Source organism: Streptomyces sp. NPDC101151 (assembly GCF_044768335.1).
GTDB lineage: Bacteria > Actinomycetota > Actinomycetes > Streptomycetales > Streptomycetaceae > Streptomyces.
In genome coordinates, this window is sequence record NZ_JBIWPP010000045.1 from 1 (window position 1) to 56,051 (window position 56,051).

At 70.4% G+C, this 56,051-nt stretch carries 50 protein-coding genes and 3 pseudogenes (1 of these 53 running past the window's edge); 30 read left to right on the forward strand and 23 right to left on the reverse strand.

All coding sequences use genetic code 11. The annotated features are described in order from the left end of the window. Positions 1-103: 103 nt before the first annotated feature. Positions 104-1,060, forward strand: a pseudogene (locus tag ACIRU3_RS41455) (IS481 family transposase). Positions 1,061-1,205: 145 nt separating this feature from the next. Here the strand turns inward: ACIRU3_RS41455 and ACIRU3_RS41460 are convergent. Beyond that, positions 1,206-1,811 carry a TetR/AcrR family transcriptional regulator gene (locus ACIRU3_RS41460; RefSeq protein WP_404068354.1) on the reverse strand — a complete coding sequence of 202 codons (606 nt, stop codon included), beginning with the start codon at positions 1,809-1,811 and terminating at the stop codon, positions 1,206-1,208. Between the two features lie 161 nt (positions 1,812-1,972). Between ACIRU3_RS41460 and ACIRU3_RS41465 the strand changes: the two genes are divergently transcribed. Both ACIRU3_RS41465 and ACIRU3_RS41470 read left to right on the forward strand, forming a co-directional pair. After that, positions 1,973-3,100 (forward strand): ABC transporter permease, encoded by a 1,128-nt coding sequence (locus ACIRU3_RS41465; RefSeq protein ID WP_404068357.1) that lies wholly within the window; start codon positions 1,973-1,975, stop codon positions 3,098-3,100. A 363-nt stretch (positions 3,101-3,463) separates the two neighbouring features. Continuing rightward, complete coding sequence (locus tag ACIRU3_RS41470; RefSeq protein WP_404068360.1) at positions 3,464-3,865, forward strand: winged helix-turn-helix transcriptional regulator; 402 nt, start codon at positions 3,464-3,466, stop codon at positions 3,863-3,865. Between the two features lie 218 nt (positions 3,866-4,083). Here ACIRU3_RS41470 and ACIRU3_RS41475 read toward each other — a convergent pair whose 3' ends face one another. After that, a complete protein-coding gene (locus tag ACIRU3_RS41475) occupies positions 4,084-5,187 on the reverse strand; it encodes a PP2C family protein-serine/threonine phosphatase (protein WP_404068362.1) in 1,104 nt (367 codons plus the stop codon). Between the two features lie 340 nt (positions 5,188-5,527). On the opposite strand from ACIRU3_RS41475, the gene ACIRU3_RS41480 reads away from it, so the two are divergent. Beyond that, positions 5,528-6,223 carry a nitroreductase gene (locus tag ACIRU3_RS41480; protein WP_404068484.1) on the forward strand — a complete coding sequence of 232 codons (696 nt, stop codon included), beginning with the start codon at positions 5,528-5,530 and terminating at the stop codon, positions 6,221-6,223. Positions 6,224-6,550: 327 nt separating this feature from the next. On the opposite strand, the gene ACIRU3_RS41485 is transcribed toward ACIRU3_RS41480, so the two are convergent. After that, entirely contained in the window at positions 6,551-6,934 is a 384-nt protein-coding gene (locus ACIRU3_RS41485) for a hypothetical protein (protein ID WP_404068364.1), read from the reverse strand. A 491-nt stretch (positions 6,935-7,425) separates the two neighbouring features. Here ACIRU3_RS41485 and ACIRU3_RS41490 point away from each other — a divergent pair, with 491 nt between their 5' ends. Beyond that, positions 7,426-8,610: a type III polyketide synthase gene (locus tag ACIRU3_RS41490; RefSeq protein ID WP_404068367.1), complete on the forward strand. Its 1,185-nt coding sequence runs from the start codon at positions 7,426-7,428 to the stop codon at positions 8,608-8,610. A 199-nt stretch (positions 8,611-8,809) separates the two neighbouring features. On the opposite strand, the gene ACIRU3_RS41495 is transcribed toward ACIRU3_RS41490, so the two are convergent. Both ACIRU3_RS41495 and ACIRU3_RS41500 read right to left on the reverse strand, forming a co-directional pair. Next, positions 8,810-10,972 (reverse strand): SpoIIE family protein phosphatase, encoded by a 2,163-nt coding sequence (locus ACIRU3_RS41495; protein WP_404068370.1) that lies wholly within the window; start codon positions 10,970-10,972, stop codon positions 8,810-8,812. A gap of 917 nt (positions 10,973-11,889) precedes the next feature. Next, positions 11,890-12,426 (reverse strand): hypothetical protein, encoded by a 537-nt coding sequence (locus tag ACIRU3_RS41500; protein ID WP_404068372.1) that lies wholly within the window; start codon positions 12,424-12,426, stop codon positions 11,890-11,892. A gap of 121 nt (positions 12,427-12,547) precedes the next feature. Here ACIRU3_RS41500 and ACIRU3_RS41505 point away from each other — a divergent pair, with 121 nt between their 5' ends. Both ACIRU3_RS41505 and ACIRU3_RS41510 read left to right on the forward strand, forming a co-directional pair. Beyond that, the gene (locus ACIRU3_RS41505; protein WP_404068375.1) at positions 12,548-13,348 is read left to right on the forward strand and encodes an FkbM family methyltransferase; all 801 of its coding nucleotides are present in this window, start codon (positions 12,548-12,550) and stop codon (positions 13,346-13,348) included. 849 nt (positions 13,349-14,197) lie between these two features. Then, positions 14,198-14,566 (forward strand): DUF3566 domain-containing protein, encoded by a 369-nt coding sequence (locus ACIRU3_RS41510; protein WP_404068377.1) that lies wholly within the window; start codon positions 14,198-14,200, stop codon positions 14,564-14,566. 13 nt (positions 14,567-14,579) lie between these two features. Here ACIRU3_RS41510 and ACIRU3_RS41515 read toward each other — a convergent pair whose 3' ends face one another. Both ACIRU3_RS41515 and ACIRU3_RS41520 read right to left on the reverse strand, forming a co-directional pair. After that, the gene (locus ACIRU3_RS41515) at positions 14,580-14,831 is read right to left on the reverse strand and encodes a class I SAM-dependent methyltransferase (protein WP_404068379.1); all 252 of its coding nucleotides are present in this window, start codon (positions 14,829-14,831) and stop codon (positions 14,580-14,582) included. 273 nt (positions 14,832-15,104) lie between these two features. Next, positions 15,105-15,785: a TetR/AcrR family transcriptional regulator gene (locus tag ACIRU3_RS41520; RefSeq protein ID WP_404068381.1), complete on the reverse strand. Its 681-nt coding sequence runs from the start codon at positions 15,783-15,785 to the stop codon at positions 15,105-15,107. Between the two features lie 90 nt (positions 15,786-15,875). Between ACIRU3_RS41520 and ACIRU3_RS41525 the strand changes: the two genes are divergently transcribed. The 8 genes from ACIRU3_RS41525 (at position 15,876) to ACIRU3_RS41560 (ending at position 24,617) form a co-directional block, all read left to right on the forward strand. Beyond that, complete coding sequence (locus ACIRU3_RS41525) at positions 15,876-16,937, forward strand: oxygenase MpaB family protein (RefSeq protein WP_404068384.1); 1,062 nt, start codon at positions 15,876-15,878, stop codon at positions 16,935-16,937. 754 nt (positions 16,938-17,691) lie between these two features. Next, complete coding sequence (locus ACIRU3_RS41530) at positions 17,692-18,789, forward strand: hypothetical protein (RefSeq protein WP_404068386.1); 1,098 nt, start codon at positions 17,692-17,694, stop codon at positions 18,787-18,789. Positions 18,790-18,897: 108 nt separating this feature from the next. Further along, the gene (locus tag ACIRU3_RS41535) at positions 18,898-19,488 is read left to right on the forward strand and encodes a protein-L-isoaspartate O-methyltransferase (RefSeq protein ID WP_404068388.1); all 591 of its coding nucleotides are present in this window, start codon (positions 18,898-18,900) and stop codon (positions 19,486-19,488) included. A 221-nt stretch (positions 19,489-19,709) separates the two neighbouring features. Then, positions 19,710-20,270: a nucleoside-triphosphatase gene (locus tag ACIRU3_RS41540; protein ID WP_404068391.1), complete on the forward strand. Its 561-nt coding sequence runs from the start codon at positions 19,710-19,712 to the stop codon at positions 20,268-20,270. Between the two features lie 200 nt (positions 20,271-20,470). Then, on the forward strand, positions 20,471-20,872 hold the full coding sequence (locus ACIRU3_RS41545) for a transposase (protein WP_404068393.1): 402 nt from the start codon (positions 20,471-20,473) through the stop codon (positions 20,870-20,872). A gap of 134 nt (positions 20,873-21,006) precedes the next feature. Further along, complete coding sequence (locus tag ACIRU3_RS41550) at positions 21,007-21,876, forward strand: arpA protein (RefSeq protein WP_404068396.1); 870 nt, start codon at positions 21,007-21,009, stop codon at positions 21,874-21,876. A 69-nt stretch (positions 21,877-21,945) separates the two neighbouring features. Then, a complete protein-coding gene (locus tag ACIRU3_RS41555) occupies positions 21,946-22,791 on the forward strand; it encodes a class I SAM-dependent methyltransferase (protein WP_404068399.1) in 846 nt (281 codons plus the stop codon). A gap of 59 nt (positions 22,792-22,850) precedes the next feature. Next, positions 22,851-24,617 carry a choline/carnitine O-acyltransferase gene (locus ACIRU3_RS41560; protein ID WP_404068401.1) on the forward strand — a complete coding sequence of 589 codons (1,767 nt, stop codon included), beginning with the start codon at positions 22,851-22,853 and terminating at the stop codon, positions 24,615-24,617. Positions 24,618-24,884: 267 nt separating this feature from the next. On the opposite strand, the gene ACIRU3_RS41565 is transcribed toward ACIRU3_RS41560, so the two are convergent. Next, entirely contained in the window at positions 24,885-25,307 is a 423-nt protein-coding gene (locus ACIRU3_RS41565) for a secondary thiamine-phosphate synthase enzyme YjbQ (protein ID WP_404068403.1), read from the reverse strand. Positions 25,308-25,405: 98 nt separating this feature from the next. Here ACIRU3_RS41565 and ACIRU3_RS41570 point away from each other — a divergent pair. The 3 genes and pseudogenes from ACIRU3_RS41570 to ACIRU3_RS41580 form a co-directional block, all read left to right on the forward strand. After that, a pseudogene (locus ACIRU3_RS41570) lies at positions 25,406-26,086 on the forward strand (ABC transporter ATP-binding protein); the annotation flags it as partial. 35 nt (positions 26,087-26,121) lie between these two features. Next, a pseudogene (locus ACIRU3_RS41575) lies at positions 26,122-27,139 on the forward strand (ABC transporter substrate-binding protein). 52 nt (positions 27,140-27,191) lie between these two features. Next, complete coding sequence (locus ACIRU3_RS41580) at positions 27,192-28,277, forward strand: NAD(P)-binding domain-containing protein (protein WP_404068405.1); 1,086 nt, start codon at positions 27,192-27,194, stop codon at positions 28,275-28,277. 12 nt (positions 28,278-28,289) lie between these two features. On the opposite strand, the gene mltG is transcribed toward ACIRU3_RS41580, so the two are convergent. Both mltG and ACIRU3_RS41590 read right to left on the reverse strand, forming a co-directional pair. Beyond that, a complete protein-coding gene (mltG, locus tag ACIRU3_RS41585; RefSeq protein ID WP_404068407.1) occupies positions 28,290-29,228 on the reverse strand; it encodes an endolytic transglycosylase MltG in 939 nt (312 codons plus the stop codon). A gap of 68 nt (positions 29,229-29,296) precedes the next feature. After that, positions 29,297-31,114 (reverse strand): ABC transporter ATP-binding protein, encoded by a 1,818-nt coding sequence (locus ACIRU3_RS41590; protein ID WP_404068409.1) that lies wholly within the window; start codon positions 31,112-31,114, stop codon positions 29,297-29,299. 115 nt (positions 31,115-31,229) lie between these two features. On the opposite strand from ACIRU3_RS41590, the gene ACIRU3_RS41595 reads away from it, so the two are divergent. After that, complete coding sequence (locus ACIRU3_RS41595; protein ID WP_404068412.1) at positions 31,230-31,679, forward strand: MarR family winged helix-turn-helix transcriptional regulator; 450 nt, start codon at positions 31,230-31,232, stop codon at positions 31,677-31,679. Between the two features lie 59 nt (positions 31,680-31,738). On the opposite strand, the gene ACIRU3_RS41600 is transcribed toward ACIRU3_RS41595, so the two are convergent. From ACIRU3_RS41600 to ACIRU3_RS41610, 3 genes are all read right to left on the reverse strand, one after another. After that, a complete protein-coding gene (locus tag ACIRU3_RS41600; protein WP_404068415.1) occupies positions 31,739-32,473 on the reverse strand; it encodes a cation:dicarboxylate symporter family transporter in 735 nt (244 codons plus the stop codon). Between the two features lie 141 nt (positions 32,474-32,614). Then, positions 32,615-34,237, reverse strand: a complete 1,623-nt coding sequence (locus tag ACIRU3_RS41605; protein ID WP_404068417.1) for a peptide-N4-asparagine amidase — start codon at positions 34,235-34,237, stop codon at positions 32,615-32,617. A gap of 78 nt (positions 34,238-34,315) precedes the next feature. Beyond that, positions 34,316-35,074, reverse strand: a complete 759-nt coding sequence (locus tag ACIRU3_RS41610; protein WP_404068487.1) for a hypothetical protein — start codon at positions 35,072-35,074, stop codon at positions 34,316-34,318. A gap of 238 nt (positions 35,075-35,312) precedes the next feature. Here ACIRU3_RS41610 and ACIRU3_RS41615 point away from each other — a divergent pair, with 238 nt between their 5' ends. The 4 genes from ACIRU3_RS41615 (at position 35,313) to ACIRU3_RS41630 (ending at position 40,165) form a co-directional block, all read left to right on the forward strand. Next, positions 35,313-37,139, forward strand: coding sequence for an ABC transporter ATP-binding protein (locus ACIRU3_RS41615; protein WP_404068420.1), 1,827 nt, complete (start codon positions 35,313-35,315; stop codon positions 37,137-37,139). Then, the gene (locus ACIRU3_RS41620; protein ID WP_404068423.1) at positions 37,136-38,917 is read left to right on the forward strand and encodes an ABC transporter ATP-binding protein; all 1,782 of its coding nucleotides are present in this window, start codon (positions 37,136-37,138) and stop codon (positions 38,915-38,917) included. The genes ACIRU3_RS41615 and ACIRU3_RS41620 overlap by 4 nt, the downstream gene beginning before the upstream one ends. Positions 38,918-39,388: 471 nt before the next feature. Then, on the forward strand, positions 39,389-39,859 hold the full coding sequence (locus tag ACIRU3_RS41625; protein ID WP_404068426.1) for a DUF5709 domain-containing protein: 471 nt from the start codon (positions 39,389-39,391) through the stop codon (positions 39,857-39,859). A gap of 42 nt (positions 39,860-39,901) precedes the next feature. Beyond that, positions 39,902-40,165 carry a type B 50S ribosomal protein L31 gene (locus ACIRU3_RS41630; protein WP_404068429.1) on the forward strand — a complete coding sequence of 88 codons (264 nt, stop codon included), beginning with the start codon at positions 39,902-39,904 and terminating at the stop codon, positions 40,163-40,165. Between the two features lie 14 nt (positions 40,166-40,179). Here the strand turns inward: ACIRU3_RS41630 and ACIRU3_RS41635 are convergent, their stop codons facing one another. Next, positions 40,180-40,974, reverse strand: a complete 795-nt coding sequence (locus ACIRU3_RS41635; protein WP_404068431.1) for a metal-dependent hydrolase — start codon at positions 40,972-40,974, stop codon at positions 40,180-40,182. A 145-nt stretch (positions 40,975-41,119) separates the two neighbouring features. Here ACIRU3_RS41635 and ACIRU3_RS41640 point away from each other — a divergent pair, with 145 nt between their 5' ends. Further along, positions 41,120-43,633, forward strand: coding sequence for a DEAD/DEAH box helicase (locus ACIRU3_RS41640; protein ID WP_404068433.1), 2,514 nt, complete (start codon positions 41,120-41,122; stop codon positions 43,631-43,633). Positions 43,634-43,652: 19 nt separating this feature from the next. Next, complete coding sequence (locus ACIRU3_RS41645) at positions 43,653-44,519, forward strand: acyl-CoA thioesterase (RefSeq protein ID WP_404068436.1); 867 nt, start codon at positions 43,653-43,655, stop codon at positions 44,517-44,519. Between the two features lie 8 nt (positions 44,520-44,527). On the opposite strand, the gene ACIRU3_RS41650 is transcribed toward ACIRU3_RS41645, so the two are convergent. Both ACIRU3_RS41650 and ACIRU3_RS41655 read right to left on the reverse strand, forming a co-directional pair. After that, a complete protein-coding gene (locus ACIRU3_RS41650; protein WP_404068439.1) occupies positions 44,528-45,553 on the reverse strand; it encodes a DUF6397 family protein in 1,026 nt (341 codons plus the stop codon). Positions 45,554-45,679: 126 nt separating this feature from the next. Continuing rightward, positions 45,680-46,093, reverse strand: a complete 414-nt coding sequence (locus ACIRU3_RS41655) for a roadblock/LC7 domain-containing protein (RefSeq protein WP_404068442.1) — start codon at positions 46,091-46,093, stop codon at positions 45,680-45,682. Between the two features lie 92 nt (positions 46,094-46,185). On the opposite strand from ACIRU3_RS41655, the gene ACIRU3_RS41660 reads away from it, so the two are divergent. Continuing rightward, positions 46,186-46,614: a PPOX class F420-dependent oxidoreductase gene (locus tag ACIRU3_RS41660; protein WP_404068445.1), complete on the forward strand. Its 429-nt coding sequence runs from the start codon at positions 46,186-46,188 to the stop codon at positions 46,612-46,614. A 3-nt stretch (positions 46,615-46,617) separates the two neighbouring features. On the opposite strand, the gene ACIRU3_RS41665 is transcribed toward ACIRU3_RS41660, so the two are convergent. The 5 genes from ACIRU3_RS41665 to ACIRU3_RS41685 form a co-directional block, all read right to left on the reverse strand. Next, a complete protein-coding gene (locus tag ACIRU3_RS41665; RefSeq protein WP_404068447.1) occupies positions 46,618-47,220 on the reverse strand; it encodes a GTP-binding protein in 603 nt (200 codons plus the stop codon). 197 nt (positions 47,221-47,417) lie between these two features. Beyond that, positions 47,418-47,831 (reverse strand): DUF742 domain-containing protein, encoded by a 414-nt coding sequence (locus ACIRU3_RS41670; RefSeq protein WP_404068490.1) that lies wholly within the window; start codon positions 47,829-47,831, stop codon positions 47,418-47,420. Between the two features lie 33 nt (positions 47,832-47,864). Beyond that, positions 47,865-48,302, reverse strand: coding sequence for a roadblock/LC7 domain-containing protein (locus ACIRU3_RS41675; protein WP_404068450.1), 438 nt, complete (start codon positions 48,300-48,302; stop codon positions 47,865-47,867). After that, complete coding sequence (locus ACIRU3_RS41680; protein ID WP_404068453.1) at positions 48,299-50,821, reverse strand: nitrate- and nitrite sensing domain-containing protein; 2,523 nt, start codon at positions 50,819-50,821, stop codon at positions 48,299-48,301. Before ACIRU3_RS41680 ends, ACIRU3_RS41675 begins: the two co-directional genes overlap by 4 nt. Before the next feature lie 48 nt (positions 50,822-50,869). Beyond that, entirely contained in the window at positions 50,870-51,643 is a 774-nt protein-coding gene (locus ACIRU3_RS41685; protein ID WP_404068456.1) for an MHYT domain-containing protein, read from the reverse strand. Positions 51,644-51,795: 152 nt separating this feature from the next. Between ACIRU3_RS41685 and ACIRU3_RS41690 the strand changes: the two genes are divergently transcribed. Then, positions 51,796-52,395, forward strand: a complete 600-nt coding sequence (locus ACIRU3_RS41690; RefSeq protein WP_404068458.1) for a class I SAM-dependent methyltransferase — start codon at positions 51,796-51,798, stop codon at positions 52,393-52,395. Between the two features lie 13 nt (positions 52,396-52,408). Here ACIRU3_RS41690 and ACIRU3_RS41695 read toward each other — a convergent pair whose 3' ends face one another. Next, a complete protein-coding gene (locus ACIRU3_RS41695; protein WP_404068460.1) occupies positions 52,409-53,173 on the reverse strand; it encodes an alpha/beta fold hydrolase in 765 nt (254 codons plus the stop codon). 114 nt (positions 53,174-53,287) lie between these two features. On the opposite strand from ACIRU3_RS41695, the gene ACIRU3_RS41700 reads away from it, so the two are divergent. Then, positions 53,288-53,821: a PadR family transcriptional regulator gene (locus ACIRU3_RS41700; RefSeq protein WP_404068462.1), complete on the forward strand. Its 534-nt coding sequence runs from the start codon at positions 53,288-53,290 to the stop codon at positions 53,819-53,821. Here the strand turns inward: ACIRU3_RS41700 and ACIRU3_RS41705 are convergent. Further along, positions 53,798-54,703 (reverse strand): oxygenase MpaB family protein, encoded by a 906-nt coding sequence (locus tag ACIRU3_RS41705; protein ID WP_404068493.1) that lies wholly within the window; start codon positions 54,701-54,703, stop codon positions 53,798-53,800. The two genes, ACIRU3_RS41700 and ACIRU3_RS41705, sit on opposite strands and share 24 nt — an antisense overlap. Positions 54,704-54,800: 97 nt before the next feature. Here ACIRU3_RS41705 and ACIRU3_RS41710 point away from each other — a divergent pair, with 97 nt between their 5' ends. Together ACIRU3_RS41710 and ACIRU3_RS41715 are read left to right on the forward strand one after the other, a co-directional pair. Continuing rightward, a complete protein-coding gene (locus tag ACIRU3_RS41710) occupies positions 54,801-55,097 on the forward strand; it encodes a hypothetical protein (protein ID WP_404068465.1) in 297 nt (98 codons plus the stop codon). 140 nt (positions 55,098-55,237) lie between these two features. Beyond that, positions 55,238-56,051, forward strand: the 5' portion of a protein-coding gene (locus ACIRU3_RS41715) for a hypothetical protein (protein WP_404068467.1). 29 nt of this gene lie beyond the right edge of the window; the window shows 814 of its 843 coding nt (coding positions 1-814); it begins with the start codon at positions 55,238-55,240; its stop codon lies beyond the right edge, outside the window.

The window sequence follows — 56,051 nt, forward strand, 5'->3', positions numbered from 1 at the left end:
AGCCGTTTCGTCATCTCAGGCCCTCCCGGCCGTAGTTGACGTCCTCACCTCACGGCGTACTCCCGCACGAACCCGCCGTCAACAAACCACCGCTAATGCCCGGCTGGCCTTTCACGGCAGATGTCTTCCGGTGCGCCGTGTCGTGCGGGACCTGCGCCCGGTGGCACACGTGGCCAGGGAGCCGGGGGTGTCGCGTCAGTGCGCGCACCGGTGGGTGGCCCGTTTCCGGGCCGAGGGATGGGATGGCCTGCACGACCGTTCCAGCCGCCCCCGCACCTGCCCGAGGCGTACCCCCGAACACGTCGAGCAGCGGTGCTCGATGCACAGCGCGCTCACCAGCGCGGGCCGGACTTCCTCGCCGCGGAAACCGGCGTCCCCGCACGGACCGTCAGCCGCATCCTGCGCCGCCATCAGATCCCTCACCTGGCATCCTGCGACCCGCTGACCGGACAGCCCATCCGTGCCGAACGCCGCAGTCACGCCCGCTACGAACACACCCGGCCCGGCGACCTCGTCCACATCGACGTCAAGAAGATCGGACGGATCCCGGACGGCGGAGGGTGGCGGGCCCACGGCCGCCAAGGCGGCAAGACCTACGCGCAAAAGCAGGCCCGGATCGGCCACGACCACATCCACGCCGCCGTCGACGACCACTCCCGCCTGGCCCATGCCGAGACCCACGCCGATGAGAGGGCCGAAACCTGCGCCGGCTTCCTCACCCGCACCGCCGCGTTCTTCACCGCCCACGGCATCGACCGCATCGAACGGGTCATCACCGACAACGCCTGGACCTACCGCAAGAGCACCGCATTCCGCCGGGCCGTGGCCGACCTGGGTGCCGAGCAACGGTTCATCCGCCCGCACTGCCCCTGGACGAACGGCAAGGTCGAACGCTTCAACCGCACCCCGCAGACCGAATGGGCATACCGCCAGGTGTTGCACCAGCAACACCGAACACGACCACGGACTGGCACCATGGCCGACCTTCTACAACACTCGACGCCGACACACCGCGCTCGCAGGCCAGCCCCCGATCAGCCGACTGTCACCAAAGTCATGAACGAGTACACCTAGACGCTGCCGGCTACCGAACAGCGATTGGCGAGTGACCGGCACAGTCGCGCCTTCACCAACCCACCACCCTGCCCAGCTCCCACCCCGTATGCCGTGCGCGCATCCGACGACACCGCAAGTGGCGAGACCGCTCAGCGCTCACCGGCCGTCCCCGGCCACAACGCCCGCACCGCGTCAGGCACCTCGGCCACAACAGGCGGATCGAGCAGAGCCAGTTGGAGGATGTAGCCCGGGAGGACGGAGAGCATCGTTGAAGCGATCGCCTCGGCCGTCACATTCGCGGGCAGATCACCGTGCTCCTGGTGGTCGCGGACCAGGATGATCAGATTGGCGCGTATACGGCCCATGAGATGGTCGAGCTTGCGCGCCAGCGAGCGGTTGCGCATGGCCTCTCCCCAGACCAGGACCGCGAGCCCGGCCAGGTCTTCCTCGGCGGACTTGGCCCGAACCACCTCGAGAAGCTCCGCCATGACCGCCCCGATGGATTGGCCCTGCCGGTTCGTGGCGACGGCGAGTGTGACGTCGAGGACATCGCGCATGTTTTCCTCGGCGATCGCGAGGATCATCTCGTCCTTGCTGGTGAAGTGCCGATACACCGCACCCGCGGAAAGCCGCGCCTCCGCGAACAGGTCCTGCATGGACGTGGAGTGAAACCCGTCACGGAGGAAGCAACGGCGCGCCGCGTCCAGGATCTGCTCGCGGCGGGCGTCCATGTGCTGCTGGGTGACCTTGGGCATGGAGTCAGCCTAGCAAGAAAACGAACGTTCGTGTTGACGTTTCCCCGTGCACCAGGTCAAACTGAGGTTTAAGAAAACGATCATTCTTTTTATGAAAGGGCCAGACTGTGAGGAGCCCCTTGTCAGGACACCGGACATTTCGGGAAGTGGCCGTTGCCGCTGTGGCGCTGCCCCTGGTGATCACTCTGGCGGTGACAGCGTTCGCCTGGCCTGCCGCGCGGCTTGCGCCGCGCGACCTGCCGGTCGGGATCGTGGGCACAGGAACGGCCAGCCAGCACGCGGTGGAGGGACTGACTCACAAGCAGCCCGGCGCGTTCGATCTCCACATCTATCCCGACCAGCAGGCCGCGCGGTCGGCGATCGAGAACCGGGATGTCTACGGCGCCTTCGTCATCTCGAGCCACAACATCACCGTGCTGCAGGCCTCTGCCGCCAGCCCCTCCGTGGCTCAGCTTCTGGGGCAGGCCGGACAGCAACTGGCCGATCGGGCCACCCAGCAGGCGGCCACCGGAACTCACTCCTCGACGAAGGCCCAGAAGACCCAGAAGGCTCAGAAGATCCAGACTGTCCAGACGGTCGGCATGAAGGCAGTCGACGTGGTGCCCGTCGCCGCAGAGGACCCGAGGGGCGTGGTGTTCAGCTCGGCGGTCTTCCCGCTCACGATCTGCGGCATCCTGATCGGAGCGTTTGTCGCGATGGCTCGCGGCCTGCGACGCCCGTGGCACCAAGTGCTGACACTTCTCATCGCATGCGGCGCCGCGGGCTTCGGTGTCCATGTCGTGGCCCAGGGTTTCCTCGGGGCGTTGCCCCACGGTCACGTGGCCACATGGGCGGTCCTGTCGCTGGTCCTGATATCCATCAGCGCCACCGCTGCCGGGCTGATCCGACTCGTCGGGCCGGCGGGCCTCGGGCTCACCGCCGCGCTCATGGTCTTCGTCGGAAACCCCTTCTCCGGCGCCACCTCCGCTCCGGAGATGCTGCCCAAGGGCGTGGACCAGGTCGGCCAGTGGCTGCCCCCCGGCGCCGGAGCCGGCCTGCTTCGCGACACCACGTACTTCGACGGCAACGGCGGCGCCGGCCACCTTGCCGCCCTCGCTCTGTGGAGCGTCTGCGGGCTCACAGCAGTCATGTGCGGCCACTGGGTCACCGGGGAAGGCCGCGGCTCGAAGACCGGTGCTACGGCTTCCGGAGAGTTGGTCCTGGCCTTGCCGGGGCCCGGCTCCGCTTCGGCGACCGGGCGCCACGCGCATGCCCACGCCCACGCGCGTCGCCATGACGGTGACGGCTGATGCCGAGCGCTGCAGGCGGGCGAATCAGGCCCTGGCGACCAAGGCATTCGCCCCCCCACCGAACGCGAATGAGGCACTGACGCACGACTGCGCCCTGGCCTTCGTCGCCTCGACGCCACGTTCCTGGCCGGGGGATGGATAGCGGTCCTGGCTGCCAACGCACGCAAGCGGCACACCGAGGGCGCGGCCGCCCACATGAGCTGACATCACGAAGGTGCGACCCCCTCCACTGGCGCCGCACCGCCACCCAGGGGCGCGGCCCGGCAGACACCCGGGCCGACTCCCGACATCACCACGACCACGGCGTACGGCGCGAGGTGTTGAACCGCGTTGCCCCACGCTGTACCGGAGCGGACACACACCATGACCACCCCACAACACTCTCAGCCGGTACGCCAGTCCGAACACCCGCAGTCGACCGATACCCCTGCGGCCCTCACTCGGGCCTTCGGCCTCCTCGGCAGACGCTGGAACGGCCCCATCCTCACGGCTCTGGCCAAAGGCCCGACCGACTTCGCACAGATTCGCGAGCGCCTGCCCGGCATCAGTGACCGCATGCTCGCCCAGCGCCTCCAGGAACTGACCGCGATCGGCCTCGTCGCCCAAGACGCCCAGCCCGGGCCGTCGTCGCGAACCCGTTACGCACTCTCTCCACACGGCAACGCCTTCCTCATCCCCTTGGCCGCCTTGTTCGTGTGGGCGGAGGACCACCTTCCAGCGAGCGGCTCGCCGGCATCGGATCAACCGGCCACGCCAGGCCGCTGACCTCGCCGGTCGGGGGAGCTGGAGCTGGACGGCCGAGCGGGCGTGCGGGGCGACGGCGGACGGGAGCTCGGGTGGTACGGCCGGGGACAAGCAGCAGGTGCGGGAGGAAACGACTGCCTGACGCACCCTGACAAGCCACTCGAAATCGGCGAGGAACAGCGGGGACCAGGCGCTGTCGTCGGCGATCCGACCAGGCACCCGTCAGCAGTGGGCTGGGCTCACAGGCGCACGATGACCAGGGCCGTGTCGTCGGTGGCGCCGTCTGGTGGGAGCAGGTCGGTGAGCACGGCGTCGGCGAGGGTTTCGGGAGCATCTGCCTGGTGGCGGGTCAGGGAGTCGGCGAGCCGGGCGAGGCCGGTGTCGATGTCTTCGCGGCGGCGTTCGACGAGGCCGTCGGTGTACAGCGCGAGCGCGGCGCCTTCGTGGAAGGCCGCGGCGGCCTGGATCCGGTGGGCGTGTTGAGGGCAGGCCGCCAGTGGCGGATCGGTGGCCCGGTCCAGGAACTCGACGGTCCCGTCCCCCTGCAGGAGCGCCGGTGGGGGGTGGCCGGCGCTGCTGTAGGTGATGGTGCGGGTCTCCCAGTCGATGAATGCCGTGGCCACGGTGGTGTTCTCGGCGCCGTCGATGGTGCGGGCGTAGAGCCCGAGGACTTCCAGGGCGCGGGCGGGTCCTTCGGCGACGAGACAGGCGGCGGTGAGGGCGCTGCGCAGCTGTCCCATGACGCCGGCCGCGGGCAGGCCGTGGCCGACGACGTCGCCGACGGCGACGGCGATGCGGTCGCCGGGCAGGTCCACCAGGTCGTACCAGTCTCCGGCCACATTCAGCGCCTCGGTGGCGGGCCGGTAGCGTACGGCCGCCGGGTGGCGGCCGACCGGGCGGGGAGCGGGAAGCATGGCTTCTTGCAAGGTCAGCGCGACGTCACGGGCACGGATGAGTTCGGTGACGTCCTCCACCCGGTGCAGCAATAGCGCCACCTGACCGTCAGGGCCCAGGACGGGAATGTTGGTCAGGTTCCAATACCGCTCGTGCCATACGCCAGGCTGGTCGGGGTCCTCCGTGTCGAAGCGCTGCAGCGCTATGGTGTCGCGCTCTCCGGTGTACGCCACCCGGCGTAGTGAGGCCATGATTCTGAGCACGAGGGGCTGCTCGTTCGCGGAGCGGTCCTCGAGCAGGAAGTGGCCGACCAATTGTTCGCGGGCGCAGCCCAGGATTCGCATGAACTCCGCGTTGACGTCCACGAAGATCAGCTGCGGGGTGACCAACGCCACCGCCCCCGGGAGGGCCCGGAACACCGCTGTGTAGTCGACCTCCGGCTCGGTCATGACTTTCCTGCCTCGCCGCCACCGTTGTGTCTCCTCTCACGATACGAGCGGGAGTCACAGCTCGCCCCATGGCGTCGCAGGCCCGTATGCCGTCGGCGGCGCTTCGCGTCGACCTCGCGGCCGCCCTGTCACGCCCCGACCGTTGCGACCAAGCCCGCGGCACAGGTGCCGACGGGCGACGATCGCAGCGCCGAGCGATGTACATCCGCGTGGTCGGCCGTGCGGGGCGGCGCGTCCCGCACTACTTCCTCTTCTGTAATTTTGCGCACTCTGTTCAGTTTTGTGGTCCCCGGACTTTCCAGGGGTAGGCATGGTGAGCAGATGAGGGAGGTCGGTGATCTTGGACGTATACGAGGCGGTCACGAGCCGACGGGCCGTGCGCGGGTTCATCGACCGGCCCGTCCCGAGGGAGGTACTGGAACGGGTGCTGTCCGCTGCGGCCTGGGCGCCGTCCGGGTCGAACCTTCAGCCCTGGCGCATCTATGTGCTCACCGGCCGACCACTGGCCGAACTCAAGGAGCGCGCCGGCAAGCGCGTGACCGCATGCGATCCCTGGGACGAGCGAGAATACGAGATGTACCCGCCCACACTGAAGTCCCCGTACCGCGAGCGCCGATCCGCCTTCGGTGCGGAGCGCTACAGCGCACTCGGCATCGCGCACGAGGACTGGGAGGCGCGCCAGAGGGCCGCTTCCGCGAACTGGAACTGCTTCGGCGCACCCGCCGCCCTGTTCTGCTACATCGACCGCGGCCTGGGCCGGCCCCAGTGGTCCGACGCAGGCATGTATCTGCAGACCGTGATGCTGCTGCTCCGCGCCGAAGGGCTGCACAGTTGCCCGCAGATGGCGTGGTCGGTCTATCGCAAGACCGTCGCGGAGATCCTGTCACCCCCGGACGACCTCATCCTCTTCTGCGGCATGTCGATCGGATTCGAAGACGCCGCAGAGCCCTACACCCGTACAGGCCGAGCAGCGCTCGACGAGACGGTCACGTTCGTCGATGGCCAGTTGGCAGGAGGGCGTGGCTCAACAGGCTGATCCCGCACGGGCCAAGGGGCATTCGGCGCGCCCGGAAATCGACGCAACCGTTTCCGGTACCTGCATCAGCCGAGGAAGCCGAGCCGCGTCCGGCGGTTGGGATCGTCCCTGTTCGTGTCCGCCGAACTCCGCTGAGGCACCCCACCCTCGGGTGAGGCAGCCCCAACCCTCGGGTGCCGTCCAGCCGACCGCCGAGTGACCAGACCTCAGGCGTACCGGCGATTCCCTTGCAGGCGTTCGTGTCGTCGTCGGTTCCCGGCACGACTGCCGCCTTCGCCACGTCGAAGTCCGTGACGTACGCATCGTGGTCGGCGTCGCTGTCGACCTTCACCAGTGCCCCATCGCCGGAGGCGAGGCGCGCAGGGTTTCCCAAGTGCCGCTGGAGGAGCCGCTGCCGGTCTGCGAGTGGACGATGTCGGCCATGCAGCCGGCGGTCTTGAGCGTGACCGGCTTCTGGGCCATCGGGAGGCGGGTGAGCTTGAACATACCGACCCGCACTTTGGTGTGCCTGGTGGTGCCGCCCTCGGTGTACGTGCAGGTGACGTTGCCGAGGCCGCCGGTGATGGTGTCGCCCGGAGAGGGGTCGTCCGCAAGAGAAGGGAAGAAGCAGGCCTTGTACGGGCTGCCGGTGGTGGTGCTGTACTGCCAGTGGGCCCGGTCCTGACCCGCGAGCTTGGCGAAGTAGTCGCGGTACGCCGTGCAGATCGTCACGTTGCTCGGCGCGACGTAGGCGTCGTTCCGGAACCGGCTGCAGCTCCAGGCCCGACGTGGTGCACACGGTCTTCCGTGCACACGGCCTTCCGTGCCCTCGCACCCGCGCTACCGCCGGGCGAGGCCGCCGATCGCGGCGCGCCTTCCCGGTCGCGGAGAGTATCTATGGCCGAGTGGCCCGTGCCGCCAGGGGGTGTCTCCCGGATCCGGCGGCAGTGACCAGCAGCTCCTGACTGACGGTAGGTCAGATATGACCTGCGGAACCGCATTGAGGGCCCCTGTTTCAGCGGTGTGTGCGGTGTCACGCATTCCATGGACCGCCGAAGTTGTCTGCATCACAGCGGAAATGTCCACTTAGCGTCCATGCTCGAACCCGACATCAGCTCCCTAAGTGGCGCCTATCGGCCTCTCCTTGGGCGTGGTGTTCCAAAGTGACCCATGACACAGCACTCGTGACATTCCTGCTTTTTCGCCTGGAAAGGTGCACCATTATGGCCGCTTACCTCTGCCCTCCTGCCGTGATACACGGCGAGCACGCCGTGGAGACCAGCCAGATCGTGGCGGAGGTGCGCGATCGGCATCCGCATGCCGCGTGGGCGCCGCGGGTCGACGGCATCGCGGCCAGCACGGGCATCGAGGCCCGTGGGTGGATGCTGCCGCTGGAGACCGCCGTCGCGCCGGGCAAGGGCAGCGGCCTGCAGGCTGTCGGCGTCGCACCTGCCCAAGAGGCGCTGGCACGCGACGGGTTCAGCCAGCAGGACGTGGACCGTGCGATCGCCGCCCTCGAGGCGATACCCGCACCGCAGACCGTCCAGGAGCGCACCGCGCCGGCCTGGGAGGCCGTGCAGTCCTACGGGGAGCGTGCGGCGCGCGGGGCCCTGCAGATCGCCGGGCTGGACGCGGCGGATGTCGACTGCCTGATCACCAGTCACTCCACCACCCCGGCGCTGCCGGGTCTGGACATCGCCCTGGCCAACAAGCTTCCGCTGCGCAACGACGTGATGCTGCTGCCGGCCACGCAGTGGGCCTGTATAGCGGGGACCCGTTCCCTGGCGTTGGCGGCGGATCTCGTGGCCGCGGACCCCGACCGGGTGGTCCTGGTCGTGATCGCGGAGGCGCTGAGCACGACCTACCAGCCCGCGGACGACACTCTCGAGTCCCTGATCGTCCGGTTGCTGTTCGCGGACACCGCGGTCGCCATGGTGGTCACGGGCCGCCCGAGGCGCGAGTCGGTGCTGCGGCTGGACTCCGCCTGGCACCACACCCTGCCCGGCACCCAGGACCTGCACCGCCTGGAGACGCGGGCCGACGGCACCCACTTCGTGATGGACCGGCGCGGGCCGCGCGCGGTACAGGAGACGGTCACCGCGATGTGGGAGTGGCTGCGCGTCCGTTACCAGGACGACCCCGACTCCTGGCACCCCGACGTGTTGCTCGCGCACCCCGGCGGGACCCGGGTGCTGGAGTACATGGAGCAGACGATGCCCGACGCGTGGCCGTCGGGACTGCTGGACTACAGCCGGGACAGCTACACCAGCGGCAACCGCGGAGGCGCCGCCGTCTTCGACATCATGCGGCGGGCGCACGACGCCGGGCAGAAGCCGGGCAGTCGCGCCGTCCTGTACGCGGCGGCACCCGGCCTCACCGCCACCGCCCTGGAAGGGGAATGGCTGTAGTACGAGTCCGCGCCACCCGTACCGGCAAACGGGCCGTCCGCATCACCGGTCTCACCACCGGTACCCCTGAGGGCACCGTCGGTGGCGCCGGGTGACGCGTACGCCGAGCGCCGGGTGACGCCTACGCCTCCCGTACCCTCGCCGCGCTCCCGCACGCCGGCCGCGCCCCCGCCCCGCCCCGCCCCGCCCCGCAGTCGCGTCACCTCGCGACTTCCGCCCAGACCACCTTGCCGGTGTCCGTCCACCGCACCCCCCACCGAGTGGTGAGCCTGTGCACGATGTGCAGGCCACGACCCTCGTCGTCGAGGAGGCCGCCCCGGCTCAGACGCGGCCTGCCGTTGCCGGTGTCGCCCACCTCGCACAGCAGGCCGTGACCGGCCCTGATCAGCCGCACCGTGATGGGACCGGCGGCAAACCGCACCGCGTTCGTGACCAGCTCGCTGACCAGCAGCAGCACGTTGTCCCGGGTGTCGTCCCTGGTGCGCCATCGTCGCAGCAGCGCGGAGACCTGCGCGCGGGCACGGGCGGGCGCGTCGTCGCGGGCGGGCAGCCGCCAGGTCGCGGTGTCCTCCTTGCGGTAGCCGATCATCCGCGCGAGCAGCAGGGTCACGTCGTCGCGCTGGCGCGCGGGTGCCAGTGCAGAGACGACGTGCCGTGCGGCCTGCTGCAGGGCGTCCCAGGGGTGCACCGTGGACACGGCCTCCGCCAGCCTGGCGATGCCCTCGTCGATCGACTCGGCCGGATCCTCCACCAGGCCGTCGGTGTAGAGGGCGAGCAGGGAGCCCGGGGGTGCGCCGAACGTGTGTACGTCGAACGGCTCCCGCAGCGCGAACTCGGCGCCCAGGCCGGGGTGAGGACGGACCGTGAGCGGGCCCGCGTGCCCGTCTGGGGAGACCAGGACCGGAGGGAGGTGGCCGGCGCTGGACAACGCCACGTGGTGGCTGACCGGGTCGTAGAGGGCGATGCAGCAGGTCGACCCGAGGGCGCTGTAGCCGGCCGCCAGCCCGGACTCCGCGTCGTCCAGCAGCGTCACGGTCTCGTCCAGGTGCTCCAGTACCTCGTCGGGCGCGAGCCCTGCGGACAGCAGCGCGCGGGCCTCCATGCTCAGCTGGCCCATGGTTGCCGCGGCTCCCAGGCCGTGCCCAACGACGTCACCGACCACCAGTGCGGTACGCCCGTCCGGCAGCGGAAAACTGTTCACCCAGTCGCCGCCGACGCCCGCGCTGTCGGGTGTGGCGGGCTGGTAGACGCTGGCGATCTCGATGGTGTCGCCGCCGGTCCGGGGCAGCAGCCGGCGCTGCAGCGCCAGCACCTGCGTGTGCTCGCGGTGGTGCTGACGGGCCAGGTCGACGTGGTGGACCGTCCTGGCAACCAGTTCCTGCAGGTCGAACAGCTCGCTGTCGCGGAAGGGGGAGTCCGCCCGCCGCCAGACCTCGGCCACGCCCAGTACGACCGGCGGCGGGCCGTCCAGGACCAGCGGTATGCAGGCCACACCCGCCGACCGGTCGCCGGGCACCAGGGCACGCATCACCCGCGGACTGCCGAGTACCCGCTCGATCGCCTCCCGGTCGGGTATGACGATGGCCTGCGGGGCGTCGTCCCGCCGTACCGCCTGCGCCAGCAGGCGACTCGCGTCGCTGGGAAGATCGTCGCCCGGAGTCACGTAGCCCTCGGGCCACGCCCGGTCCGGCACCAGGGCCGCCCGCCGCAGCCGGATGCGGCCCTGCGCCTGCTCGGTGACTCCCTCGCCTGTCCACACGGCGAAGTCGAGGTCGACGGCGGCCACGTCTCCCCAAGCCAGCAGGGACTCCGCCAGCGACTGCGCCGTCTCGCCGATGTCCAGCGAGGTGCCGATCGCGGTCTCGGCGGCGTACAGGTGCAGCCTCTTGGCCATGGCGATCACGGAGATGGTCAGGCCTTCCTGAGGCACCGCGGCGGGCAGGATGCTCAGCGATACCACCAGCTCCGACCCGTCGCCGCGCCGCACGCGCTGGATCCGGGCGACGTGTGCTTCACCGGTTTCCAGGACCTGCCGCAACCGCCGTGTGACCGTCGGTACGTCCCCGGGAGGCAGGAGAGCGACGAAAGGGCTCCCGACCACGGGATCCAGACCCGCGAATACGGGGGCGTCCAGATTGCAGCGGGTGATTCTCAGATCCCTGTCCAGGTTGACCACGCCGAGAATCTGATCCTGACGGCTGGCCGCCGCGTTGTCGGGTACGCGTCGGCTGGTGGTGCGGTCGCCCTGCGCGTCGGCAGGACCGGCGGCCGCTGCCGCTCCGCCGCTCGGGATGTAGCGCCCCAGGGCGCTGCTGACCAGGTCGAACGGCGAAGAGGACGAAGGGGAGGGGGTGGAGTCCATGCGGCTCTCTCGGCAATCCCGGGCACAGCGCCAGGGCGTACTCGGACCCGTCCGACGGGGCCCCGAGATCCCTGACGGCACATCTCATTGAATAACATCGGGAGTCGCTTCGCCCACATCGGCGGATCACGCGTCGAACGCGGACAGTGAGGAATACCGCGGCCGGTGGGACCGTGCTCACCTCGCCGGGGCCGTCGCCCGCCAGGATACGACGACCGCCGCAGGATCACTGTGCGCCGGCGTCGAAGGCTCTGACGAGGTTCCGGGCTCGTGCCGCTGTGCCGGGCGATCGGTGTCCCCGGCCTCGGCCGCGAATCCGTCTGCCGCCCTCAAGCAGCACCTACGTCGCTGGGGCGGGTGAAGTTGTGGACGCGCTCCCAGCCACCTCCGCCGCCCGTGCAAGGCGCCTGGACCGCCCTCTCCTCCAGCGGTGGACGGTGGTGCTGCGCGAGGCCGTGCCGGAGCCGGCGACGGATCCTCCCCGAGCCCACCTGCTGCTCGCTCGCCGCGGACCGGCCGGCGGAGAGGGGGAATCGATACGGCGGGACGCCTGACTCGATGGCCGACATGCTCACGAAGGGCCGGCTGCTGCCGGCCGGCGTCTGACCGCCCCGCGTTCCGCACCGCTTTGCGCTCGTAGAGCTCCATCGCCCCCGGGGCGCGCATCATCAAGGGGGGAGACCGTCGACGACGAGTGGCGATGAGGTTGTCGTTCCTTGAACCCCTCTACGCGGAGCCGGGCCCGTTCGCCCCGTGTACCTGAACGTTTGCGGGGGCTCTGATCAGTCTGCCGTGCTCCCCGTGCCGAGGCCGACCCCTTCGCCGAAGCCACCCCGCGCTCAGGGCTACGACATCGAGGGCGGAGAGAAAGGGCACCCACGGCCCGGGAACGCAACGGTGCGGCGCTACGCACCGAGTCACATGAACCTGAGCAGCACCACCAGAGCAATCGGTGCGGGGAGCACAGCACGTAGCACGCGCCACCGGACGTCCTCGCGCATGACGAGTGCCAGGAACGCGAGTGAGTACGGAGCCGCCAGCGGAATCGCCGAGATCAGGCCTACGGTCGGCGACACGTGATTACTGAAGACCAAGATCGCCCACAGGGCGGCCCACCCGGCCGCCCCGGCCGTGAGTACCTGAACCGTGAGCAACCGGCGTCGAGCACGGTCTGTGGTCACGCGGGACTCGGCGATCGTGTCGCGGACGATCATGACGCCCGTCCATGCGAAGAGCGTTGCTACAGCCAGGATGATGAGCAGCCCGAAGGCGGCGAGCCCGCCGTCACCCAGGATCGAGTCCGGGTGCCAGAACATCTCGATGAAGATCCAGGAAGGAACGCCCAAAATGACGCCTGCCGCCCATATGGAGACGACCTCCTTGCCCAGACGGTCCGACCACCACCCTCTCAGGGCCCGCCGCCACAGCAAGATCTTGCGCAGGCCCTCGCCCATACTTCCGCCCTCCGCCGACCGCTCGGGCATCCTAGGCCGACCTCCGAGAGCGCGGCGCACGCGGCCGAAGTGAAGTGTGCGGGCTGGATTGTTGGCTCCAACCCTGATAAATGACCTTGTCATGACCATGAAGGCGATTGAACTGCACAGCATCAATCGTTGGGAGGCGTCCTTCCTGCGCGAGGAAGTGGGCGGCTACTTCACCCACGGCGTCGAGTGCAGGCCGGGCGCGACGGTACTCGACGTCGGCGCAAACATCGGTGTGTTCTCGGCGGCCGTCTATGAGCGGCTGGACGGGAACGTGCGGATCTACGCCTTCGAGCCGGTGCCGCCACTCCACGCGACACTGGAACGCAATGCTCGCGAGTTCTTCAACGGACGTCTGACCGCGCTCCCTTACGGCCTGGCGTCCCGTGACGACGAGCTCGATTTCAGCTACGTTCCGGCCGCCACGATCTTCTCGTCCTCCTCGCGGGATCAGGGGAACATCGAGGCTGAGCGGCGGCGGGTCACCGCCAGCGTTGTCGAAATGATCCGCCAGGGCGGCCTGGGACCGGTCCTGCGCCGCGTACCCGCTCCCATCCTCATTCTTCTCGTCAGTCGCAAGCTGCGGGTGATGCGGCGGCTTGAGATGCACCGGGTGAAGGTCAGGCCCCTGTCATCGGCGCTCGACGAGCAGGGCATCGACCACATCGACCTGCTCAAGGTCGATGTGGAAGGCGCCGAAATCGATGTGCTCAGAGGCATCGAGGAACGGCATTGGCCGCTGGTCCGCCAGGCCGTCGTCGAGGTGGAGCACTGGCAGCAGAACCGCGACACAGTCTGCGAGGTCTTCCTCACGCACGGGTTCACCGTCAGCACCGAGCAGGACCCGGTGCAGCGGGCCGGCGACATCGGCATGGTGTTCGCGGTCAGGCCCTGACCGCGCACAGTACGGCGTCGGGCGTGGCACGTATGCGCGAAGTGCTGCCGCGCATCCGCGCATCCTGGCGTACGGGCGTCCGGATGCCCGCCCCAAACTGATCAAGGGGTAGCGAGTACCGCAGCGCAGTACAGCGTCCCCGTCGTTCGTCCGCCTTGGCTTGTGCCTCTTCGAGCTGCTCGGGTTTTCACGGCGCCTCCCCGGCGAAGCCGGCGATCACGGCTGTTACTTGGCGGCAAGCGGGCCGCGTGCACCGTGCGACCGAGCGGGGGACGCCGCACATGGGGACCGGGCCCGCGTAGGCCGAACGGGTGACGTCCTGTCGCCCGGATGCATGACCGGGCGATGCGGGCCGCGGCGGCTTGTGCACGGTCGGTGTCCGCGGCCACGGGCACCGGCACCCGACGTCTTCACCCCATTCGCCCGCAGCCCAAGGGTGCGCCGTGAATCCGGTCTTGCACCGGCCTACCGGAGGTCACGAGGAACAAGCAGTCCTGATCCCTGCGCGAGTTCCGAACCTGCCTGCTCTCCATCCGGTTCTGCGGTTCAACACGGTCGCGGTCCGCTCAGGTCGGCGCACTCCCGTTCACTCACCGTCATCGTCGGGGGTGCGTGGCCGCACACCTGCACATAGCGTCCCAGCTGTGGACCAGCCAGGGAGTGGACATGAGTCGAACCAAGCGCAGCAGGATCCTCGGCACGGCACGTAAGCGGGCGCCGAGGATCGCGTCCCGCATCGTGACGACACCCACGGCGCCCGCCCCAACGGCACCCGAACGCGAGTCGCCGCGGTCGGCGCCGACCCGTGATCACACCCTCCCGCACGCTCCACCGCGCCGGTCCACCCGCATGCGCATATCCGAGAACAACCCTTGGTCGGTCACGCTGATGAGTTTCCTCGTCCTGGGGGGCCTGGGAGTGTGTGTTCTCGGCGCCGTGCTCGCCACGTCGGTGATTTTGGACATCGTGGCCCCGGGCGAGGGGCCGGCTCCGTCGCAGACGCTGATCATCGCCACTGTGGTCGTCGCGCTGGAGGTCCTCCTGGGCACCGTCGTGGCGTGCGTGTGCAGCTTCATGTACAACTACACCGCGCGGTTCAGCGGCGGCGCCGAAGTGGCCCTGCCCGACGATCTCAGCGATCCGGCACCGGCAGGAAGCCGAGGCGAAGAAGCACAAGATCCGCAAGAAGCGCTGGCTCCGGCTGACATCGACAGGTGACATCAACGGACCTTCATGCTGCTGGGCGTGTAAGCCGCCGTGCTCGGCCGAGGGACTTGCCCGTCCCGAAGTGAGCATCACCGGTGTGCCGAACGGTGCGGACGAACACACCACCGCGCCGCAGCACCCGCCCGACCTCACCGACAAGTGCTCGGATCTCGGCAGTGGACGGAGCCATGCAGAGCAGCAGGTGCGCGAAGACCGCGTCCACCGAAGAGCCGGACAGCGGCAGCGGGTCGCGGACGTCGTGAACGGTGCTGGTCACCCGTTCGGCCAGGCCCTACGCGCGTGCCGCCTTCCCCGAACTGGGCGAGTCCGACCGGGCTGAAGTCGCCGGACACCCTGCCGAGCGGCTGTCGGCGCTGCCGGCCCGCTCCGCGCCTCGGTCGCGTCAGTAGAACGCGGACGTCGCCTTCGTGGTCGTCAGGGCGCGGCCGGGATGCCGAAGCCGGCGAGGAGGCCGCGTACGCGCTGCACTCGACGGGTCGCCGTTGCGACAGGACTGAAGCGGCCGCCGGGAAGCCGCGCCCGGCTGCCGTCAATGTGTCCGCGGCCAGATGGAGCCGAGGATCACCTGTACCTGGCCGATCAGGCGCGATGGGTCGAACTTGCCGGGATCGGTGAGTGCGAGACGGCCGAAGTGTTCCGCGCAGGCGACAAGTGCGTGGGCGAGGACTTGCGCATCGAGCTGCGGGTCGGAGGCCGGGCCGTTCCGGTGGGCGAGGGCGAGGGAGATCCATGCTTCGACCCGGAGCCGGAACCGTTCCCTGTCCGCCTCGATGCGGTCGCGGACGATGGTGGGCATGTTGCCCGGGGGCAGCAGGATCAGCCGCCAGGTGTCCGGGTCCTGGTGGAGCATCGCGGACATCCGGCGCACGGTTTCGGCGGCGAACGCGGCCGGGGCGCTCGGGCCGTGCGGGCCGTGCGGGCCGTGCGGGCTGGGAATCGTCTCGAGGAGGCGTTCGAAGGCGCGTGTCTGCTGTCGGTCGAGCAGGGCGGTCAGCAGGGCGTCGAGATTGTCGTAGGCGCCGTAGACCACCGACCGGGCGACATCGGCCCTCTTCGCGATGGCATCGATGGAGACGCGGTCGTAGCCGTCGTTCACGATCACGGCGAGGGCGGCGTCGAGCAGTTGCTCGCGGCGCTGCTCGATCGGGACGCGCGGGGCGTAGGGGCGCCGCTTGCGTGGCCTGTCTTGCGAAGAGAGGGACGCTGACACCTTGGCAGTTTACGACATGCGTGTCTTAATTTAAGACAGCAGTGTCGTAATTGAGGGCGGCGTACGCCGCGGACGCACGAGGAGCGGCTCATGGCGAAGCTGAAGCGCGGCGAGATCGAACCGCACGAGGACTACGGCTTCTTCGGTCCGGGCTCGGTGGTGTGGAAGGTCTGGGGCTATCCGACGGCGCCGACGGTGGGATTCCAGCGAGCCGTGGTGGTGGAGGAACTCGACCCGCCGCTGGTGGCCGCCGTCCACGCGACCCAGGGCATCTACCGGCGCTCCCGCACTCGTTACGACCGGACCCTGAAGTACTTCGCGATGGTGGCCTTCGCCGGTTCACGGGAGGTGTGCCAGGCCGCGGACATCCTGGTCAAGGTGCATTCCAAGGCGATCGGCCGACTGCCCTACGGCGGCGGGACCTACGATGCCAACGACCCCGCCTCGCAGCTGTGGATCCAGCTCACCGGCTGGCACTCGATCCTCTACGCGTACGAGAAGTACGGGCCCGGGAAGCTCTCCGCGCAGGAGGAGAAGGAGTACTGGGAGGCATGCGCTCTCGCCGCGGAACTGCAGACGTGCTCACCCGACGACATTCCCCGCAGCCGCGAAGGGGTCCGGGCGTACTTCGAACGGATGCGCCCGCAGCTGTCCGCCAGCCCGATCGCCCGGCAGGCCATGAACCACCTGCTCAGGAGCGAGCTCGTACTGCCGCCGGTGCCGCGCTGGGCGAAGCCGGCGAATCTGGTTGTCGCGAAGGCGCAGCGGATCGCCACGATCGCCACCATGCCGCGCTGGATGCGTGAGATGGCCGGGATCCGGCAGTCACGCCTCCTCGACCTGCTCATCGTGCCCGTCATGAAAACGGCCTTCGCGCTCGCCCACCTCAGCCCCAAGGCCGAACTGCGCCTGCTGGGAAGGATCTCGCCCTCCACGGTCGCGGTGGTCGCGCCGGTCAAGCTCGGCATTCCTCCCCGCAAGGAGGAAGTACTGGCGCCTGCGGAAGCCCGCGCCCGCTACGGCTACGCCAGGCCCGCCGAAGCCCACCTCGAATTCCGGGCCCGGCAGGCCGCACGCGTCTTCGCCGACGGTGAGGCCCCCAGCGAGCAGGGGCTCATCGAATCTCAGGAGATCCTGGGACCGCTCTCGTGACCAGGAACGGCCACTGGGGGCGGCGGCCTGCCGACTTGCCGTTCGTGACGGCCGAGTGGTCAGCGAGTGAGGGATCTCCGGCCCTGCTCAGGCGGGCCGCCTCACTGCTGGGTGTGACCGTCTCGGATCAGCCAGGATGCGACCGGCGACCGTACGGATGACAGACGAGGCGTGAGGATGCAGGACGACGTGATCGATCTTGCCGCCCATCACGGTCCGCACGTACCATCACGGTCCGCACGTACTGGAATCCGCAGGAAGGCTTCCTCTTCGGGCGTCCCGCTCTCATCGCGAAGCCAAGGGCCCGGTTCCGGCCGGGTCATCGGGTCGGTGGCGCCCGGCGCCTCCCGGTCGCCGGCCCAGCCGACGATGTGACCCCCGCCAGACGCGGCGGCGGTCAGCACGTCCTCTCGTTGCCCTCCGGACACGACGGTGGCGAGCCTCATCCGCGACAGCCGTCGCACGCCGAGCAGGCACTTCCCTATCCGTCATAGGGGCGTTCGATCATGTTCAGCCCAGGAAGCTCAGTCGAACCTGGCGGTTGACATTGTCTTTATTGGTGTCCGCCAACCTCCGCTAAGACAACCCCGCCCACGGCTTGGCGGTGCTGGAAGGCCTGGTCGCCGCCACCATGCTCACGAGAGGCCGGCTGCTGCCGACCGGCGCCTGACCGCCCCGCTTTGCGTTCGTCGAGCTCCATCGCCCCCGGGGCGCGCATCATCAAAGGAGGGGAGACCGTCGACGAGGAGTGGCGATGAGGTTGTCGTTCCTTGAACCCCTCTACGCGGAGCCGGGCCCGTTCGCCTCCGTGTACCTGAACACCTCCCGAAACGTCGAGCATCCCGACCGGGCGATCGCGCTGCGCTGGCAGCGGCTGCGCGAGAGTCTGTCCCGCCAGGGCTCGGACCGGGCGCTGCTGAACGTACTGGAGGAGGTGGTCGGCGCCGACACAGAGGTGCCGGGGGTGCACGGTCAGGCCATCTTCGCCGCCCACGGCACACTCGTCCTGGACGGGGAGCTGCCCAGGCCGCCCGAACACGACTCCGCGCGCTACAGCATCCTGCCGGACGCGATGCCCCTGGTCACCCAGCATCTTCCGGGGATCCCCTACCTGGCCGTAGTCGTCCACTACGGCGGCCTTCCGACCGCCGAGACCCACGGCTGGGTGACTCTGGAGGCGGAGACCGGCACCTGGCCCGCGTCTACCGTCACCCCGGGTGAGCGGCTGCAGCGCAGGGTCGCGGTGGCGGCCTGGCACCGTACCTCTGTCCGGCTCGGTCAGCGGCTGGACGAACGGGCGCGGCGCGCCCATGCCGACGCCGTCGTCGTGGGCGGGGACGAGTGGGCGTGCAACGTACTGATCCGCCGCCTGCCGCACACCCTGCGGGACAAGGTCGTACGCGTGGGCGGCCGGACCCCCACCGCCACCGGACGCGCCCTGTTGGAGCCGCAGCTCGACGGCGTCTTCCGCGGCCGCATGGCCGCGCACGACCGGGATCTCGTGGACATCTTCATCGGCCGGCGCGCCCTGGACGGACCCATGACGGACGGGCTGGCCGCCACCGTCGCCGCCCTCCAGCGCGGCCAGGTCGCGGCCCTTCTGCTGAACCGGCCGCCAGGGTCTTCGCTGCGGCTCTGGGCGGGCTCCCAGCCCACTCAACTCGCCCTGACGGAGGCGGAGCTGATGTCCTTCGGCGTGCGGGCCCCGCGCGAGGAACGCGCCGACGAGGCCCTCGTCCGGGCCCTCGTCGGCACCGGTGCCGAGCTGGTCGTCGTGCCGGAGAGCGAGCTGAGGCTGTGCGAGGGCGTGGGCGCCCTGCTGCGGTACGCCGACCCGGGGACCCCGTCCTGACTCCGACGCGCTGTGCCTCCCGGATCACGGGCCCCTTGGCGCCCGACCGCCCCGGATCGCACCGCGCGCGGAACATACCGCCATGGGGCCGGAGCGGCAGCGCGGCGTATGAGCGGCGGATGGGGCACATGGACGGGAGCAGCGGCGCGGAGAAGACGGACCGCGGACGAGGTGGCGTCCGCGTACCGGGGCAGGCCCGTTCCGCTCCCCCACGGACAGGTGACCGCCCAGCCCTCGCTGATCGCCATGATGGTCTCCGCTCTCGGCCTCACCGGAGACGAACAGGTCCTGGAGGTCGGGACCGGATACGGCTGGCAGACCGCGCTGCCGGCCCGCTCGGCCGCGTACGTCGTCAGCGTCGAGCGCCGGCCCGACCTGGTCGACGAGGCCCGCCTGCGGCTGGCCCGGCAGGGCATCGGTAATGCCGCGGTCGTACTCGGCGACGGGACCCGGGGGATGCCGCCCCGTGCCGACCCGTGCCCCGTACGCCGTCATCGTCTGCGCGCCTTCCCGCGAGTGCCTGAGCCGCTCGCGGACCAGCTCCGCACCGGTGGCCGGCTCGTCCAGCCGATCGGGCAGGGCGGGCAGGAGCGCGTCGAGCTGTACGAGCGGCGGGCCCACAACCTGGCGCACCGCAGGACGGTCACCGTGGCCCGGTTCGTCCGGCTGTACGGCGCCCATGGCTACGACCAGCGGTGACGCCCTCAGCGCTGACAGGTCAGTGAAATGTTCTCACCCTCCCCGCTGTACCGACGGGGGATCACCGTTCTGTCGTCGAACGCGGTGCTGCTGAGTTCAATTCCGCTCATGCGCGCCGCCCTACCCGCAACAGCGGCACCAGCACCGGTCCGCACCCCAAAACCCCCGCTCGGCCGAGCCCACCCGAGCCGCATCAGGAGGCGGGGGGTGAAGATGGCACTGTGCCGACAAGGATCCTGCTCGAGGGCCGCCCTGGCGCGGGCAAGACGACCGCCCTGCGTCGGCTCGCCGCGCTGCTGCCCACCCACGCAGCCGGCGGCTTCACGACGGAGGAGATCCGGCAATCCGGCGCCCGCGTCGGTTTCGCCCTGGAGACCTTGGCAGGCCGGCGGGAAGTACTCGCCCATGTCGACCTGCCCGGTCCGCCACGGGTAGGGAAATACGGCGTCGATCCGGGCGTCATGGAACGACTGGCGCTGCCGTCGCTTCGGCCGGCAGCGGCCGAGGAGGCAACAGGGCGGCTGGTGCTCATCGACGAGCTGGGGCGGATGGAACTGTCGTGTACGGCGTTCCGGCAGGCGGTCGACGCGCTGTTCGTCGCAGAGGTCGACGTCGTCGCCACGGTCCACACGCACCTCGATCCGTTCACCGACGCCCTCAAGCGGCGCACCGACATCGAGGTCATCCAGCTCACTCCGGCAAATCGGGACGTCCTGCCTGGGGAGCTCGCGGCCCGGCTGCAGCAGCCCCGGACGCACGGAAGGCCTCCCCCTCACGGATGAGAGACCAACCTCCGACCTGCTGAAAGCAGAGTCGGGGGAGACAGGATGTATCGACCGCCCGTCCCGGGATCACCCGGCAACCAGCCGAACTTGTGCTGGGTCAAGCCCGACTCAACCAGCAGCAGGTTGCACAGGCCGACTGCGTACGCCTCATCACTGTCGTCTCCCGTTTCCATGGCGGCGCATCATGCCAGCCCCTGATGCATGCCACCCTGGAGCCGGAGACGGACGAGCACTTGGCCACGGAGGCCGGCCGGGTCGGCAGGCGGGTCCCGTTCCGGCGGCAACATGCGCAACGGCTAAGGGCCAAGGAGGTCATGACGGAGGTCGGTGCGGTCACGGTCCGGGTCCCCCGGAACCGGCTGGGTACGTTCCGGCCTCAGCTGCCGCCCTCGTACGTCCGCCGCACGGGCGCGCTGGACGACATTCTGATCTCACTGACCGCGAAGGGCCTGACCGGCCACTGCGGCTCCTGCGCGACTGTCGGCCCGTGCCGAACCCGCGAAGGCCTGCCGGAACGCGCAGTTGGGCAGTGTGACGCGTCACATACAGACAACACTGCACCACTGTGGGAACTTCAAGTGCCCTTCCTGCCAGCCTAGTTACTGAAAAGCCGGGCGTGAGGTCCGGCCGACCGCACGGATCGCGTCGCTCGTCCCCTGTGCGGGTAGGAGACGGAACCGCGGGCCGGCGGGGGAACCGGCGAGAGGGGCGGCCCGCCTGCGGAGAGGATCGAATGCGCTCTTTCGAAGCCCTGACGTTTGATCAGGTAGTCGACACGGCTCGCTATCCCCTGTCGGAACTCGCGAGCGCCCGGGGACAGGCCGTGGTTTCCCGTGCCCGGCGCGACCTGTCGACTCTCGGCTGCACCGTGCTGCCGGACTTCATTCGCCCGTCGCTACGCGATGTGCTGCGGCAGGAGTGCTCGGCCATCGCCCCCCGGGCGCACCACGACACCGAGACGGTGAACGTCTACAACATCGCAGTGGACTCGGCACTGCCGGAGGACCATCCGGGCCGGAAGATCTTCGAGCGGGGTAACGCGTTCGTCGCACGGGACCGCATCCCCGCGGACTCCCTCATCAGCCGGCTCTACTCCAACTTGACGTTCCGGCACTTCATCGCCCGCTGCTTCGAACTGCCGGAACTGCACGAGCTGGCGGACCCGCTCTCCGGGCTGGTTCTCAACGTCATCGCGCCGGGCATGGAGCACCCCTGGCACTTCGACACCAACGAGTTCACCGTGAGCATGCTCACCCAGCAAGCGCAGGCCGGCGGCGTCTTCGAGTACTGCCCGAACATTCGGACCGCGCAGGACGAGAATTTCGACGACGTCCGGGACGTAGTGGACGGCCGGGGCGAGCGGTTGACCCGGCGCCTCCCCCTGCAACCTGGTGACCTTCAGTTGTTCAAGGGCCGCTACTCGCTGCACCGAGTGAGCCGGGTGCGCGGCGAAGTCGCGCGCCACTCCGCGATATTCGCCTACAGCGAGCGCCCCGGCGTCATCGGGAGCGTGGAACGGACCCGGCAGCTCTTCGGCCGGGTGCTGCCCGAGCACCTGGCGGCCGAGGGCCGGGCGGTCCGCGGCGACCGGCTCCTGGACTAGCGGGCGGCGAGAACGCGTAGTCGCCGTAGGCCGTTTCCCCCTGCGCGATCCCACGGAGGAGTAAGCCCTGTGCGTTTCGACGTGACCGGAAAAGTCTCACTCGACCACATCTACGACCAGCCCGATCCGCGAACCTATTTCAGGGTGCTGCGCCCGCTCGACTACGGCGTCCCGCAGCAGGCCAAGCCCTACTTCGCCAAGATCATCACCGAGTACCGGGAGTCCCAGCACGTCGCGGTACCGAAGGTGCTGGACATCGGCTGCTCGTACGGAATCAACGCAGCCCTGCTGAAGTACGACGCGACCATGGACGAGCTGTACGCGCGCTACGGCGACGAGGAGCGTGCGGGTGAGAGCCGCGAGGCCTTGCTGGCCCGCGACCGGGAGCTCGCTCGGTCACGCCAACCCCCGCAAGCGATCCGTTTCGTCGGCCTCGACACCTCCGGCAGCGCGCTGTCCTACGGTCTTGAGGCCGGGTTCCTCGACGACGCGGTGCAAGCCGACCTGGAGGAGCACGAGCCCACACCGCGACAGCGCGCCCAGCTCTCGGGTACGGACCTGGTGATCTCGACGGGCTGCGTCGGCTACGTCACCGAGCGGACGCTCACGCGAATCGTCCGGGCGCAGGGCATCCGCCGGCCCTGGATGGCGCACTTCGTGCTGCGGATGTTCCCGTTCGACCCCGTCGAGCGCGCATTGGCGAGTCTGGGTTACCGGACCATACGCGTCGACGAGGTGTTCAGACAGCGGCGGTTCGCCTCCCCGCAGGAGCAGGCGCTCGTGCTCGACAGCATGTCGGCCGCAGGGGTGGATCCACGGGGCCTGGAGGCGGAAGGCTGGCTGTACGCACAGCTCTACCTTTCCCGGCCGTACGACATCACAGGTACCGACGATCCGAATCGAGAACAGAGTTGAAGACCAGTCAGGATGCGTCAGGCAACGCGACCTTCGCCCAGGAGAACAGCCTCCCGCGCGTGCCGCTGCCTACGCTGGATGCGAGCTGCGAGAGGTTTCTCGCCTGGTGTACGCCGCTGCTGACCGCCGACGAGCGGTCGGCGACGGAGGCGGAGGTAGCCGCCTTTCTCGGACCCGGTGGCCCCGGCCGGGTGCTGCATGCCGCGCTGGAGGAATACGACGCCACGGAGGGTGTGCACAGCTGGCTCGACACCTTCTGGCCGTACCGATACCTGGGCCGCCGGGACCGGATCGCGCTCAACGCCAACTTCTTCTTCCTGTTCCAGGACTCCGACCAGGCGCAGGTGGAGCGGGCGGCCGGGCTCGTCGCCGGGGCCCTCAACTACAAGCGGCAGCTCGATCAGGGGCTGATTCCACCGGTGGTGCAGCGCGGAGCACCTCAGTCGATGGTGCAGAACAAGTTTCTGTTCTCCACCACGCGTATCCCCGGCGTGCAGCAGGACACCGTCCGCGCCCCCTACACCGAGGAGTGGCCGGGCCCGTCCGAGGCCCGGCACGTCGTGGTGTTCTTCCGGGGCGGCATGTTCCGGCTGGACGTGCTGGGTCCGGACGGTGTCCCGCACAGCCTGGATGACATCGAGGCGGGACTGCGCGCCGTGATGAAGGCCGACGCCGACCCGGCCGGCGCGGACACCTCGGTGGGCCACCTCACCACCATGGCCCGCGCGGAGTGGGCGGCCGCCCGGGAGTCCCTTGTCGCCTGCCACCCCCGCAACGCCGACGCCCTTGACGATGTCGAGACCGCGCTGTTCTGCGTCGCTCTGGAGGACTTCGCCCCCGCGGACGTCCAGGAGGCCTGTGACCAGCTGCTGTACGGCGACCGTGGCAACCGCTGGTTCGACAAGGCCGTGTCCTTCGTCGTCTTCGCCGACGGACGGGCGGGCATCAACGTCGAGCACTGCGAGTTGGACGGGACCACGATCCTCACCTTCACCGACGCCCTGCTCAACACCCCGGCCGAGGAGCAGTCCCGGCAGTCCGGAGCCCGCTCCCAGGGGCTGCCGGCGCTGGAGCGGATCGTGTTCGAACTGGACGACGCGCTGCGGGACCAGGCGCGCTCCGCCGCCGACGCGTTCGCGGCGTACGGGGAGAACACCGCGACCAGCACGTTGTCGTTCGCGGACTTCGGCAGCAGCGCGGCCAAGGTGTTGGGGGTCTCGCCGGACGCGTTCGTCCAAGCCGCCTACCAGCTCGCCCACCAGCGCGCCAAGGGGCACCTGGGTGCCACGTACGAGTCGATCGCCACCCGGCAGTACCGGCACGGGCGGACCGAGGCGATGCGCGTCGTCACCACCGAGATGACGGCTTTCGTGGCGGCGATGGAGGACCCCGCAGCGGACGCGGACGCCCGGCGCGCCGCCTTCCGGGCAGCCACCGAGGCCCATGTGGCGCGCGCGAAGGCGTGCCAGGCCGGGCAGGTGCCGGAGCAGCACCTGTGGGAGCTGGAGCTGATCCAGCGCCGGCGCGGGGCCGAGCTCGGGGTGACCGAGCAGCCCGCGCTGTACCGGACGCCGGGCTGGTTGACCATGCGGGACGACTACCTGAGCACGAGCTCCGCGCCGTCCGTCAATATCCAGTACTTCGGCTTCGGGTCGACCAGCAGCCAGTGCATCGGTGTCGCCTATGTGCTCCTTCCCGAGCGGTTCAACCTCTACCTGAGCACGCCGATGGCGGTCGCTGCGCAGATGCGGACGTTCGCCGACCGGCTCCGGGAGGCGATGGACGAACTCCGGGAGCTGCTGGCGTCCGAGCGGCCCAAGGACTGAACGGAGCCCGCCGCCGGACCGGAACTCCTGGTAGGGGACCACGGTCCGGCGGCACGGACGGCTCCAGTGGCCGAGCCGGTCCTGAGCTGAGCTGAGAAAGCCCAGGTCAGCGTCGCCGCCGTCGCACACCGCGCGGACGTTTCCCGCACCTTCCTCCACGGGAATCGCGACGTCAGAACCGCGGTCACCACTGCCATGACCGAGGCCGGAGAACGCCGCTCCCCGTTGCGTACTGAGATGTGGCGGCCACACCCAGGACGATCTTGCTCAGCCCAGGAAGCTCAGCCGCACCTGACGGTTGACATTGTCTTTATTGGTGTCCACGAGGCACACCGACTGCCAGGTGCCCAGTTCCAGCCGCCCGTCGATGACCGGAAGGGTCGCGTGCGGCGGGACGAGCGCGGGGAGGACGTGGTCGCGGCCGTGGCCCGGGCTGCCGTGCCGGTGCTGCCAGCGGTCGTCGGCGGGAAGCAAGGTGTGCAGGGCGGCCAGAAGGTCGTCGTCGCTGCCGGCTCCCGTCTCGATGACGGCGATGCCGGCGGTGGCGTGGGGGACAAAGATGTTCAGCAGGCCGTCGCGGCCGGCCGCCGCCTCGCGCAGGAACTCCGCGCAGTCGGCGGTCAGGTCGACGACCCGCTCCCGGGAACCGGTGGCCACGTTCAGCATCCGAGTGGTGAAGGCATCTGACATGCCCTCATCCTGGCCCATTCGCCGGGTTCCACTCCTCTCGACGCGACCGGTCCACGGTACGGCGGGTCCACGGGGCTAGACGCCGTTGACCATGGAGCACCGGCTCCTTCGACGGCCGTGCCGTCATCGACGATCTGCGACTCGACATCGAGCCCGGCGGGTTCGTGGCCCTGCTCTGCCGCAGCGGCTGCGGCAAGTCCACGCTCCTGCGCATCCTCGCCGGGCTCGACCGCGAGGTGGAGGGGACCGTGCTGGCGCCGCGCCGCCGGGCGGTGGCCTTCCAGGCACCCAGGCTGATGCCGTGGAAGGAGGTGTGGCCCAACGTGCTGCTCGGCCTGCCCGGCAGGCCCGAACGCGGTGTCGCGGAGCGGGCGTTGGACGAGGTGGGACTCGGTCACCTCGCGGGCGTCTGGCCCAGAACCCGCTCCGGCGGCGAGGCCCAGCGCGCCTCCCTCGCCCGCGCCCTGGTGCGTGAAGCCGATCTGCTGCTGCTCGACGAACCGTTCGACGCCCTCGACGCGCTCACCCGGATCAAGGCCCAGCGGCTGGTCGGGGAGTTGTGCCAGCACCGCGGCTGCGCGGTGCTTCTGGTCACGCACGACGCCGAGGAGGCGGTGCTGCTCGCCGACCGCGTCCTGGTGACGGACAGCGGGCGCATCGCCCATGAACAGCGCATCGGCCTCGACCGGCCGCGCGACATCGCCGACCCCCGCTTCGCCCCGCTGCGGGCCGGCCTGCTGGAACGGCTCGGCGTCAGCACCGTCGCCGAAGCCGCCTGAATTCCCCCTCGGCCCCCGAAAAGAACGGATCCGCCATGCGACGCCGCCTCGTCCCCGCCGCGCTGCTCCTGCCTCTCGCCCTCCTGCTCACGGCCTGCCGCGGCAGCTCGTCCGCCAGTACGGGTACCGGTACCGACGGTTCGTGCTCGCTCACGCTCGGCGTCGGTTGACCAGAAGGGCGGTTCGGAAGCCATCCTGAGGGCCGCCGGTGAGCTGAAGAACCTGGAGTACAAGATCAAGTAGTCGACGTTCACCTCCGGGCCGCCACTGCTGGCGGCGGTCGACGCCGAGGCCGTCGACATCGGGGGTGTCGGTGACACCCCGCCGGTGTTCGCGGCCGGCGCCGGCTAGAAGATCACGGTGGTCGCCGCCTGGCACGGCGCGTCCGAGGGCGACGCCATCCTCGTACCGAACGGCTCGAAGCTGACCGGGCCCGCCGCCCTCAAGGGCAGGTCGATCGCCGTGGCGCAGGGCTCCTCCGCGCACTACCAGCTGGTCGCCTCCCTCAAGGCAGCCGGGCTGAGCCCGAACGATGTCCAGGTCATGTATCTGCGGCCGGCCGACGCGCTCGCCGCCTTCACCTCCGGCAAGGTCGACGCGTGGGCGGTCTGGGACCCATACACCTCCCAGATCCTGCAGGCCAAGCAGGGGCGGGTGCTCACCACCGGCGACGGCATCACCCACGGGCTCACCTTCCAGGTGGTCGCGCCCACCGCGCTGCGGGACCCGAAGAAGGCCGCCGCCGTCAAGGAATACCTCGCGCGACTGCAACGTGCGCAGGCCTGGGCGTACGACCATCAGGAGGGGTGGGCCGAGGTGTGGGCGAAGGACACCGGGCTGCCGTACGAGGTGGCGCTGGCGTCGGTGAAGCGCAGCAATTCCACCCGTGTCCCGGTCACCGTCGACAAGCAGCTCGTCATCTCCGAGCAGCAGATCGCCGACACCTTCACCGAGCTGAAGCTCATCCCTGGGAGGGTGGGCTTCGGCGATTTCGTGGACCCCCGGTTCAACGGCGGCCTGCCGCCCTCGACCACCCCGGCCAGGACCTCCTGAGGCCCGTGACCCACCCGGGAAGATCCACGGTCACGACTCTGTTAGTGGAAGCGTGAACAACACGCGCGAGGTCGAGGCAGTCGTCACAGGCGCTGGTCAGGCCGGTCTGTCCAGCGCCTACCACCTGCGGCGCACCGGCTTCGAGCCGGACCGCGACTTCGTGGTCCTGGACCACTCCCCCGGTCCGGGCGGCGCCTGGCAGTACCGGTGGCCGTCGCTGACGTACGGCAAGGTCCACGGGATGCACTCCCTGCCGGGCATGGAGCTGACTGACGCCGATCCCGCGCGGCCCTCGGCGGAGGTCGTCCGCGAGTACTTCGACCGCTACGAGCGCACCTTCGACCTGCGGGTACGGCGCCCCGTCGACGTGCGGGCCGTACGCGAGGGGGACGACGGGCGGCTGTTGGTGGAGACCTCGGACGGCATCTGGTCCACACGGGCGCTCATCAACGCGACCGGCACCTGGGACCGGCCGTTCTGGCCGCGCTACCCCGGTCAGGAGACCTTCCGCGGACGGCAGTTGCACACCGCGCAGTACGCCGGGCCCGAGGAGTTCACCGGGCAGCGGGTCGTGGTCGTCGGCGGCGGTGCGTCGGGTACCCAGCACCTGCTGGAGGTCGCCCCGTACGCGGCTGCCACCACCTGGGTCACCCGGCGGCCCCCGGTCTTCCGCGAGGGCCCGTTCGACCAGGAGACGGGCCGCGCCGCGGTGGCGCTGGTGGAGGAGCGGGTACGCCAGGGCCTGCCGCCGAGGAGCGTGGTCTCCGTCACCGGGCTTCCGCTCAACGACGCCATCCGGCAGGGCCTGGCCGACGGGGTCCTGGACCGGCAGCGCATGTTCGACCGGATCACCCCGGACGGGGTGGAGTGGACCGACGGACGGCACGGTCGACACATCGCCGCCGACGTCATCCTCTGGGCCACCGGCTTCCGGGCCGCCCTCGATCACCTCACGCCGCTGCGGCTGCGCGAACCGGGCGGCGGGATCCGGGTCGAGGGGACCCGCGCGATCGCCGATCCGCGCGTCCATCTCGTCGGCTACGGCCCCTCGGCCAGCACCATCGGCGCCAACCGGGCAGGCCGCGCGGCCGTACGGGACATCAGGCGGCTGCTGGCCGAGGAGCCGGTCGCCGCGTGACGCCCCGTCGGCTCAGCGGGGCGGCTGCGTGGCCGGCAGCTGCTGCGCGCTCGGGGCGGGCCCCTGAGGCTGTCCCGGTGACTGAGGTGCCGGTGACTGAGGTGCCGGTGACTGAGGTGCCGGTGACTGGTGGCTTTCGTTGAACTCGGCGACATTGCGCAGGTGCTCGGCGTAGTCGGCGGTGAAGCGGGTGTCGCCCGGCTTGATCGTGACGAAGTACAGCCAGTCGCCCGGCGGCGGGGTGATCGCGGCATGCATCGCCTCCTCACCGGGGTTGTCGATCGGGGTGGGCGGCAGACCCATGCGCTGGTAGGAGTTGTACGGGCTCTCCGTGCGGGTGTCGTCCACGCTGGTGTGCACGGAGTTGCGGTTCAGCGCGTAGTTGAGGGTGGAGTCCATCTGCAGCGGCATGCCCCGCTGCAGTCGGTTGTAGATCACCCGGGCCACTTTCCCCATGTCGGCCTTGGTGGAGGCCTCGGCCTGGACGATGCTGGCGATGGTGACGGCCTGGTAGACGTTCATCGCGTTGCGCTGCGCCCCGGCCGCGACCGGCGCCCGGCTGAACTTCTTGTCGGCGGTGTCGACCATGAACTGCAGCAGTGTCTCGGGGGTCGCGCCCTTCTGGTAGGGGTAGGTCGCCGGGAAGAGGTAGCCCTCCGGGTTGCCCTGGGCGTCGCTCGGCAGTTTCAGGGGGGCCTTGCCGATGGCCTTCCGTGTGCTGCCCTGAGGCAGCTGGAGGGCCTTGTCGACGGAATCGTAGATCTGGCTCGCGCGCCAGCCTTCCGGAATGACCAGCTTCAGGGTCGGCTTCGCCTGCCCGTGACCGCCGTCCCGGTGCAGCAGCGGCACCGCCACGGCGGTGCCGGCCAGGACGGCGCCGGTCACGACGAGGACGAGCTTGCCCCGGCGCGTCAGTCGCATCGTGCTCCGTGGCGGAGTGTTCATACGCATGCGGGCACGGTAATACGCCTATAGCCATAAACCCGACATATCGTCAGCTTGTCGGTTACGGTTCCGCGTCAGCCCGCCGGTTCCAACTGCGCGTCCCGGCGCACCAGGGCCGCGTATCTGCCGTCCAGCTCCAGCAGTTCCTCGTGCGTACCCCGTTCGCCGACCTTGCCGGAGTCCAGGACCATGATCTGGTCGGCACCGCGGACAGTGGACAGGCGGTGGGCGATGGTGAGGGTCGTGCGGTCGGCCGACAGGGCGTCGATGGCCTGCTGCACCGCGGCTTCGGTGCCGTTGTCCAGGGCGCTGGTCGCCTCGTCGAGGATGAGGACCGGCGGGTCGCGCAGGATGGTCCGGGCTATCGCGAGCCGCTGCTTCTCGCCTCCGGAGAAGCGATGCCCGCGTTCGCCGACGACGGTGTCGTACCCGTCGGGCAGCGCGGCGATGTGGTCGTGGATCTGGGCGGCCCGGGCCGCCGCGTGCAGTTCCTCGTCAGTGGCGTCCGGCTTGGCGAAGCGGAGGTTGTCGGCCACCGAGGCGTGGAAGAGGTACGTCTCCTGCGAGACGACGCCGACCGCACGGGCGAGGGTGTCGAAGTCGAGGTCACGCACGTCGACGCCGTCGATGGTGACCCGTCCGCCGGAGACGTCGTAGAGCCGGGGCACCAGATAGCCGAGCGTGGACTTGCCGGCGCCGGTCGGGCCGACCACCGCCAGGCTGCCGCCGGCCGGGACGGTGACGTCGACGCCGTCGAGGACGGGGCGGGTCCTGGCGCCGTCGTCGCCGTTGTCGTACCGGAACTCGACCCCCTCGAAGCGGACCTCACCCTTGACCTGGTCGAGGTGGACCGGCTGGTCGCGCTCGGTGATGTCGACGGGCAGGTCCAGGTACTCGAAGATGCGCTGGAAGAGCGCGAGGGAGGCCTGGATCTGGACACCGGTCGCCAGCAGGCTCACCGCCGGGCGGAACAGGCCCTGCTGGAGCGAGACGAAGGCGACGATGGTGCCGAGCGAGACCTGGGGGCCGCCGAGCTGGAGGGCGAGGCCCGCGGTCCAGTAGATGACGGCGGGCATCGCGGCCATGACGATGGTGATCACGGCCATGCGCCAGCGGCCGGCCATGCTCGACTTCACCTCGAGGTCGACCAGTCGCTCGGACTCCTGCGCGAAGGATGCGTTGAGCGAGTCGGAGCGGCCCATGGTGCGGCCGAGCAGGATGCCACTGACGGACAGCGACTCGGTGACCGTGGCGGCCATGGCCGCCATCTGTTTCTGGCGCTGCGTGGTGATCTTCTTGCGCTCGTTGCCCACGCGGCGGCTGATCCACACGAAGACCGGCAGCAGGAGCAGGGAGACGACCGTCAGGCGCCAGTCGAGGGCGACCATCGCGACGATCGTGGCGACCACGCTGGTGGCGTTGGAGACGAGGGAGGTGGCGGTGGAGGTGACGGTCGCCTGCATGCCGCCGATGTCGTTGGCTATGCGGGACTGCACCTCGCCGGTGCGGGTGCGGGTGAAGAAGGCGAGCGACATGCGCTGCAGGCGGCCATAGACGGCCGTGCGCAGGTCGTGCATGACGCGCTGGCCGACGGTGGTCGAGATCAGCGTCTGGAGCACGCCGAAGACGCTGGAGAGGACCGCGCTGAGGATCATGCCGAGCGCGAGCAGGCTCAGCAGGCCGGTGCGGCCGTCGGGGATCGCGACGTCGAGGATCTCCTTGAGGAGGAACGGTGTGGCCACCGAGACCAGCGAGGAGGCTCCGACGAGGAGGCCGACGACGGCGAGCCGTCCGCGGTACGGGCGGAAGAGCTTCAGGATGCGACGGACCTGCCGGGGCTGTTCCCTGGCGTCGGCAGGCGGGGTCCAGGTGGGTTCACGGTCGGGATGCATGGGCTCCTACGGAAGTGAGCGGGCGCCGGCACGGAGAGCGGCCGACGACGACTGACGGATCGTAGCTCATTGTTACCTATACTCACAATGAACGGCATCCTGATATTGTTCCCGCATGACCACCCCAGATCCCGAGGGCCTGCTCGCCGAGCAGTTGCTGCGGCTCACCCGCCGGGTGCACCGCATCCAGAAGCGCCATCTGGAGCGGCGTGACCTGGGCGTCACCCCGGCCCAGTCGCGCCTGCTGCGCACCCTCGCGCACTACGGCTCGCCCCCGCGCATGGCCGACCTCGCCGAGCACCTGGAGGTGGTGCCGCGCGCGGTGACGACGCTGGTCGACGGACTGGAGACGAGCGGCAAGGTGCGGCGGGTGCCGGACCCGACCAATCGGCGGGTGACCCGGATCGAGCTGACGGACGAGGGCCGGGCGGCCCTGCGCGAGGTGCGCGGCGCGCGCCGGTCGGCCGCCGAGGAGATCCTCGCTCCGCTGACGGAGAAGGAGCGCGCGGTGCTCGGCGTGCTGCTGGACACACTGATCGACGGAGAGCCGGCCAAGCGCTGCTGAACGGCCGCGGCCCCCGCTCCACCGGATCGGAGCGAGGGCGCGTGCGGTACGGCTGAGTGTCAGCCGACCTTTGGGGCGGGTTCCTTGACGGACGACACCGGCACGGCGGCCCCGGCCTCCGGCCCCTCCTCCGGAACGGAGACGATCTCGCCGTCCAACACCTTCTTCGCCCGTTCGGCGTTCAGCGCGCCCTCCCAGCGGGACACCGCGAAGACGGCGACGCACTTGCCGAGCAGGTCGGTCGTGACACGCATCGAGTCCATGATCCGGTCGACTCCGAGCAGCAGGGCGACCGCCCCGGCGGGGACGACGCCGAGGGAACCCGCAATCGCGGACAGCGCGAGGAAGGCCGAATCCGCTGCGCCCGCCATGCCCTTGCTGGTCAGCATGAGCCCCTGCGCCTGCTCGATGGCGGGCAGGATCCTCGGCATCCTGATGAGGCCGAGGTGGAGCAGTGCGGTGCCCACCAGGCAGGCCGGCACGAGCACCAGGAGCAGGGCGTTGTCGGCGAAGGCACCGACGAAGCTGTCGGGCAGCACGTTGAGGATGAACTCGGTGGTGGTCGGCAGCGATCCGCCCCGGGTCTGCTCGTCGAGCGCCCCGACGTCGAGCCCGGCCGGATCGACGTGCAGACCGGAACCGGGTCCGACCAGGTTCGCGGCGGCCGGACCGACTAGCAGCGCGGCCGTGGAGGCGACCTGTGTGAAGAGGGGGTGCGCAGTGTGCGTGCGACGCGTCGCGGCAGAGACGGTACGGACTGCGGCACGGGCGCTCCCAGGGGGAGGCCGCCACACAGAAGCCGGACGGGACTTCTGCGATACGGAAAGCAGCTTCCGTGTCAATCACTCTGGAGAGCCGCTGATCGCGCCCGGGACACCCGTGTCACAGCCGTGCACATCACGCCCGCGAGTGGCGCTGTCCGCACACCGCCGGACTCAGCAGCGGCTGCGATCCTCCGTCAGAACCCCTTGAACCGTGGCCAGTGAACGGTCGTAGCAGCCGTCCGAGCCGAAGCGGCGGTAGCGCTCGCTCGACATGCCGACCGCATGCCGCTGGTCCCGCGGGACGTTGACCGTGTACGCCGCGTCGCCGCTGTAGGTGTCGTCGAGCCGCGACCACGCGGTGCGCCGGCCGCCCTGCCGCTCCACGACCGTCGCCCGGTCGCCGAGCGTCAGCACGGTGCGCAGCCGGTCGTCCCCGCCGAGGGTCGTCGCGCCGTTCATCGTGTACGTCCGGTCCGTGTGTGTGGTCCGTGCGATGCCCGGCCCGTGCACGCCCACCGTCTCGTCGTCCGACCAGGTCGCGTCGAGCCCGTCCGTGTTCTCGCCTTCGGTCCAGCGGTGCGCGGAGGTGTTCGCGAGTGTACGGGTGACAGTCGTGGTCACACGGCCGTGCGAGGTGTTCAGGTATCCGGACACGGTGAGCCGGTGGCCACCCTCGGTGTCCACGCGGTTCTCCGAACCAGGCGTGTACGTCGAGGAGTTGGCGATGGCCGTCGTCCTGTCGGCGGTGAGTGCGCCGCTGACATGGGTGCGGTGCGCGTCCTGCCAGACCAGGACGTTCACGGGCACGCTCCAGCCGGACTGTCCCGCGGGCACGCCCACCACGGAGACCTCGACGCGGTGCGGGCGGCCGTCGTTCAGGAGCCCTGCGAAGGGCGTGAGATCGTACTCGACGGGCCTGACGTCGAAGGCACGCGGGCCCGGGACGACGTACCAGAGGAAGGGGTTGGACCAGCCGCCGGTCCATACGTTCGGGAACGGCGCGGCGATTCCGGCGAGTTGTCCGTCGACCTTGATCTGCACCTCGCGGTACGGCCCGTGGTCGGCCTTGCACGAGTACGACGCCGGGTCGGCCACGGTCAGGTACCAGAACTCCTCGCAGCCGCCGCCGGATCCGGTGGCGTACGCCTCGGCGACGATGCGCTCACTGTTGCGCGGGGTGGTGAGGGTCGTGCCGTCGGGCGAGTCGGCGAGGGTGAGCACGCGGTCGGGGGCGGGGGTGTCGGGGCGGCCCGCGTAGAAGGTGAGCGTCACCTTGACGTCGATGACGCCGGTGTAGGTGTCGTCCACGACGTTCCCGATGAGCATCTCGACGTCCTGCGGGGCACGGAAGGTGTCGCCATAACGGGTGACGTCCTTCTCCACGTGCCACTCGATGCCGTCCGGAGACGGCTCGGGCGTCGAAGTGCGCAGGATCTCGACCCCGCCGACATGCAGATAGCCGAGGCGATCGTACTGCCGGCCCTTCACCTTCCCGTCGAGCCGCAGGACGACTTTGCTCCAGTGGTCGCCACAGCCCCGGGGCGGCGCGTACGAACCCCGGTAGGGAGTGAAGTCGCGGAACTGAGCCTCGGCCAGGGTGACCCGGCAGGAATTGGCGTGCGGACGCTCGACGGGCGGGGCGGCCGTCATCGGGTCGTGCCAGTCGGTGCCGAACTCGGCCGGAACGTCCGCGGTCCGGACGGCAGCTTGCGCGGCCGTGACCCCGGTGCCGAAGAACGTACCCGCCAGGAGGGTCGCTCCGGCGAGCATGGACATGACTATCCGTCTTCTCATGGCCGGTGTTCTACGGGGAGACGGGCCGTCCCGCAATGAGGCCTCGGGTGGATCGGCCGGTCCGCTCCGGGGGCCGCGTCAGGCGTGCAGGTCCTCGCGGTCCCCCATGACCACCACCGGATGACGGGCGGGGTCGAGTGTGCGCAGCAGGAACGCCATGACCTCCTTGGAGACGCTGATGCAAGCCGAGGTGCCGCTGCCGTGGTCGAGGTGCAACCAGATGCCGCCGCCCTTGTCCGCTCCCTGGGGGCGGGTGGCGTCGCGCGGCGGAGTGCCCCTGACGCGGTTGTAGTCGATGGCGATGACGTAGTCGAAGTCGTGCTGATGCGCCGCGTCCCACCCGGCCGGGGGCGCATAGGCGGCCCCGTCATGGTCGTACGGCAGCCCGGCGCCCGGATCGGCGAGCACACCGCCCGCGTCGGAGAGGGTGAACACGCCCATGGGGCTGCGCTGGTCACCCATGCGGTGATCGGTCGTCCAGCCGTGGCGGCCGTTGTGAGCGGGCCAGTCGCCCACCGTACGCCAGCCGGCGCCGTGCCGGGTGTACAGCACGACCGTGGACTCGGCCGAGTTCCTGCCCTCGCCGTAGACGGCCACGACCTGGCTGGAAGCAGCGGGAATCCGCCGGTGCAGGCGCTCGCCGACCCCTGGGATCCGGGTCGGATCCGCCTGCGGAGCGGGCGACCCGTCGGGGCTGTGCTTGCCCCGGCCGGGGGGACCCTTCGCTTCGTCGGCGTCGGCCGCGGCGGGCACGGCCGCGACGCCACAGGCGGAGAGGACCGCAAGGAGGGTGCCGCAGGCCGCCACCGCCACCGTCGCACGCCGCACGCTGTTCATGTGCACGCGACCATGGTGGCATCGCGTACCGGTTGATTGTGCACTTTTCCGGACCCTCACCCGACTGGGAACACCGGCCTGCCGGACAACGGCCCGACCGGGTGAGATTCATGGCCGGAACGCTGCGGATTTCGCAGGCCGTCGTGGAAAACCGTTTGAATTTCAGCACTCTGCGACGCGACCCTTTCACGGCTTGTCACCGCTTTCCGCCCTCCCTGACACGAGCCAGTGGGACGTCATGCAGATTCAAGACCTTCCGTATCCCGACCCGGGCGTACCGGACGCACGTTCGGGTCCTCGCTTCCTGTGGTGGCTCTGGCGCAACCAGCTGGGCGGCCAGCTCAAGGCGCTGGCGTGGGGCCTGCTGCACTTCGTCTGCGTCGCCGCCCTGCCCTTCTGCGTCGGTCTCGCCGTCCAGGCGGTCATCGACCGTTCCGGCACCCGGCTGGCTCTGACGGGTGGTCTGATGGCGCTGTGCGGCACGGGCATCGCGGTCGGCGACACCTTCCTGCACCGAGCCGCCGTCACCAACTGGATCACCGCCGCCGCCCGTGTCCAGCAGTTGCTGGCGCGCAGGGCCTCCGCGCTGGGCTCCGCGCTGACCCGGCGGGTCGCCGCCGGTGAGGTGGTGGCCGTCTCCACCGGCGACGTGGAGAAGATCGGCTGGTTCGTCGAGGCCGTGTCCCGCTTCACCGCCGCCGCGCTGACGGTCGTCGTGGCCTGCGTCGGCCTGGTCGTCTACCAGCCCGCCCTGGGCGTGGTCCTCGCCGTCGGTCTGCCGGTCGTGGCACTCGCCGTCCTGCCCCTGCTGCCCCGGGCCACCCGCCGCGCCGACGTCCAGCGCGAGAAGGCGGGCCGGGCCACCGAGCTGGCCTCGGACACGGTCGCCGGACTGCGGGTGCTGCGCGGGATCGGCGGCGAGGAGCTGTTCCTCGACCGCTACCGCCGCGCCTCGCAGGAGGTACGGCACGCGGCCGTGCGCAGCGCCCGCATGTGGTCGCTGATCTCCGCGATCCAGGTGCTGCTGCCCGGACTGCTGCTGATCGCGGTCGTCTGGCACGGCATCCACCTGGCCCGGCAGGGCCGGATCACGATCGGCGAACTCGTCACCGTCTACAGCGCGGTCATGGTCCTCAACTACCCGCTGCGGCACTTCGAGGAGATCGCCATGGCGTACTCCTTCTCACGGCCCTCGGCCAGACGGGCCGCGCGCGTGCTGTCACTGGAGCGGTCCACGGACATCGACGGCTCTCGCGAAGCCGAAGTGCCCGGCGGCGATCTGTACGACCCGGCCACCGGTCTGCTCGCGCCCGCCGGCCGGTTCACCGCGGTGGTGTGCGGCGATCCGGACACGGCCGGACGGCTCGCGGAACGGCTGGGCGGCCACCCCGCCGAGCCGGGCCCCACGGTCCTGCTCGACGGGGTACCCCTCGACGACCTCCCCCTCGACAGCGCCCGCACCGCCGTCCTCGTCCAGGACAAGGACCCGGTCCTGCTGTCGGGCTCGCTGCGCGAGCTGCTCGACGTGCCCTCCTCCGGTGCCGTGCGCGCCGAGGACGCACTGGCGGCCGCCCAGTGCCAGGACGTCCTGGAGGCACTGGTGCAGGGGTCGCTGGACGCCGCCGATCCCATGGACGCCCGCATCACCGAGCGCGGCCGCTCCCTGTCGGGCGGCCAGCGCCAGCGGCTCGCACTGGCGCGGTCCCTCGTCACCGACCCGGTGGTCCTGGTGCTGGACGAACCGACCTCCGCGGTCGACTCCCACACCGAGGCCCGGATCGCGGACGGGCTGCGGCGGCTGCGCTCGGGACGCACGACGGTGGTGTTCACCTCCTCGCCGCTCCTGCTGGACCGCGCGGACCGGGTCGCCCTCGTCCACGGGGACGAGGTCGTGACGGTCGGCGTGCACCGCGAACTGGTCGACACCGAACCGCGGTACCGGGTCGTGGTGACACGGCAGACCGACGAGGAGCAGGCCGCGACCGACACGGACGTGGACCTGGCCGCAGACAGCGCCGCCCTGGACGGTTTCGAAAAGCTGGAAGAGATCGAGGAGAGCGCATGATCGGCGTTGCGCCACCGGCGTACGACCCGGCGGCCCCGACGACCGCCACCACCCTGCCCGTCGGAGCTGCCGCGACCGTGCGCGCCTATGTGGCCGAGCTGTTCCGCCGGCACCGCCGGGCCTTCCTGCTCCTGATCGCGGTCAACACCGTGGCCGTGATCGCCTCCATGGTGGGCCCGTACCTTCTCGGCGACCTCGTCGAGCGGGTGTCGGACCATGCAGGGGAACTCCATCTCGGTCTGACCGCGGGCCTGTTCCTGGTCGCACTGCTCGTGCAGGCCGTGTTCGTGTGGCAGGTGCGGTTGCGGGGCGCGATGCTCGGCGAACGGATGCTGGCCGACCTGCGCGAGGACTTCCTCGTCCGCTCGGTGGGGCTGCCGCCGGGCGTGCTGGAGCGGGCGGGCACCGGCGATCTGCTCTCGCGGATCACCACCGACATCGACCGCCTCGCCAACGCCATGCGGGAGGCCGTACCGCAGCTGGCGATCGGTGTCGTGTGGGCCCTGCTGCTGCTCGGCGGGCTCGTCGTGACGGCCCCGCCGCTGGCGGCCGCCGTGCTGCTCGCGGTACCGGTGCTGGTGATGGGGTGCCGCTGGTACTTCCGGCGGGCACCTTCCGGCTACCGCTCCGAGGCCGCTGGGTACGCCGCCGTCGCCGCCGCCCTCGCCGAGACCGTGGACGCGGGCCACACCATCGAGGCGCACCGTCTGGGCGCCCGGCGCATCGCCCTGTCGGAGCGGCGGATCAAGGAGTGGACCGCCTGGGAGCGCTACACCCTCTGGCTGCGGTCCGTGCTCTTCCCGGTGATCAACGCCGTCCATCTCGTCGTGCTCGGCTCGGTCCTCATGGCCGGCGGCGCATTCGTGCTGCAGGGCTGGATCGGGGTGGGCCAGCTGACGACGGGCGCGCTCATCGCGCAAATGCTGGTCGACCCGGTGAACCTGATCCTGCGCTGGTACGACGAAGTGCAGGTCGCCCAGGTGTCGCTCGCCCGCCTGGTCGGCGTCCGGGACATCGAGCCGGACGCCGGGGACGCCTCGCTGGCCCCCGGCGGACGGGACGTGCACGCCGACCGGGTGCACTTCGGCTACCGCGAGGGCGTCGACGTGCTGCGCAAGGTCTCGCTGAAGGTGGCCCCGGGCACCCGGCTGGCCCTGGTCGGCCCCTCCGGCGCCGGCAAGTCCACGCTGGGCAGGCTGCTCGCCGGCATCTACGCGCCCCGGGACGGCCGCATCACCCTCGGCGGCGCGGAACTGTCCCGGATGCCGGCCGAACGCGTCCGCGCGCACGTCGCCCTGGTCAACCAGGAGCACCACGTCTTCGTCGGCTCCCTGCGCGACAACCTCCTGCTGGCCCGTACCGGCGCCGCCGACGCCGAGCTGTGGGCGGCGCTGGGCGCGGTCGACGCGGACGGCTGGGCACGTGCCCTGGACGACGGCCTGGACACCGAGGTCGGCTCCGGAGGGCTGGCGCTGACCCCGGCGCAAGCCCAGCAGATCGCGCTGGCCCGGCTGGTGCTGGCCGACCCGCACACACTGGTCCTGGACGAGGCGACGTCGCTGCTCGACCCGCGTGCGGCCCGCCACCTGGAGCGCTCCCTTGCCCGCGTCCTCGACGGCCGCACCGTGGTCGCCATCGCCCACCGCCTGCACACCGCCCACGACGCCGATGTGATCGCCGTCGTGGAGAACGGCCGCATCAGCGAGCTGGGCAGCCATGAGGAGCTGGTCGCGGCGGACGGGGCGTACGCGGCGCTGTGGCGTTCCTGGCACGGGTGAGCGGTAGCGGGTGGGGCCGGGGGAGCCAACCGCCGCGTCCGCGGTGACGCGGGCTGTGCCGGTATCGGTGCCGGTGCCGGTTCCGGTTCCCGTGGCAACCGGGTAGCGCCACCCCATTCGTCCCGTGCGGGGGCTAGCTGCGGCAGCGATCCGTGCGGGGTGCGCGGCCGGGGCGGAGCAGTGGCGCGCGGGCGAGTCCGGGCCGAAGTGCGCGGGCGGGGCCTGATATCGCTGGGCGAGCGAGTCCGGGCAGAAGTGCGGAGGCAGGGCCGGACAGGGGTGCGCAGCCCCAGGCCAAGGCCCGTGCCGTTGCGCAGTGCCGAACAGGGGTGGAAGGCTGGATAGCGGCACCGGCTCGGGGAACGGTCGGGAACCCTTCGGTTCCCGCCATGCGAAACCCTTGCCGAGCGTGCCGGCGGCGCGCTGCCCCTCCTGGGGGCACGAGGCCGTCCTCACCATATGGAGGTACCCGTGGACAGCGCCGACGGATGGGGGGATGACGTCTACCAGCCCGATCCCTCGGATATCCGGGAGGACTCGGGCGTGCTCGACGTCGAGGACACATTGGACTTCGACGGCGTCGAGGACCCCCTGGACCGCGGCTGGTCCCCTCCGGAGCGGCCGTGGGCGGTCGAGCACACCGGGGTGACGGCGGGCGAACGCCTGACCGGGGAAACCTTGGACCAGCGGCTCGCCGAGGAGCTGCCTGACACGGTCGCGCCCGACGGCGACGGGATCGGGGACTGCGACGGCACCGACGGTGAACTCCTCGACAACGAGGTCGGCGCGCTCCGCTCCGGCCGCCTGGTCGCCCCCGACGAGGGTGCGCACGAGGACGAGGAGAGCGCCCTCGTCGCCACCGATATAGGCATCGACGGAGCCGCCGCCTCCGCCGAGGAGGCCGCGATGCACATCGTCGACGAGGATTCCCTCTCCGGCTGACCCGGGCGCCACCTGCCCGACCGCCCCGAGCGAGGAGCCGCCATGCAGCAGGACAAGCACCCCGAGTATCACGCCGTGGTGTTCCGCGACCGCACCGCCGGCTACGCCTTCCTCACCCGGTCCACCGCGAGCAGCGAGCAGACCATCGAGTGGGACGACGGTGAGACCTACCCCGTGATCGACGTGGAGATCTCCTCCGAGAGCCACCCCTTCTACACGGGCAAGGCCCGCACGGTGGACACCGAGGGCCGCGTCGCCCGGTTCGAGCGCCGGTACGGCGGGGCGGAGCCGGGCGAGGCGAGCTGACGGGGCCGGCTCCGTCAGATCACGTTGAGGGCCGCAGCGCAGCCCACTCCCCCGAGCAGCATGAACACGGGCATCAGCACCTTCAGCTCGACCCAGCTGCCCGCCCGGAACCGCATCGCCTTCGGCGGACCCAGCGGGTACCAGCGCTTGCGGCCCACCGGGATGGGCCACAGGATCGGGCAGCCGGACACCGTCAGCGCGTCCCCGATGTCGTGCACCAGGGCCCCCAGCACGATCGGCAGGCCCAGCCACAGGTACTCCTGCCCCGGCGCGGTGAACAGCCAGTCGGAGCCGTTGCCCGGCTTGTCCAGGACCCCCGCGAGGATCCAGGCGCTCGTCGCCGCGAGCAGCCAGACCAGGACATCGCTGCTGGAGCCCCGCGCCGCCCGCCACAGCAGACCCTCGATCGCCAGCACCATGTGCACGAAGAGGATCGCCAGCACCGCCCACCGGCCCCCGGCGATCGCCGCCGCCGAGCTGCCCGCGCCGATCAGGACCGCCCACAGCCAGGTGTGCGTGAGCGTGCGGTGGCCGCCCGTGCGGCGTGCGTCGCCCTTCTTCCTGGTTGCCTTGTAGACGGCGTACGACAGCTTGTCCACGATCTCGCAGATCCATCGCGAGATCGGCCCGAAGGCCCGCGAGATGGTGGCTGCCTTGTGGTCGAGGTCCGGGGCGAGCGCGGCGCCGGCACAGATCAGCGCGCCGACGAGCAGGACCGGCCAGGGCATCGGGTGCCCGGCCGCGGCGGCCGCGGCTCCGACGCCGAGCCAGGCCGCGGCCCCCGACAGTGAGTGTGCTGGTCCCATCATGGCCGCTTCCCGCCCCATTCCTTGTGTGCCGCTGTCCAGTTGAGCTGGTGCACTGACGTCCTGCCGGCGACACAGCGTAGCTGCCATGATCTTCGTACCCACAGCCGATTCCCCTCTCGGACAGAAGGCCAGGCAAGATGGGTGCGTGACCCTCATCGATCAGTTGCCGCCGACCGCCGACCCCGACGCCCTGTACGAAGCCTTCGAGTCGTGGGCGCAGGAGCGCGGTCTCACCCTCTACCCCCACCAGGAGGAGGCGCTGATCGAGGTGGTCTCCGGGGCGAACGTGATCGTCTCGACGCCCACCGGCTCCGGCAAGAGCATGATCGCCGCGGGTGCGCACTTCGCCGCGCTGGCCCGGGACGAGGTCACCTTCTACACCGCCCCGATCAAGGCGCTGGTGTCGGAGAAATTCTTCGAGCTGTGCAAGATGTTCGGCACCGAGAACGTCGGCATGCTCACCGGCGACGCCTCCGTGAACGCCGACGCGCCCGTGATCTGCTGCACCGCCGAGGTACTGGCGTCGATCGCGCTGCGCGACGGCAAGAACGCGGACGTCGGTCAGGTCGTGATGGACGAGTTCCACTTCTACGCCGAGGGCGACCGCGGTTGGGCGTGGCAGATCCCGCTGCTCGAACTCCCCCAGGCCCAGTTCATCCTGATGTCGGCCACTCTGGGTGATATGTCCTTCTTCGAGAAGGACCTCACCCGCCGGACCGGCCGCCCCACCGCGGTGGTCCGCTCGGCCACCCGCCCGGTACCCCTCTCCTACGAGTACCAGCTCACCCCGCTCACCGAGACGCTCACCGACCTGCTGGAGACCAAGCAGGCCCCGGTGTACATCGTGCACTTCACCCAGGCTCAGGCCGTGGAGCGGGCTCAGGCACTGATGAGCATCAACATGTGCTCGCGCGAGGAGAAGGACCAGATCGCCGAGCTGATCGGCAACTTCCGTTTCACCACGAAGTTCGGCCGTAACCTCTCCCGTTACGTCCGCCACGGCATCGGCGTCCACCATGCCGGCATGCTGCCCAAGTACCGGCGGCTGGTGGAGAAGCTCGCCCAGGCCGGCCTGCTGAAGGTCATCTGCGGCACGGACACGCTCGGCGTCGGCGTCAACGTGCCGATCCGGACGGTGCTGTTCACCGCGCTGACGAAGTACGACGGCAGTCGGGTGCGCACGCTGCGTGCCCGCGAGTTCCACCAGATCGCGGGCCGGGCCGGCCGGGCCGGCTTCGACACGGCGGGACTCGTCGTGGCACAGGCGCCCGAGCATGTCATCGAGAACGAGAAGGCCCTCGCCAAGGCGGGCGACGATCCGAAGAAGCGCCGCAAGGTGGTGCGCAAGAAGGCGCCGGAGGGCTTCGTCGGCTGGACGGACAACACCTTCGAGAAACTGATCGCGTCCGAGCCCGAGCCGCTCACCTCGCGGTTCCGGGTGACACACACGATGCTGCTGTCGGTGATCGCCCGCCCCGGCAACGCGTTCGAGGCGATGCGCCACCTCCTGGAGGACAACCACGAGCCGCGCAGGCAGCAGCTCAGGCACATCCGGCGGGCGATCGCGATCTACCGCTCGCTGCTCGACGGCGGGATCGTGGAGAAGCTCGACAAGCCCGACGCCGAAGGCCGCATCGTCCGGCTCACCGTCGACCTCCAGCAGGACTTCGCCCTCAACCAGCCGCTGTCCACGTTCGCCCTCGCCGCGTTCGAACTGCTCGACCCCGAGTCGCCGTCCTACGCTCTCGACATGGTGTCCGTGGTCGAGTCCACGCTGGACGACCCGCGGCAGATTCTCGTCGCTCAGCAGAACAAGGCGCGCGGCGAGGCCGTGGCCGCGATGAAGGCCGACGGTGTCGAGTACGAGGAGCGCATGGAGCGTCTCCAGGACATCACGTACCCGAAGCCGCAGGAAGAGATCCTCTTCCACGCGTACAACACCTACCGCAAGAGCCACCCGTGGGTCGGCGACCACCCGCTGTCGCCCAAGTCCGTCATCCGGGACATGTACGAACGGGCGATGTCCTTCACCGAGTTGGTGTCCTTCTACGAGCTGGCCCGCACCGAGGGCATCGTGCTGCGCTACCTCGCCAGCGCCTACAAGACCCTCGACCACAACATCCCGGACGACCTGAAGTCCGAGGATCTTCAGGACCTGATCGAGTGGCTCGGCGAGATGGTGCGCCAGGTGGACTCCAGCCTGCTGGACGAGTGGGAGCAGCTGGCCAACCCGGAGGAGATGACCGCCGAGGAGGCCCGGGAGAAGGCCGACGAGGTCAAGCCGGTCACCACCAACGCCCGCGCCTTCCGCGTACTGGTCCGCAACGCCCTGTTCCGCCGTGTGGAGCTGGCCGCCCTCGACCATGTCGCGGAACTGGGCGAGATGGACGCCGAGGCCGGCTGGGACGCCGACGCATGGGGTGAGGCGATGGACAAGTACTGGGACGAGTACGACGACCTCGGCACCGGCCCCGACGCTCGTGGCCCCAAGCTGCTGGTCATCAAGGAGGAGCCGGAGAACGGCCTCTGGCGCGTCCGCCAGATCTTCGACGACCCGAACGACGACCACGACTGGGGCATCAGCGCGGAGATCGACCTGACGGCCTCCGACGCGGAGGGTCGTGCGGTGGTCCGCGTCACCGACGTCGGCCAGCTGTGAGCTGAGGAGAATGTCACCGATGACGAACCCGGCCGAGAGCCTGGTCGACCTGCTCGACCTGGAGCAGATCGAGGTCAACATCTTCCGTGGCCGTAGCCCGCAGGAGTCCCTGCAGCGGGTCTTCGGCGGCCAGGTGGCGGGCCAGGCGCTGGTCGCCGCTGGACGCACCACGGAGGGCGACCGCCCGGTGCACTCGCTGCACGCGTACTTCCTGCGACCGGGCCGGCCGGGCGTGCCGATCGTGTACCAGGTGGAGCGGGTGCGCGACGGGCGGTCGTTCACGACACGGCGGGTCACGGCTGTGCAGCAGGGCCGCACGATCTTCAATCTGACCGCCTCCTTTCACAAGGCTGAGGAAGGACCGTTCGAGCACCAGCTGCCGCCGGCCCGTGAGGTGCCGGACCCCGAGTCCCTGCCGACGGTGACCGAGGAGATCCGCAAGCATCTGGGCGCGCTGCCGGAGCAGTTGGAGCGGATGGCGCGCCGCCAGCCCTTCGACATCCGTTACGTCGACCGACTGCGCTGGCAGGCCGAGGAGATAGAGGGGGCCGAACCGCGCAGCGCCGTGTGGATGCGCGCGGTCGGACCACTCGGTGACGACCCGCTGGTGCACACGTGCGCGCTGACCTACGCCAGTGACATGACTCTCCTGGACGCGGTCCGTATCCCGGTCGAACCCCTTTGGGGTCCACGGAACTTCGACATGGCTTCCCTGGACCACGCCATGTGGTTCCACCGGCCGTTCCGCGCCGACGAGTGGTTCCTGTACGACCAGGAGTCCCCGATCGCCACCGGCGGGCGGGGTCTGGCCCGCGGGCGCATCTACGACCTGCAGGGGCGGCTGCTCGTCTCGGTCGTCCAGGAAGGTCTGTTCCGGGCCGTTTAGCTCGGTGTTCAGACCGCTGCAGGCCGACGATTTCTGCGGCGCAGCCAGGTCCACAGTCCACGGGCCGGTCGTGGTGTCTCCGGTCCGGGCTCGTGGTCCCGGCATGGGATGGGCCGGGCCGGCGGCGCCGGGGGCGCGGTGTCCGGCGCGGCCGGGTGGAGCTCGACTCCGGTGTGCCGTACGACGGTTCGCACCGCAGGCCGGTTGTGCCGTACCGGCGTCGGCGCCGCGAGCCCGGCGTGCCGTGGGGCCGGGCGCGGGGCCGGTGAGTGGGCTCGTGCCTGCGCCACCGCGTGCGCCAGGTCGCTGCGCAACCAGTCGATCTCGTCCGGGTCCTGCGCCGTCATGAGGTGCTCGGCGAGGTGCGCGGAGGGTGACCCCGGCGCACCGTGGCCGGACGGGGCGGGCCGGAAGCGGTTCAGCCGAGCACGCTCGTAGGGGTCCCTGACGACGTCGGCCACGTCGACAGGCGGAAGGAAGGCCGCTCCGGCCCCGGCACGCGCCCATGGGTCCTCGGCCTGCCTGATCAGGAACCCGAGGTGCCGTCCGCGCCAGTTGCGGGCTCGCAGGTCGACCCCGGCCGCCAGTTGGCCCCTGAGGCTCTCGGGCGTACGCCCCTTGAGCAGATATGCGTTCTCGGCGCCGGACGCGAACTGCCCTAGTTCCTCGGCAAGATAGAGCCAGACCACGGCTCGATAGCGGTTCAGGTGGAAGCGCACCGGCACCAGCAGTCCCAGGCGGGCGAGCCGGGTGAACCTGCCCGCGGGGATCTCCATGAGCGCGGCGCCCTCCGCCGTACCCACCACCTCCACGCGCTCGCGGAGGGTGTCCGGAAAGCCTTTCTGGGCGCGCAGCCTGTCGATCTCGGCCCGTTCGACCCGGCGGCTTCCTCCGCCGCCCTCGTCGGGCACGGTCCTGATGCGGCCGAGATGGACGGCGAGGTCGAACTCCCCACGCCTGAGACCCAGTTCACGAGCCGCGCGGCTCGGCGCGCAGGTGCCGCGGTGGGATGGGGCGAAGGTGCTTCCCGACATGGTCGTACTCCCCCGTGGAGTGGCCGGCTCACGCCCTGTGCGTTCGCCGTGCACACACCGTAGCCGGTTCGGCACGTCGAGCGGCGGGCCTGTGGATAACTCTGCGGGGCTGGGAAGATGAGCAGGTCAGAGGTCAGATATGGGTGACCGCTCGGGCTGCCGCGCATCCACGCCGAGGTGTTCGCCGACGCGGTTGACGAGCAGAGTCATCTCGTAGGCGATCTGGCCGATGTCGGCCTCCGCGCCGCTGAACACGCAGAGACAACTGCCGGTGCCGGCGGCGGTCACGAACAGCACGGCGTCGTCGTACTCGATCATCGTCTGGCGCACCCGGCCCGCGCCGAAGTGGCGTCCCGAACCCTTGGCCAGGCTGTGCAGTCCGGACGCGACGGCGGCCAGATGCTCGGCGTCCTCGCGGCGAAGGCCGGTACTGGCTCCGGTGACCAGCCCGTCGTTGGACAGGACCAGCGCGTGCCGCACATGGTCCACCCGCTCGGTCAGATCGTCCAGGAGCCAACCGAGTCCCTGGTTCTGTGCCATGTTCCGTCTCCCCGTGTGACGTCTCCCCCTGGCTGGAGGAACTGTCCGCCAGCCTTCCCCACGACCGGCGTCCGGGCAAGCAGGATGGGCGTATGGCACAGAAGATGACCGATGAGGAATGGCGGGCGTTCGTCTCTTACGGCACCCGAACCGGCAAGTTGTCCACCGTCAGCGCCGATGGGAGCCCACATGTGGCCCCGGTCTGGTTCCTGCTGGACGGGGACGACGTGGTCTTCAACACCGGTAAGGAGACCGTGAAAGGGCGCAATCTCGCCCGTGACGGACGGATCGCCCTCTGCGTGGACGACGACCGGCCACCGTTTCACTTCGTGGTGCTGAACGGGAGCGCCCGGGTGTCGGAGGAGCTGGACGAGGTGCGTCTTTGGGCCACCCGCATCGCCACTCGCTACATGGGCGAGGAGCGCGCAGAGGAGTACGGTGCCCGCAACGGCGTCCCGGGCGAACTGCTGGTCCGGGTCACCGTGGACAAGGTGGTGGCACTGAAGGACCTGACCGGCTGAGACTCAGCCCACCGAGTCGAGGAGCCGGGCGGTGTGCATCCGCCCGGCGTACTCGACGAGGCGGATCAGCACCTCCTTGCCGGAGTCCCGGTCGCGGGCGTCGCACAGGACCACGGGTGTTCCCCGGTCCAGGTCGAGGGCCCGGGAGACGTCGTGGGCGCCGTAGCCGCGGGCTCCGGCGAAGCAGTTGACGGCCACCACGAACGGGATGCGGCGGTGCTCGAAGTAGTCGACCGCCGGGAAGCAGTCCTCCAGCCGGCGGGTGTCGGCGAGGACGACGGCGCCGAGGGCTCCCTGCGAGAGTTCGTCCCACAGGAACCAGAAGCGGTCCTGCCCGGGTGTGCCGAAAAGGTACAGGGAGAGGCCGGAGCGGATGGTGATGCGCCCGAAGTCCATGGCGACGGTCGTGGTGATCTTCTGATCCACACCGTCAGTGTCGTCCACCAACTGCCCGGCCTCGCTGAGCAGTTCCTCGGTACGCAGCGGACGGATCTCGCTGACGGCCCCGACGAGGGTCGTCTTGCCGACACCGAAGCCGCCGGCGACCAGTATCTTCAGCGCCAGGGCGGACATGTCGCCGGCGGCGTCGGATTGCTCGGAGACCATGATCACTTCTCTCGGGAGGGCCGGCTGCGGTCGGGGTCGAGGTACTCGGGGCAGGAAGCCAGCATCATGACAACTCCGGCCCCCGTCCGGGGGACAGGACCGAAATGCGCCTGATGTGACCGCTTCGCGCCCGGTCGCTTCCGGAACGGGCACGGAACGGGCTGCCGCGAGGCTCCCGTTGGGTTCTGAACGTTCATCTACAGCGCCCGCAGCCCTTCGATGACCTCGCGCAGAATGCGTTCGTCCGGCAGGTGCGCCGGGGGCACCGGGCGGCTGATCGTGACGCAGCCCAGCTCCAGGAGGTCGCCGAGGAGCACCCTGACCACGCCCACCGGGAGGTCCGCGTCAGCTGCGAGTTCGGCGACGGACTGCGTCTCGGTACGGCACAGGTCGACCAGGGCCCGGTGTTCGGGGCCGAGCAGCGTCTCGTCGCCCACCGCAGGCGCGGCGGGGTCGAGGGTGACGAGGGCGATCAGGTCGAAGCGCACTCCGGTGGGGCCGGGCTGGGTGCGCCCGCCGGTCATGGCATAAGGGCGGACCAAGGGTCCGGCCTCGCCGTCGTACCACTGGCTGCCCTGCTCGCGCGGGCCGTTCATCGGGTGCTCGGTCATCGGGTGCTCGGTCATCGGTGCCGACCTTCCGGCTCAGCCGGCGGCGGGTGGCTGGGCGGCGACACGGGGCGCTGTGTAGAGATGCTCGCCCACGCGCTTGACCAGGCGCGCCATCTCGTAGGCGACCAGGCCGATGTCGGCGGTGACGGCGGTGAGCACGGCGAGGCAGGAGCCTTCGCCGGCGGCGGCCACGAAGAGGAAGGCGTCGTCCATCTCCACCATGGTCTGGCGCACGCCGCCCGCTCCGAAGTGCCGTCCCGCACCCTTGGCGAGGCTGTTGAAACCGGAGGCCACGGCGGCGAGATGCTCCGCGTCCTCCCGGGCGAGGCCGGTGGAGGCGCCGACCGCTAGGCCGTCGTTGGACAGCACGACGGCGTGCCGTACCTCGCTCACCCGCATCACCAGGTCGTCCAGCAGCCAGTCGAGTTCGCCGGATCGCTGGGCGGCCCTCATGCTCGGTTCCTGGATCATGCCGGGTCTCCTTCGGTGCTGTCACTGCCCGTTTCGGGTCTCGGGTCGGCGCCGCGTCCGGGTTTCCTGCCGCCGCCGCGTGCCCAGCCGTCGCGGTAGGCCGCCATGCGGTCGCGTACGAGTTCGGGGGTACGCCCGTCGTCACCGCGCGGAGCGGGTTCCACCGCGGGGTCCTCTCGGCGCTGCTGACGGAGCTGTGGGGCGAGGCTCGCCTGGCGCACGCGGCGCGGGAGGTCGTCTGAGGGTGGTTCGGAGTCGTTCGGTGGGCGGTGCAGCCTCAAGGTGGTGACTCCGGGGGGCGGAGGTTCTTGTGCGGGGGGCGAGGGGGACGGGGCGGTGACCGCGAGGACGGGCCGGCCCGGCTGCGCGATGACCGCGGCGGGCGGCGGGGGTGTGTCGGGCACGCGTGCGTACTCGCGCCGCTGCTCCGGCCGTGCGTGTGCCTCCTCATGGAGGGGGCGTTCCGCGGAGCCCGTGTGCAGCAGGGCAGTGGGCACCAGGACGACCGCGGTGGTGCCTCCGTAGGGGGAGGTGCGCAGATGCACCTTGATGTCGTGCCGGGACGCGAGCCTGCTGACCACGAACAGCCCGAGCCGGTCGCTGTCGAACAGGTCGAGGGCCTCGGACTGCTCGATCCGCCGGTTGGCCTCCGCGAGGGTGTCGGCGCCCATGCCGAGGCCCCGGTCCTCGACTTCGAGGGCGTATCCGTTGCCGACGGGTTCGCCGGTGACGCGCACGCGCGTGTGGGGCGGCGAGAACTGGGCCGCGTTCTCGACGAGCTCGGCGATCAGGTGGGTGAGGTCGGCCACCGCTGCGCCGATCACGAACGCCTCCGGGAGCTGTCGTACCTCCACGCGCGCGTAGTCCTCGACTTCGGAGACGGCTGCTCGGACGACGTTCGTGAGGGACACCGGCATGCGCCAGGCCCGGCCGGGTGCGGCTCCGGAGAGGATGATCAGGCTCTCGGCGTGGCGCCGCATCCGGGTGGTGAGGTGGTCGAGGCGGAAGAGGTCGCTCAGCTCGTTGGGGTCGTCGGAGCGCCGCTCCATGCTGTCCAGCAGGCTGAGCTGCCGGTGGACCAGAACCTGGCTGCGGCGGGCCAGATTGACGAAGACTCCGGAGATCCCGCTGGCCAGTTCGGCGCGCTCCACCGCGGCCCGCAGGGCGGCGCGGTGCACCGTGGTCAGGGCCTCGGCCACCTGGCCGGTCTCGTCCTCCGCGGGAAGCTCAGCGGGCGCCTCGGCGTCGACGTCGATCTCCTCGCCTGCGCGCAGTTTCCGCATCGCCGCCGGGAGTTTGCGCCGGGCGATCTCCAGGGCGTCGTTGCGCAGGCTCACCAGCTCGACCACGAGGGCCCGTCCGATGCGGACGGAGATGACGAGCGAGGCGGCGACGGCGGCGAGACCGAAGAGCACCGCGGCGCCCGCCGGGCTCAGCATGCCGCGTGCGAACGGGTCGGCGCGGCCCGCCACGGCACGGCCGGTGTCCGTCGCCATGGAGCGCATTCCGTCCTGCACGCGCGCGTGGGCGGTGTTCCAGGCGGTCGCCGGTGCGGTGTCGACCGCCTTGGCGCCGGGACCGGCGGCGAGGATCCTGTCCTCGGTGGCGGTGAGGCCGGCGTAGGCGCTGCTGCCGGCCAGGTCGCGCCAGGCGGCGCGCTGGCTGCCGGGCAGGTCGGCGACGGCCGTCTCGGTGAAGGTGCGCCGCGTGGCGACGGCCGCGCCGAACAGCCGCAGCCGTTCGCCCTGGAGGCCGGCAGCGGGGTGCGCACTGCCGAGGACGGCGTCCTCCTGGGCCAGCGCCTCGGCCGCACGGGAGAATTCGAGCAGCACGCGCGCGTCGGAGCCGATGTCGGCCTGCTGGACACCGGTGAGGGCACCGTCCACCGTGAAGGCCGTGGCAATGGTCTGCGTGTACTGCGCGTACGCCTCGCGCCAGTCGGTCTTGCGGTCCAGTACGGCGGTCCGCAGCGCGCGCAGACGCTCGGCGCCGGTCACGAAGTCCTCGAGGCGTCCACCTACTCCAGTCGGAAGGTCCTGGCTGTCGGCCACGGTGTTGCCGCCGCCGAGCCGCAGCTTGGCCACCGCGCGGTCGGTACGTGCCGCGAGGCCTTCGAGGTCGTCGCCGCGTGCCGCGTCCGGTTCGGCGGCGTAGCGGACAGCGGCGGCGCGCTCGGTCTGCAGTGCGGTGACGGCGGCGGCCACCGGGGCGCGCAGCTCGGCGTCGACGCGCTGGGACTGGCGCAGCCGGGCGACGTCCTGGACAGTGCTGACGGTGGCGTACGCCCACAGGGCGAGCAGAGAGACGACCGGCACCATGAGCAGGCAGATCACCTTGGCGCGCACCGTGCGGGGACGGGTGCGCCATCGACTCGCGCGCGGGGGCGCATTGTCCGGCGACAGGGTGTCGGAAGACTGGTCCGCGTCCTCGTGGGCCGGTGGTCCGGCGTGCGCGCGTCGGCCGCGCGGCGGGGGCTGCGCCGGACTGCCGGCTCTGGGGGTACTACGGGGTGGACGCATGGCCTCCTCGCTCGGGACGTGGGTCGGGGCTCCGGGGCCGGGCTCCCGCTAGCGGGCGATGCTCTGGACGGGCCGCTGGGCCGAGGCGGACGCCTCGCGCTCGCCGGCCGAGGGTGAGAGGGCGACGAAAGCCGAGGTGAGGAACAGATAGGACCCGAGGCCGACGGCGAGGGGGAAGATGAACTGCATCGCCGTGGCCCCGGGCAGCGCCTCGCCGGAGGGGCTGACGCGCACCCTCACCGCGAACATCCCGGTGTAGTGCATGCTGCTGACGGCCGCCCCCATGACGACGGAGGCGAGGGTGACCGCGAGGGGTGAGCTGATGTTCAGTCCCGCCCACAGGGCCGCGGTCGCCGCAACGACGGCGATCAGGACGGAGAGTCCTACGAGGACGGGGTCGTAGCGCACTTGGCCGTGCAGGCGGACCGCCGCCATGCCCAGATAGTGCATGCTGGCGACGCCCAGCCCGGTGGTCAGACCACCGAGGAGGAGCGCCCGGTTTCGGTCCCGGCTGTAGCCGACGGCGAAGACGCCGGCGCAGACGACGACCATGGCGACGATGAGGCTGAGGATGGTCAGCGGTACGTCGTAGCGGATGTCGGTGCCGCTGACCTGGAAGCCGAGCATGGCCACGAAATGCATGGTCCAGATGCCCGTTCCGATCGCGGAGGCGGCGGTGACCAGCCAATTGCGGCGCGACCGGCCGGTGGTGGCCAACGCGCGCACGGTGCAGCGCAGTCCCAGTGCGGCGCCTATACAGGCCATCAGGTACGACAGCGCGGGTGTCAGCCAGCCGAAGGCGGCGTGGTCCAGGTGTCCCATGGCCCCGGGACGCTAGCCGGGGCAGGGGCGCACAACGGGGGCGCATTTCGAAAGCTGTTGGAATATGACACAGAGAGGCAATGGAACGATCGCGTCCCGCTCGAACATGCGCGCAGGGATGCCCCCTATGTCGGTGAGGGATCATGCGGAGCATGAGCGACGACCACACTCACGTCCAGGACTTCTTCAGTGCCCGCGCGGCCGCCTGGGACAGCAGGTTCCCCGACGACGGCCCCGCCTATTCGGCCGCTGTCGCGAATCTGGGCTTGCGCCCGGGCGACCGCGTGCTCGACGCGGGCTGCGGCACCGGCCGCGCCCTGCCTCCCCTGCGCGCCGCCGTGGGGCCCTCCGGGGTGGTGGCCGGGGTCGATCTGACTCCCGCGATGCTGCAGGCCGCCGTACGCGCCGGGCGGAACCGGGAGGGGCGACTCGTCCTCGCGGACGTCGCCGCGTTGCCCCTGCGGTCGGGGTCCTTGGACGCCGTGTTCGCGGCGGGCCTGATCGCACATCTGCCGAAGCCCACCGAGAATCTGCGGGAGCTGGTCCGCGTGGTGCGACCGGGTGGCACGCTCGCGCTGTTCCACCCCATCGGCCGGGCAGCCCTGGCGGCGCGTCAGGGGCGGCAGATCACCCCCGACGACCTCCGAGCCGAGGCCAATCTCGGCCCCCTCCTGGCTCGTTCGGGATGGCGCATGACGTCGTACGTCGACGAGGACGCCCGTTTCCTCGCGCTGGCGGTGCGCGAAGGCTGACGGCAGGGGCGGATCAGTTCTGACCCGCCGCGGCCGCCACTGCTGCCACGAAGGCGTCGGGGCTGTCGAACATGACGTTGTGCCCGGCGCCAGGCACCGTCACCACCCGGACACCGGCTGCCTCCAGGCCCTCCCTTCCCGGGAGTTCGCCGCTGCGCTCGCCCTGCAAGTAGACCCGGTCGATCGACAGGCCTTCCAGAATCGTGCGCATCATGGGGTCCGAGCCGCGCCGGAGACCGACGGCCGTGCGGTGCAGCGCACGCGCATCGGCCAGCCGCATGGTGGCCGCCCACAGTGGCCCGACGGCCTCCAGCACGCGCGCGTACTGCTCTTCGACGAACTCGTCCTCCCCGTAGGAGGCGATTCCGCTGCTGGCGGCCGTGCGCGGCGGGAAGGCGTCCAGGTTGGCCTCCGTGAGGACCAGCCGGGAGACGAGGTCGGGCCGCCGGTGGGCGAGCACGATGGCGACGGCCCCGCCCATGCTGTGCGCGATCAGCTCGGCGCCGGTGACGCCGGCCTGGTCCAACGCGACCGCCACGGCGCCCGCGTTCTCCTCCAGCGTGTAGCCGAAGTGCTCGGGCCGGTCGCTGATCCCGTGTCCGGGCAGGTCCACGAACAGACTGCGCCTGCCCACGAGTTCGGGGTGGGCCGCGATGTGCGCGTGATACACGGAGGACACCGATCCGAGTCCGTGCAGGTACACGCGCGCGGGCTCCTCACCGGGCACCTCCGTCCACCGGATCCGGCTCCCCTTGCTGTCGAATTCAGCCTGCTTCACAGCGCCCTCCCTGATGTCCGTCGCGGCACTCCAGACCATACATCGGGTTCGAGGTATTCCGGTAGCGAAATATTGAAGTACCGCTGTACAGCGAGACTGCGAGAGAATGTGCTCATGTTGGAGCTCGCCATCCTCGGCTTCCTGTACGACGCCCCGCTGCACGGCTATGTCCTGCGCCGGCACATCGCCGCGCTCACCGGCCATGTGCGGCCCGTCGCCGAGAGCACTCTGTACCCGGCGATCAAGCGACTGGAGAAGGCAGGCCTGCTGGCACGGACCACCGAGCCCGGCGCCGTGGCCGCGCCACGGCACGTCCTGACGCTCACCGACGAGGGCAGGCGGGAGCTGCGGCGCCGGCTCGCCGACCCCGGGCAGCGCGAGATCACCGACGAGAACCACTGGTTCACGCTGCTCGCGTTCCTGCGGCACCTGGACGACCCCGCGGCCCAGGCGGCCGTGCTACGGCGCCGGCTGGCCTTCCTGGAGGAACCGGCGAGCTTCTTCTACGACGGCGACCGACCGCTGAGCGCCGAGGAGCTGGACGATCCGTTCCGGGGCGGGGTCCTCAAGATCGCGCGTGCCACGAGCCGGGCCGAACTCGCCTGGCTGCGCGACACTCTCGCCTCACTCGAGGCCGTCGGCAGCTGAGGTGCCCAGGTGCCGGACCGGACAGCCGCCCGTCCCCGGGACCGGGCGGGTGCCCAGGTCGGGCAGCCGATAGCCCTTCGGATAGCCCTTGATCTCCCAGTTCTGTCGCGCGAAGTGCGGTGTTCGGCGCGGCGCCAGCAGCCTGACCAGCCGGCCGCGCGTCCGGACCGCGCGGCGCACGAGGGCGGAAGCGGCCCGGGTGGGCGGCTCGTAGCGGAAGGTGCGCAGCAACGACTCGTCGAGAAGGGCGAGCGTGGCCGTGCGCAGCAGGGGCGCAAGCGGTCGCGGATACCAGGAGGCCATCAGGCCGAGCGTGGCGTCGGAGACCCGTCGGGCCTGCTCGTCCCAGGCGAAGTTCGCTTCTTCGTAGGCGTCGAGGAAGGCTTCGAACTCCTCATAGGTCTCAGGAATGCCGGGAATGCCCAGGTATCGGCCGAGTGTGCGGTAGTACTCGGTGGTGGCGACGATCTCGTGCCGGGACAGGCGACGCCAGCCGTAGGTGTCGATCCAGCGCCTGGGCACCACCACGAAGGTGCTGAGTACGTACCGCATGTCGTCGTCGCCGATGTCGTAGCTGCGGTGCATCCGGTTGATGCGGCGGATCGCGGTACGGCCCTCCTCCGCGTCGAAGCCGTGCTCCACGATGGCGTCGAGGAGCAGGGCGGTGTCGTCGTACCGCTTCTGTGTCCGCTCGGTCAGCTCCGCCGTCCGGGCGAGCAGCCGTCCGATGGCAGGGACGGCGTAGGTTCGGTACAGGGCCAGCTCCAGAGCCCGTGTGTAGTCCCACGGGAATTCGAACGCCACGCTCAGTCGGTAGATCTCCAGGGCGTCCCTCACCGGGTCCATCCGACGGATCTGCTCCAGCCGCTCGTAGCGCTTCACCGCGCCGTCCCCCTTCTGCCGTCGAAGTTCCAACTCTACGTTGAACAACAGCAGATGGACGATCATCGAAGACCCCGTTCGGGGGAAGGTGGTGCACGTGTTCGACGTGATACGCAAGTACGCTGCCAGATTCCGTACCTCCTCGCAGGCCGAATCGCCCGGCACCCGCGTTCGGCGCGCACACAACTTGTTCGAAGCGGCAGCCGCCTATGTGGCGGCCTGCGCGGAGGACGACCAGGAGCGGATCGACGAGGCGGCGGCGTGGGTGTCGCCGGAGGCGCTCTCGTTCGGGGTGAGCGAGCTGGCGTGCCGGGCTGTCATCGCGCTCGCCCGGGAGCGCGACGAGTCGCCCGCGGCGGTGGCCCGCGACCTCCTCGGGCTGCCGGCGGCCTGAACGGGACACGTCGCCGACCGTGGTCGTTTCGCCCCCGTCCAGGTGGAAACCTGCAGCTCCGCGTGGTGTGCGGAGTCGTGACAAGCGGCTTCCGCTCGCACTAGGGTGCGCGCCGATGGGTGAACCACTGGGAGGCAGGGATGGCCGGGACGAACGATGAGGCCGTCGCCACCGCGGACGAGGCGCTGTATGTGCTCACGGCGGTGCTGCTGACGCCTGCGCAGTTTCCGAGCGTGCTGGGCGACGACTATCCGGCGGCCTGCGCGGCGCTGGACCTGGCGCCGCGCGCCGACGGATACGGCCTGGTGCTCGGGCAGGACGGGGACGGCGCCCGCTGGACCGTCGTCATCGACGACGTCTCGCTGGTCGCCGTGGCGATCGCGTCCTGGGACTGCGGCATGGAGTACGAACTGTCGCCGGACGAGCGCACGGTCGTGGCCGCCCTGCCGGGCTGGCCGCTGGCGGTCGCCGTCGCCGCGCCCGGTGTGCCCGCGCCGCACGACCCCGCCCCCGAGGTCGCGGACGGGCCCGCCCTGACCCCGCCGGACACCAGTTCCTGGGGACCGGCCCAGCGGCGACTGGGCGCCGACGAGATCGCGCTGCAGTGGGCTGTCTGGCGGGAGCAGATCGCAGACGGCTACTTCCCCTCGCCCGACGAGCAGGCGAAGACGGCGGAGGCAGCGGCGCGTGGCGAGGAGAACGCTCAGAAGGGCGGCCACCAGGGCATCCGGCGCGTACTGGCGGAGGCACGCGGCTACGTCGACTCGCCGCCGCCACTCGGCCGGGTGCGCTCCTCGTTCGCCCCGGGCGACGCCCGTACGCTGCGCGCCGACGGCCCCGGATGGTCGATGGTGGCGCGCACCGACGACATCGCCTTCGTCCTGCTCGACGACGAACCTGGGGAAGTCCTTCCGGTGGGCCGGGGCGCCGAACTGCCCGGCCTGCTGGAGGCGC

What these genes read in the sequence shown, in the direction of transcription:
- ACIRU3_RS41460 (WP_404068354.1), bottom strand. Translation starts at nt 1,811, where the DNA reads ATGCCCAAGGTCACCCAGCAGCACATGGACGCCCGCCGCGAGCAGATC.
- ACIRU3_RS41470 (WP_404068360.1), top strand. Translation starts at nt 3,464, where the DNA reads ATGACCACCCCACAACACTCTCAGCCGGTACGCCAGTCCGAACACCCG.
- ACIRU3_RS41475 (WP_404068362.1), bottom strand. Translation starts at nt 5,187, where the DNA reads ATGACCGAGCCGGAGGTCGACTACACAGCGGTGTTCCGGGCCCTCCCG.
- ACIRU3_RS41490 (WP_404068367.1), top strand. Translation starts at nt 7,426, where the DNA reads ATGGCCGCTTACCTCTGCCCTCCTGCCGTGATACACGGCGAGCACGCC.
- ACIRU3_RS41495 (WP_404068370.1), bottom strand. Translation starts at nt 10,972, where the DNA reads ATGGACTCCACCCCCTCCCCTTCGTCCTCTTCGCCGTTCGACCTGGTC.
- ACIRU3_RS41500 (WP_404068372.1), bottom strand. Translation starts at nt 12,426, where the DNA reads ATGGGCGAGGGCCTGCGCAAGATCTTGCTGTGGCGGCGGGCCCTGAGA.
- ACIRU3_RS41505 (WP_404068375.1), top strand. Translation starts at nt 12,548, where the DNA reads ATGACCATGAAGGCGATTGAACTGCACAGCATCAATCGTTGGGAGGCG.
- ACIRU3_RS41510 (WP_404068377.1), top strand. Translation starts at nt 14,198, where the DNA reads ATGCGCATATCCGAGAACAACCCTTGGTCGGTCACGCTGATGAGTTTC.
- ACIRU3_RS41525 (WP_404068384.1), top strand. Translation starts at nt 15,876, where the DNA reads ATGGCGAAGCTGAAGCGCGGCGAGATCGAACCGCACGAGGACTACGGC.
- ACIRU3_RS41530 (WP_404068386.1), top strand. Translation starts at nt 17,692, where the DNA reads ATGAGGTTGTCGTTCCTTGAACCCCTCTACGCGGAGCCGGGCCCGTTC.
- ACIRU3_RS41535 (WP_404068388.1), top strand. Translation starts at nt 18,898, where the DNA reads ATGAGCGGCGGATGGGGCACATGGACGGGAGCAGCGGCGCGGAGAAGA.
- ACIRU3_RS41545 (WP_404068393.1), top strand. Translation starts at nt 20,471, where the DNA reads ATGCATGCCACCCTGGAGCCGGAGACGGACGAGCACTTGGCCACGGAG.
- ACIRU3_RS41550 (WP_404068396.1), top strand. Translation starts at nt 21,007, where the DNA reads ATGCGCTCTTTCGAAGCCCTGACGTTTGATCAGGTAGTCGACACGGCT.
- ACIRU3_RS41565 (WP_404068403.1), bottom strand. Translation starts at nt 25,307, where the DNA reads ATGTCAGATGCCTTCACCACTCGGATGCTGAACGTGGCCACCGGTTCC.
- mltG (WP_404068407.1), bottom strand. Translation starts at nt 29,228, where the DNA reads ATGCGTATGAACACTCCGCCACGGAGCACGATGCGACTGACGCGCCGG.
- ACIRU3_RS41590 (WP_404068409.1), bottom strand. Translation starts at nt 31,114, where the DNA reads ATGCATCCCGACCGTGAACCCACCTGGACCCCGCCTGCCGACGCCAGG.
- ACIRU3_RS41595 (WP_404068412.1), top strand. Translation starts at nt 31,230, where the DNA reads ATGACCACCCCAGATCCCGAGGGCCTGCTCGCCGAGCAGTTGCTGCGG.
- ACIRU3_RS41605 (WP_404068417.1), bottom strand. Translation starts at nt 34,237, where the DNA reads ATGAGAAGACGGATAGTCATGTCCATGCTCGCCGGAGCGACCCTCCTG.
- ACIRU3_RS41610 (WP_404068487.1), bottom strand. Translation starts at nt 35,074, where the DNA reads ATGAACAGCGTGCGGCGTGCGACGGTGGCGGTGGCGGCCTGCGGCACC.
- ACIRU3_RS41615 (WP_404068420.1), top strand. Translation starts at nt 35,313, where the DNA reads ATGCAGATTCAAGACCTTCCGTATCCCGACCCGGGCGTACCGGACGCA.
- ACIRU3_RS41620 (WP_404068423.1), top strand. Translation starts at nt 37,136, where the DNA reads ATGATCGGCGTTGCGCCACCGGCGTACGACCCGGCGGCCCCGACGACC.
- ACIRU3_RS41630 (WP_404068429.1), top strand. Translation starts at nt 39,902, where the DNA reads ATGCAGCAGGACAAGCACCCCGAGTATCACGCCGTGGTGTTCCGCGAC.
- ACIRU3_RS41635 (WP_404068431.1), bottom strand. Translation starts at nt 40,974, where the DNA reads ATGATGGGACCAGCACACTCACTGTCGGGGGCCGCGGCCTGGCTCGGC.
- ACIRU3_RS41645 (WP_404068436.1), top strand. Translation starts at nt 43,653, where the DNA reads ATGACGAACCCGGCCGAGAGCCTGGTCGACCTGCTCGACCTGGAGCAG.
- ACIRU3_RS41650 (WP_404068439.1), bottom strand. Translation starts at nt 45,553, where the DNA reads ATGTCGGGAAGCACCTTCGCCCCATCCCACCGCGGCACCTGCGCGCCG.
- ACIRU3_RS41655 (WP_404068442.1), bottom strand. Translation starts at nt 46,093, where the DNA reads ATGGCACAGAACCAGGGACTCGGTTGGCTCCTGGACGATCTGACCGAG.
- ACIRU3_RS41660 (WP_404068445.1), top strand. Translation starts at nt 46,186, where the DNA reads ATGGCACAGAAGATGACCGATGAGGAATGGCGGGCGTTCGTCTCTTAC.
- ACIRU3_RS41665 (WP_404068447.1), bottom strand. Translation starts at nt 47,220, where the DNA reads ATGGTCTCCGAGCAATCCGACGCCGCCGGCGACATGTCCGCCCTGGCG.
- ACIRU3_RS41670 (WP_404068490.1), bottom strand. Translation starts at nt 47,831, where the DNA reads ATGACCGAGCACCCGATGAACGGCCCGCGCGAGCAGGGCAGCCAGTGG.
- ACIRU3_RS41675 (WP_404068450.1), bottom strand. Translation starts at nt 48,302, where the DNA reads ATGATCCAGGAACCGAGCATGAGGGCCGCCCAGCGATCCGGCGAACTC.
- ACIRU3_RS41680 (WP_404068453.1), bottom strand. Translation starts at nt 50,821, where the DNA reads ATGCGTCCACCCCGTAGTACCCCCAGAGCCGGCAGTCCGGCGCAGCCC.
- ACIRU3_RS41685 (WP_404068456.1), bottom strand. Translation starts at nt 51,643, where the DNA reads ATGGGACACCTGGACCACGCCGCCTTCGGCTGGCTGACACCCGCGCTG.
- ACIRU3_RS41690 (WP_404068458.1), top strand. Translation starts at nt 51,796, where the DNA reads ATGAGCGACGACCACACTCACGTCCAGGACTTCTTCAGTGCCCGCGCG.
- ACIRU3_RS41700 (WP_404068462.1), top strand. Translation starts at nt 53,288, where the DNA reads ATGTTGGAGCTCGCCATCCTCGGCTTCCTGTACGACGCCCCGCTGCAC.